Below are 57,671 nucleotides of genomic sequence, written 5' to 3'. Positions count from 1 at the left end.
AGAAGGCGGCGGCGGCGGCCAGCGCCTCGGCGGAGACGTCCGCGTAGGCGCCGCCGTCCAGCAGGATCTGCGCCTCGACCTTGACCAGCCGGCCCTCGGCGTCGGCGTGGTGGCGGTAGCGCAGCAGGGCCGGGTGGCGCGAGGTGTGGGTGTGGAAGGACTCCTCGCGAGTGAGCGTCATCTTCACCGGGCGGCCGGTGCGCAGCGCCAGCAGCGCCATGGTGACCTGGAAGGAGAGGTCCTCGCGGTCGGAGGTGGCGCCGGGCACGCCGGTCACCACCAGCCGGACCCGGTCCGGCTCCAGACCGAGGCAGGCGGCGGTCCGGTCGCGGTCGCCGTGCGGATCGGTGGAGGACAGGTGCAGCTCGACGCCGCCGTCCGGACGCGGCACGGCCAGGCCGGCCTCCGCGCCGAGCGGCGCCGGGTCCTGCCGGCCGACCTGGTACAGGCCCTCGACCACGACCTCGCCGACCGCCTCCGGGTCGCCGGTGCGCAGCGGCAGGTGGCGGAAGAGGTTGCCGTCCGGGTGCAGCGGCGGGGCGGTGAAGGACTGCTCGGGGTCGGTGACGGCGTCCAGCGGCTCGTAGTCGACGGCGATCAGGCCGACCGCGAGCCGAGCGGTGTCGGGGTGGTCGGCCGCGACGGCGGCGACCGGCTCGCCGTGGTGGCGGACCACGCCGGCGGCCAGCACCGGGCGGTCGGCGACGATCGGCCCGGCCGGGGCGCCGTCGGGGCTGCCGTCCGGCCCGGCGGGCAGGTCGGCGGCGGTGACCACGGCGTGCACGCCGGGCAGCGCGAGCGCGGCCGAGGTGTCGATGCCGCGGATCCGGGCGTGCGGATGCGGCGAGCGCAGGACCGCGCCCCAGAGCAGGCCCTCGGCCCAGAGGTCCGCGGCGTACGGATAGATGCCGAGCGCCTTCGGCAGGGCGTCGCTGCGCAGCGGGGAACTGCCCAGGCCGAACGGCTCCGCCGCACCGCCCTGGTCGCCGTCCTGCTGGGGTGCTGCGCCGATGTCGGTAGGCGACGTCATGATGCGTGGTCGTCCTCGGGGAGCCGGATGCCGTGGGCGGGGGTGGCGCCGTACGGGACGCCGGCGGGGGCGGCGCCCTCGGCCGGGGCACCGTGCGGGGGCGCGGGGACGTACGGCGTGCCGTGCGCGGGGGTGCCGTCGTAGCCCGGGTTCGGGAAGCCCTGGCCGTCGTAGCCCGGGAGCGGGGTGCCGTGGGCCGGGGTGCCGTGCACCGGAGCGGTCTCGTACACCGGGCCGTCGTACGGCGAGGCGTTGTCGTAGCCGGGCTGCTGCGGGTAGCCGCCCGCCTCGGGGTAGCCGCCGGGTCCGGGCAGGTAGGTGCCGTGGGCGGGGGTGGTGCCCGGGTAGGGCTGCTCGGGGTAGCCGGAGGCCGGGTAGTAGCCGGTGCCGTCGCCGGCGGGCGGGGCGGGGACGTCGCGGATCGGGGCGAGCACGGTGGTGTCGTACACGCCGGTGTCGTAGCCGCCCTGGCCGTCGGGGACGCCGTACTGCATGCCGACGCCGACGCCGGTCCCGGCGGTGGTCGGGGTCTCCTCGGCCTGCGGCTGCGGGACGTGCTCGATCCAGACGTCGTCGGTGTACACGGGCAGGTCACCGGCGGCCGTCGCGGCGACGGGCGCGGCGGCGGGCGGTCCGGGGACCGGCTCCGCGGCCGTCGGGGCGGGCGCGGCGGCGGGTGCGGCCTCCGCGGCGGTCGCCGTCCCCTCCGCCGGTTCGCCGTCCGAGGCGCGCGCGTCGGCGACGGTCTGCACGGCGGCCAGCACGCCCCGGTACCCGGTGCAGCGGCAGAGGTTTCCGCAGAGCGCCTGACGCGCCTCGACCTCGGTGGGCCGGTGGTTGCGCTGGAGCAGGTCGTGCACGGCCATCGCCAGGCCGGGCGTGCAGTAGCCGCACTGCACCGCGCCGGACTCGGCCAGGGCCTGCTGGACGTCGCTGGCGCCGCCGGCCGCGGACAGCCCCTCGACGGTGTTGATCTCGCTGTCCTGGGCCAGCGCGGCGGGCACCAGGCAGCCGGCCACCAGCTGCCCGTCCACCTGGACCGAGCAGGCTCCGCACTCGCCCTGCTCGCAGCCGTCCTTGGCACCGGCCAGGCCGAGCCGCTCGCGCAGCACGTAGAGCAGGCTCTCGCCGATCCAGGCGTCGGTGACGGGCCGTTCGAAGCCGTTGACCCGCAGGGTGTACGAGGTGCAGGGGCGCAGCTCGCGGCTGACCTGCGGCGCGTGGTCCAGGGGGCTCGCGTCGAGGGTCTCGATGGGGTGGTCTGTGGTCACTTGAGCGCCCTTCCCAGTGCCCGGCGGGCCAGCACCGATACGGTACGCCGCAGCCGCACCGCGGCCGCGCTCGGCCCCTCGGTGACGGCCTCCCAGGAGCCCTCGGCGCCGTAGCTGTCGGGCACGCAGGCGGCGGCCACGTACTCGCCGAAGGCGGCCGTCGCGGCGGGGTCGATCTCCCGCGAACCGTCCCAGTCGATGCAGCCGGCGACCCAGGCCTCGGCCTCCAGCGGTCGCAGCGGCACCGGGGCGACGGCGCCGACGGCGCAGCGGACGGCGCGCCGGGCGGGGTCGAGGACGAGGGCGACCGAGGCGGTGGCGCGGGCCGGGCCGCTGCGGCCGGTGGCCTTGAGGTAGACCTGCGGGGCGTGCAGCAGCGGGACGCGCACCCAGGTGAGCAGTTCGCCGGGGCGCACCGGGTCGAGGCCGGTGAGCAGGTGGCTGACCGGGACCTCGCGGGTGGCGCCGGCCCGGGCGAGGGTGACGCTGGCCTCCAGCGCGGCGAGCACCGGGAGGGTGTCGCCGGCCGGGGCGGCGGTGGCGATGTTGCCGCCGAGGGTGCCGACGTTGCGGACCTGCGGTGGTCCGGCGGTGCGGGCGGCGTCGGCGAGCGCGGGGATCAGCGCGGCGAAGTCGGGGCGGTCCATTCGTGCGTGGGTGAGCCCGGCCCCCAGGACGGCGGTGCCGCCGTCCTCGTAGCGCCAGCCGCGGAGTTCGGTGATCCGGCCCAGGCCGACCAGGGCGGCGGGGCGCAGCCGCCCGGCGTTGACGGCCTCCATCAGGTCGGTGGCGCCGGCCACCGGCACCGCGGCCGGGTGGGAGGCCAGCGCTTCTACGGCCTCGTCGAGGGAGGCCGGCAGCATGATCGTCCGGTTCACCTGGGTCCCACCGTGCTCCACTTGCTCATCGATCGCCTGCCGCCCGCGGCCCTCGGCCGGGGTGTCCGCTGCGGCAGTCCGGCCTGGCCCGTAGGGTACGGGCGATCGGGCCGGGTTGGGCAACTCTGGCACACAATGCTCGATGATCATTCCGGGTCGGGCGAACGGTACTGCCCGATTGGGACCGATACCGGGCGGTATCTGCTCCGGTTCGATACGAACCGGAGCAGATATTCATCTCTTCTTGACGTCCGACGACCGCTCAGAAGTTCCCGCCCGCCACACCCGCCCGGCACGCCCCGCGCGCCGCGCCCGCCCGCGGGGCCCCGCCGGCTGCGGGACCCCACGTCCGGGCCGCCCCGTCAGACCAGCGGCGGAAGCCCCTCGATCGGCCGTCCCAGCACCCCGGGCCACTTCTGCCAGGGGTGCGGACCGCCGGCCGGCCGGTACTCGACGCCGAGCGCGTCCAGCACCTCCCGGTGGGCCTCCATCCGCTGCTCGAAGCCGGCGAAGTCGCGCTCCGCGGGATCGGCCGGCAGCGCGGACCAGGCGACCTCGGCGAAGGCCACGAGCCGGGGGAAGGCCCGGTAGTCGATGTCCCGGGCGCTGTCCATGAACTCGCTCCACAGGTTGGCCTGGGTGCCGATCACCCGCCGGGCCGCCACCTCGTCGAGCTGCGCCGGCACCGGCTCGAAGCGGTAGACGTCCTCCAGGGTCCGGACGAAGCCGACCGGGATCGGCTCGTCCTCCCCCGAAGCCTGCCGGTGGTCCAGGTAGACGTGCTGCTCGGGGCACATCACCACGTCGTGCCCGGCCTCGGCGGCGGCGATCCCGCCGCCGTAGCCGCGCCAGGAGGAGACCGCGGCGCCGGGCGCCAGTCCGCCCTCCAGGATCTCGTCCCAGCCGATCAGCCGGCGGCCCCGCTCGGCGAGCCAGCCGTCGAAGTGCCGGATGATGTGGCTCTGCAGCTCGTCCTCGTTGGCCAGGCCGAGTTCGCGGATCCGCGCCTGCGCGGCGGCGCTCTCCTTCCACTGCTCCTTGGGGCACTCGTCGCCGCCGAGGTGGACGAACTCGGACGGGAAGAGCTCCAGGACCTCCTCCAGGACCCCCTCGAAGAACCGGAGGGTGGCCTCGGAGGGGTTGAGCACGTTCTGGCTGACGCCCCAGTCGGTCCAGACCCCGAGCGCCGCGGTGTCCACCACGTCGGTGTTGCCCAGCTCGGGGTAGGCGACCACGGCGGCCTGGGTGTGGCCCGGCAGGTCGATCTCCGGGACGACGGTGACGCCCCGTTCGGCGGCGTAGGCGACGATCTCGCGGAGGTCGTCCTGGGTGTAGAAGCCGCCGTGCGGGCGGTCGTCGCGGCGCTCGCCGGCCCGGAAGCCGACCATCGAGCGCTCGCGCCAGGAGGCCAGCTCGGTGAGCCGCGGGTAGCGCTTGATCTCCACCCGCCAGCCCTGGTCGTCGGTCAGGTGCAGGTGCAGCACGTTGAGCTTGTGCGCGGAGAGCTGGTCCACGAAGCGGAGCAGGTCGGACTTGGGCAGGAAGTGCCGGGCGACGTCCAGCAGGACGCCGCGCCAGCCGAACCGCGGCGCGTCCTCGACGTCGGTGCCGGGCAGCACCCAGCCGGCGGAGCGCAGCGGAGCGCGCCGGTAGGCGTCCGGGCCGAGCAGCCGGCGCAGCGTCTGGGCGCCCCAGAGCGCGCCGGCCGGCCCGCCGGTGGTGATCACGGCGTGGCCGGGGCGCACCGAGAGCCGGTACGCCTCGCCGGCCAGCGTCTCGTCGAGGACCAGTTCGACTCCCTCCCCGGGCCGGCCCGGGGCCAGCGGAAGGCCGGTGGCGGCGGCCAGTGAGGAGCGCAGCCACCGTTCGGCCCCGGCCAGCGCCGGCGGCGCGGTCAGGGTGGTGGTCTGGTCGAGGGAGAAGTCCTGGTCCGGGAGGCGGACGGAGCTCAAGGGGGCGGGAATGAGGTCCATTCCGCCATCCTGCCCCCGGCCCGGCCACGGGCATAGACCAGTTTGCAAAATGGTCCAGACCTCACATGCGGGGCAGGCCGCTACTTGTCGTCGCCGCCCTGCGGCTTGCCGATGCCGTCGTAGATCTCCTTGCACATCGGACACACCGGGTACTTCTTCGGGTCGCGCCCGGGCACCCACACCTTGCCGCACAGCGCCACCACGGGGGACCCGGAGAGCGCGCTCTCCATGATCTTGTCCTTCTGGACGTAGTGGGCGAAGCGCTCGTGGTCGCCGTCCCCGTTGGACACCTGCGGGACGGGCTCGACCAGGGTGCCGGTGCCGAGGCCGCGCTCGGGCTCAAGAGTGCTCATAGGTGCCAAGTCTATGGGCGCCCCGCAAAACCGGGCCAGTATCGCGACGGGAGCCGCTCCGGTCAGTTCAGGGTGGGGTCGTCGGGGTACGTCGCGAGCAGCGCCATCGGGCCGCGCTGGCGGCGCAGCACCGCGCGCCAGAGCCGTTCCGGCTCCGGGCTGGAGATGTCCCCCGGCTCGCAGTCCACCAGGTACCAGGCGCCGCTGGTGACCTCGGACTCCAGCTGCCCGGGCGCCCAACCCGCGTACCCGGCGAAGATCCGCAGCGCCCCGAGCTCGCCGGCCAGCACCTCGGGCGGCGCCTCCAGGTCGACCAGGCCGATCGCGCCGTGCACCCTCCGCCAGCCGAGCGGTTCGCCGGTGCCCGGCTCCCCCGGCGCCACGGCCAGCCCGAGCGCCGAGTCCAGTGCCACCGGTCCGCCCTGGAACACCACGGCCGGCTGCCCCACCAGCACGCCCCAGCCGTCCAGCACGCTGCCCACCTCGATCGGCGTCGGCCGGTTGAGGACCACACCGAGCGCCCCCTCGACGTCGTGGTCGAGGAGGAGCACCACCGCCCGGGCGAAGTTGGGGTCGGTGAGCACGGGCGTCGCGACGAGCAAGCGGCCGGTGTGGGACCGGCCTCCGTGCGAATGGGCCGCCGTCATGCCTCACATGATCCCGCAGACCCCCGGGGGCGGACACCCGAAACCGGGGACCGGCCGAGGGCCCGCGGGGCACGCGGCGGTCCGCCGGGCCGACACCCGGTCGACACCCGGCGAACACGCGGCGAACACCCGTACGGGCGTACCGGCGCGCGGCCTGCGGCCCGGGGAGAGCACCATCACGGGAGAGGCTCACGGGAACCGTCGGCGCGACCACTACCATCTACTGATGGTGGACGCCCCTCCACGGTGCCGACTCGGTCACGCCGGGGGCCCGACTCGTCCGTGAAACGGTCCACCGCACGGCTCCTCGCAGAGCCCCACCCACTCCTCTGGCACCCCGGATTGCGAGAACGATGACCGACGACGTCCTGCTGGTCCACGGCGGAAACCCGCTCGAAGGCGAGATCCGCGTCCGCGGTGCGAAGAACCTGGTCCCCAAGGCCATGGTCGCCGCCCTGCTCGGCCAGGGACCCAGCAGACTGCGCAACGTCCCGGACATCCGCGACGTCAAGGTGGTCCGCGGTCTGCTCCAGCTGCACGGGGTCACCGTGCGCACCGGCGACGAAGAGGGTGAGCTGATCCTCGACCCGTCCCACGTGGAGAGCGCCAACGTCGCCGACATCGACGCGCACGCGGGCTCCTCGCGGATCCCGATCCTCTTCTGCGGCCCGCTGCTGCACCGGCTCGGCCACGCCTTCATCCCGGGCCTCGGCGGCTGCGACATCGGCGGCCGACCGGTCGACTTCCACTTCGAGGTGCTCCGCCAGTTCGGCGCGACCATCGAGAAGCACCCGCAGGGCACCTACCTGGTGGCCCAGCAGCGGCTGCGCGGCACCCGGATCGAGCTGCCCTACCCGTCGGTCGGCGCCACCGAGCAGGTGCTGCTCACCGCCGTCCTCGCCGAGGGCGTCACCGAGCTGCGCAACGCCGCCATCGAGCCGGAGATCGTCGACCTGATCTGCGTGCTGCAGAAGATGGGCTCGATCATCTCGATGGGCACCGACCGCACCATCCTGATCACCGGCGTCGACGAGCTGAACGGCTACAACCACCGCGCGCTGCCGGACCGCCTGGAGTCCGCCTCCTGGGCCTGCGCGGCCCTGGCCACCAAGGGCGACATCTACGTCCGCGGTGCCCGCCAGCTGGAGATGATGACCTTCCTCAACACCTTCCGGAAGGTCGGCGGCGCCTTCGAGGTGGACGACGAGGGCATCCGGTTCTGGCACCCGGGCGGCGAGCTCAAGGCGATCGCCCTGGAGACCGACGTGCACCCGGGCTTCCAGACCGACTGGCAGCAGCCGCTGGTGGTCGCGCTGACCCAGGCGGCCGGCCTGTCCATCGTCCACGAGACGGTGTACGAGTCGCGGCTCGGATTCACCGGCGCGTTGAACCAGATGGGTGCCCACATCCAGCTCTACCGCGAGTGCCTGGGCGCCACCCCGTGCCGCTTCGGCGCCCGCAACTTCCTGCACTCCGCGGTGGTCTCCGGGCCGTCCAAGCTGATGGGCTCCGAGCTGGTCATCCCGGACCTGCGCGGCGGCTTCTCGTACCTGATCGCGGCGCTGGCGGCCGAGGGCACCTCGACCGTGCACGGCATCGACCTGATCAACCGCGGCTACGAGAACTTCATGGACAAGCTGCGCGACCTCGGCGCCCACGTCGAGCTGCCCAACGGACTCCCGAGCGAGCAGCTGGTCGGCGCCTGACCGGTCCGTCGGCCGCCGCCCGGCGGCGGCCGACGGCGAGAGGCCGGGCCCCCCTCACGGGGAGCCCGGCCTCTCAGGCGTTCAAGGGGTGGTTCAGGCGCCCTTGGCGGCTTCCTTCAGCTTGGAGCCGGCGCTGACCTTGGCGCTGTAGCCCTCGGGAATCTGGATCGGCTCGCCGGTCTGCGGGTTGCGGGCGGTGCGGGCGGCGCGGTGGGTGCGCTCGAAGGTCAGGAAACCGGGGATGGTGACCTTCTCGTCGCCCTTGGCGACGACCTCGCCGACGATCTCGGCGAAGGCGGCCAGAACGGCGTCGGCGTCCTTGCGGGTCACCTCGGCGCGCTCGGACAGCGCGGCCACCAGCTCACTGCGGTTCATGTGTACTCCTGTGGTCTGTTCGCTTGCGGTGTGCGGGGGCCCATCGGTGCTCCCACCGGGGGGCACCCGGATGGGCCGCAGGTCCGCACACTGTGCTCATGCAGGCAATGCGTGGTCGCGGGCCGGGTCCGCACCCAGTGCCGCGCGCCGTGCCCTCGAAGGCCCGCCTGCCTGCCCGGATACGAATCCTGCCCCGACCGGCCCCGAGAAAGCCAATCGGGCCCCGGCGTCACGACCCGAACAGCGCCCGCCCGCCGGAGGTGTGACGCTCCGTCGGCTCCGGCGGACCGGGCGCGGGCGGCGGTCGGGACGACGCGCCGGAAGACCAGGGGGACGTTCCGTACTTGTCGGACACGCCTGCCCCGTGCAGGGCTACCGTACGCCCTAGGTCCGACAAGCCCAAACACGCCCCTCGCCCTTGTGTCGCAAGGGTTCGGGGCGGGATTGGGCGGGTAAGGTCGCTATTCGGTCATTTGACCGATGCGCGACACGGGCCGAGCGGCCCGGTCAGAGCTTGACGGAGGGGAAGGACGCGGTGTCGAGCGTCCCCACGATGCCCGGGGTCGGCCGCCACGGGGCGGGCGCCTCCGAGGCCGCGGCCAGGGCGGCGTCCCGGACGGCGGAGGCCACGGTCTTGGCGACGTCCTTGTGGAACACGCTCGGGATGATGTAGTTCGGGTTCCGCTCGTCGTCGCCGACGGTGGCGGCCAGCGCCCGGGCGGCGGCGATCATCATCTCGGTGTTGACCGTGCGGCTCTGGGCGTCCAGCAGGCCGCGGAAGACACCCGGGAAGACCAGCACGTTGTTGATCTGGTTCGGGAAGTCGCTGCGGCCGGTGGCGACCACCGCGGCGGTCTGGCGGGCCACCGCCGGGTCGACCTCCGGGTCCGGGTTGGCCAGCGCGAAGACGATCGCGTCCTCGGCCATGGTGGCCAGGTCGTCGCCGTCCAGCACGTTCGGGGCCGAGACGCCGATGAAGACGTCGGCGTCCGCCACGGCCTCCTTGAGGCTGCCGGTGCGGCCCGAGCGGTTGGTGTGCTCGGCGATCCAGCGCAGGCTCTCGTTGAGGTCGTCGCGGCCCTCGTGGACCACGCCCCTCACGTCCGCCACCGTGGCGTGCTCGACGCCGGCGGCCAGCAGCAGCTTGAGGATCGCGGTACCGGCGGCGCCGGCGCCCGACATCACCACCCGGATGTCGGCGATCTCCTTGCCGACCACCTTGAGCGCGTTGGTGAGGGCCGCCAGCACCACGATCGCGGTGCCGTGCTGGTCGTCGTGGAAGACCGGGATGTCCAGAGCCTCGCGCAGCCGGGCCTCGATCTCGAAGCAGCGCGGCGCCGAGATGTCCTCCAGGTTGATGCCGGCGAAGCCCGGGGCGATCGCCTTGACGACGGCCACGATCTCGTCGGTGTCCTGGGTGTCCAGGCAGATCGGCCAGGCGTCGATGCCGGCGAACCGCTTGAACAGGGCGGCCTTGCCCTCCATCACCGGCAGGGCGGCGGCCGGACCGATGTTGCCCAGGCCCAGCACGGCCGAGCCGTCGGTGACCACGGCGACGCTGTTGCGCTTGATCGTGAGGCGGCGTGCGTCCTCGGGGTTCTCGGCGATCGCCAGGCAGACCCGGGCGACCCCCGGGGTGTAGATCATCGAGAGGTCGTCACGGTTGCGGATCGGCAGCTTCGAGGACATCTCGATCTTGCCGCCGAGGTGCATCAGGAAGGTCCGGTCCGACACCTTGCCGATCGCCACGCCGTCGATGGCCCGGAGCTTCTCGACGATCTCCTCGCCGTGCGCGACCGAGAAGGCGGCCACCGTCACGTCGATCCGCAGCGCCTCCAGGCCGGAGGCGGTCACGTCGAGACCCGTCACCGAGCCGCCGGAGGACTCGACCGCCGTGGTGATCGCGCTGACGGCGTTGCCTCTGGCCGGAACCTCCAGCCGCACCGTGATCGAGTTCGAGACACTGGGCACCGTCGCCATCGACGTTCCTTCTTCCGTCCGTCCGTCTGCGAGTTCAACAAATTGTTGAGGGCTCTCGCCTGCGCATGCTAGACCTCGATCGTCGCACCTACCAGGGCGTAGTCAGAAATAACGTTCATTGAGTGTGCGGACCCGACAACTTCTTGCCTCAGCGGCCCGATGCGTTACATTGGACGGGACACCGGCTCGATCCAAGCCCCCGGGCCCAACCTTCGTCCCTTCGAGGGACCACTTGCCGCGAGGCGAGCATGGCGGGTCGGTGTCGTAGCTTCTGAAGGCCCCTCACCCGGCGGGTGAGGGGCCTTCGGTGTCGACGGGGGCCGTCGGCGCGCCCGGGGACGCACCCGTCGGGCGGGCCCCGGCGAGGGCCCGCCCGACGGCCCGTCAGTCGCGCAGCAGCGCGGGCACGCCGGCCGCGTCCGGCAGGTCGTCCGGACCGGACAGCACCGTCAGCCGCTGGGTGGCCCGGGTCAGCGCCACGTAGAGCACCCGCAGCCCCGCCTCCGACTCGCCGGCGATGCCGGTCGGGTCGGCGACCACGGTCGCGTCGTACTCCAGGCCCTTGGCCTCCAGGCTGCCCAGCGCCACCACGCGCTCGCCCAGCCCCGCGGTCCAGCCGGCCGCCTCGGCCCGCCGGTCCATCGGCACCACGACGGCCACCGTGCCGTCCACCTCTCCCAGCAGCCGCTCCAGCTCGGCCCGGCACGCCGCGCCGAACGCCTCCGGCGCCGGGTCGGTCACCGCCGTGAACCGCGGCTCGACACCCACGTGCCGCACCGCGCTCGGTGACGGCGTGCCGGGCGCCGCCAGGGCCAGGACCTTGGCCGCCACCTCCGCGATCTCGGCCGGGTTCCGGTAGTTCACGGTCAGCGTGTAGCGGCGCCGCGGCTTGCCGGACAGCACGTCGTCCAGCGCGGCCTGGGCCTCCTGCGGGAACGGCCAGGAGGACTGCGCCGGGTCGCCGACGATGGTCCACGTGGCCGTCCGGGCCCGGCGGCCGATCATCCGCCACTGCATCGGGGTGAGGTCCTGCGCCTCGTCGACGATGATGTGCGCGTACTCGGTGCGCTCCACCGGCATGCGGTCGCGCTGCCTCGACGAACGGTCGGCGAAGGTGGTGACCTCCTCCAGCCCGGTCAGCAGGTCCACCGCGTCGACCTCGCGCACCTTCGGCCGGGCCGCCTCGCCGAGCAGCACCTGCAGCTCGTCCACCAGCGCCACGTCGTGCGCGGAGAGCGCGCCCTCGCCCTGCTCGGACAGGTGCCGCCAGGACTCGGCCAGCACCCTCGCCTCCTCGGGGGTGACGGCGCGGCGGGCGATCCGGTTGGTGTGCCGGGTCCGCTTCAGCGTGCCGAGCACCCGGCGCGGGGTGACCACGGGCCACCAGGCGTCCAGGAAGTTCAGGAACGGCGGCTCGTCCGAGACGTAGTCGTCGAAGGACTCCTTCTCCTCCTGACGCTGCTCGCGGGCGTAGTGGTCGGTGGGTCTGGGCAGGTGGCGGGTGACCTCCTGCCAGAGCGCGTCCAGCAGCAGCCGGCGGGCCCGCGGGCGGAGCAGGTTCAGCGGGGTGCCGCCCGAGCCGATGACGTTGCCGCGCACCGCCTTGAGCCGGCCGGCGTCCAGCCGCAGCACCTCGCCGCGCGCGACCACCTTCAGCTCCTGCGGCGCGCCCAGCTCCAGCACGCCCCGGGCGGCCCGGCGCAGCAGGTGCGTCATCCGGGCCGAGCCCTTGATCCGGGCCGCCTCCGGGGTGTCGTAGGTGCCCGCCTCGATGCCGTCCACCAGCGAACCGACCGCGCGGACGGCGACCTGGCCCTCCTCGCCCAGCGAGGGCAGCACGCCCTCGGTGTAGGAGACCAGCAGCGGGGTCGGCGAGACCACCAGGATGCCCCCGGCGTAGCGGCGGCGGTCCTGGTAGAGCAGGAAGGCAGCGCGGTGCAGGGCCACGGCGGTCTTGCCGGTACCGGGCCCGCCGGTGACGAGCGTGGCCCCGGCCGCGGGGGCGCGGATCACCTCGTCCTGCTCCTTCTGGATGGAGGAGACGATGTCGCGCATCGAGTGGCTGCGGGCGCGGCCCAGGGAGGCCATCAGTGCGCCGTCGCCGACCACCGCCAGTTCCTCGCCACCCAGCGTGGGCGTGAGGTCGGGGCGGAGCAGGTCGTCCTCGACGCCGATCACCTTGCGGCCCTTGGAGCGGATCACCCGGCGGCGGATCACCCGACCGGGCTCCAGCGGGGTCGACCGGTAGAACGGCGCCGCGGCCGGGGCCCGCCAGTCGATCACCAGCGGGCCGTACTCGGCGTCCAGCACTCCGAGCCGGCCGATGTGCAGGGTCTCGGCGACGGCCGGGTCGGCCGGGTCGAGCGGGGTGTTGGAGGGGATGCCGTGCTCCTCCGGGGCATCCGGCTGTTGGAGGTCGATCCGACCGAAGAGGAAGTCCTCGAACTCGTTGTTGAGCCGCTGGAGGTGCGCGCCGGCCCGGTACACCTGGGCGTCCCGCTCGGCGAGCGCGCCGGGGGTGCCGACGTGCACGCGCTTGGCGGCGTCCTCCAGGATGTACTCGGCCTCGGCGAGTTTCTCCTCCAGGCGGTGGTAGACGGTGTCGAGGTGGCGCTGCTCCCCGGCGATCTCTCGCGCGCGGACCGTCTCGTGGTCGATGGCGGCGCTGCCCGTGTTGCTGGTGTCCGTGTTGCTCTGCATGGCCTCGGTGGTTGCGGCGGGAGTCCGGCTCTGGGAAACGAGCGGACGGAAGATCCTACGCCGCGACCGCGGTGGCGCGCCGCATCGGGAGCGAAAAACATGCAGGCCGCCCACCGCTGAGCGGTGGGCGGCCTGCACACTGTGAACATGGGGTGGTGGAGATGCCGGGAATCGAACCCGGGTCCAGTGGAGTGGATTCAGGACTTCTCCGAGCGCAGTCCGCTGTGATTTTCTCGGCCCTGGCAGTCACGCGGACAAGCCGCCAACAGGCCCAGCTACTGTTTGATTTCCCATCCACCCCCGCAGCCCGGGCGGACGGTTGAGTTCCCTAGATTATGCCAGGGTCCGGGTCGGGAACTCCCCGGTCTGACACCCAAGCGCTATCGGAGCTTATTAGGCAGCGAGAGCGAACTGCTGGGAATCGCTCTTAGAGTTGGCGATTATTTGTTTGCGACACGTGGTTAACGAGATCATTGCCGCGTTCCTCGGCTCGCTTCTCCTGTTTCGACTTCCCCTGTCGAAACCGATCATCCCCATGTTTTTTTGAGAAACAACAGGACGTTGACCGTCCGTGGTGCTGCCGCCATACTACGCGAGGCGACGGGCGAGGGTCCAGCCGATTAACGCCGAGCCGTCCGTGTCAGCTCTGACGCCGGCGGGCCGCCGCCACCGCGCGGGCCGTCTCGCGGGTGTCCTGCTTCTCCCTCAGGGTCTGCCGCTTGTCGTAGAGCTTCTTGCCGATCGCGAGCGCCAGTTCGAGCTTCACCCGGCCGTCCTTGAAGTACAGCGAGAGCGGGACGAGGGTGTGGCCCGCGTCCCGGACCTTCGCCTCGATCTTCTGGATCTCCATCCTGTGCAGGAGCAGCTTGCGCTTGCGCCGTGCCGCGTGGTTGGTCCACGTCCCCTGGGTGTACTCGGGGATGAAGACGTTGTCGATCCACGCCTCGTGGTTCTGGATGTACGCGTAGCCGTCGACCAGGTTGGCCCGACCCTCGCGCAGTGACTTCACCTCGGTGCCGGTGAGCACGAGACCGCACTCGTAGGTGTCGAGGATGGTGTACTCGTGTCGCGCCTTCTTGTTCTGCGCGATCAGCTTCTGTCCGGTTTCCTTTGCCATAGCGTCGGCCATTCTCGCACTTCGGGGCCGGTCGGGGCAGCCCCTTTTGGGCGCGCGCGCCGGGGTTCAGGCGCGGGTGCCCAGGCCGGCGAGCACCCGCAGGGCGAGTCCGGCGGTGTCCTCGGCGTCGGCCGCGGGCACGTCCGGGGCCAGGCCGGTGCCCTCCGGGGAGCGGCCGGCCGGGGTGAAGTAGCGGCCGACGGTCAGTTCCAGCACCGCGCCGTCGGCGAGCCGGCTGGGCTGCTGCACGGTGCCCTTGCCGAACGTCCTGCTCCCGACCACCACGGCCCGGCCGCGGTCCTGGAGCGCTCCGGTGAGCAGCTCGGCGGCGCTCATCGTGCCGCCGTCCACCAGGACGACGAGCGGTGTGCGCTGGTCCCCGCCGGGCGGGGCGGTCAGCTCGCGCGTCCCCCCGCGGTCCTGGTAGGAGCCGACCGGGCCGCCGTCCAGGAAGACCCCTGCGGTGCCGGCGGCCTCCTCGACCAGCCCGCCGGAGTTGCCGCGCAGGTCGAGCACCACCCCGGCCCGCGCGTCACGCACGGCGGCCCGGACCTGCTCGGCCACCCCGCTGGTGAAGGCCCGGACGGTGACCCGGACGACGCCGCCCGCCAGGCGTTCGGCGGCCACCTGCTGACTGTCCAGCAGGGCCCGGCGCAGGCGCACCTCGCGGACCTCGCCCTCCCCCCGCTGCACCGCCAGGACCACCTCGGAGCCGACCTGCCGCTCGGCGTCCTCGCGTCCGCGCAACCGGGCGACCACCTCGGTGACGGGCAGGTGGTCGGCCTGGTCGGCGCCGATCCGCAGCAGCCGGTCGCCGACCGCGATCCCGGCGGCGGCGGCGGGCCCGGCGGGCTGCACCCGGGAGACGGCGGTGGCGCCGTCCTGGCCGCGGCCGACCGAGAGGCCGACCCCGACGTAGCGGCCGCCCAGGCCCTGGCTGAACTCGGCGTACTCCTGCGCGCTGTAGTAGGCGCCCCAGCGGTCGCCGACCGCACCGATGAGGTGCTCGGCCTGCTGTTCGGACAGGTCGGCGCCGGCCGGGTCCTGGCCCGCCCCGAGGGTCGCGGCGGCGACCGGGGCGGTGTCCGCCGACGGCGGCCGGCCCGGCGTGCCCGGCTCCCCCCAGGCGCCGGTGGCGGCGCCGGCCAGCAGCACCACACCGAACACCAGGCTGAGGGTGGCCACCTGACGGGCCCCGCGCGGAGTTACTGGCATGGAATCGGAGTGTAGGCGCAGCGCGGAGCACACCGGGCCGGAACGGTCGGCGGCGGAACGGCGGCGGCCCCGGACGGCGCAGTGCCGTCCGGGGCCGCCGGGGCCCTCGGAGCCGTCGGGCCCGGCGCGGTGCCGGGCCTTGAGGCGGTGCTAGACCTTGAGGTACTTCCGCAGGGTGAAGAAGGCCGCGATGCCGGCCATCGCCATGCCGACCACCACCAGCAGCGGTATCACCGCCAGCACCGAGCCGAGCCCGATGAAGTTGATGAACTGGACCCGCTCGGCCAGCCAGCTGTGGACGAAGAAGTGGCCGCAGAGCAGCAGGCCGGAGGCCATCACCGCACCGAGCAGCGCGGAGAACGCGGCCTCGGCGATGAACGGCATCTGCACGTAGAAGTTCGAGGCACCGACCAGGCGCATGATGCCGGTCTCACGCCGCCTGCTGTACGCCGACACCCGAACGGTGTTGACGATCAGCAGCAGGGCGACGAAGAGCATCAGCACCATGATCACGAACGCCGCCGTCTGCAGACCGTTCAGCAGACCGAAGAGGTTCTCCAGGATCTTCCGCTGGTCCTCGACCGACTTCACACCGGGCTTGCCGGCGAAGGCGCTCTGGATGACGTCGTACTTGGTCGGGTCCTTGAGCTTCACCCGCCAGGACTGCGGAATGGCCTCCGGGCCGAGGACGGAGATGAGCGGGTTGTCCGGGTTCATCTCCTTCCAGTGCTTGTACGCCTCGGCGGAGTTCTCGAAGGTCGAGGACTGGACCACCGAGTCCATCTTGTCCAGCTGGGTCTTGATCTCGGCGATCTGCTGGTCGGTGGCCGCGCCCGCCTGGCACTGCGGCGAGTTGCGGGCGTCCGACTTGGTGCAGAAGTAGATGCTGACCTCGACCTTGTCGTACCAGTACCCCTTCATGGAGTTCACCTGGTCCCGGACCAGGAGCGAGGCACCGGCGAGGGCGAGGGAGAGCGCGACACTGACGACCACCGCGATGGTCATCGTCAGGTTGCGGCGGAGACCCACACCGATCTCCGACAGGACGAACTGGGCGCGCATGCGTTCAACAACTCCAGGGTCGGTACTGCTGGTCGGGCGAGGCGGGCGGGCTGCCCACGGGCTCAGCGCTGAGGGATCAGTGCTGGTATCCGTAGACGCCGCGGGCCTGGTCGCGGACCAGCAGCCCCTTGTCGAGCTCGATGACGCGCTTGCGCATCTGGTCGACGATGGCCTGGTCGTGGGTGGCCATCAGCACGGTGGTGCCGGTGCGGTTGATCCGGTCGAGCAGCTTCATGATGCCGATCGAGTTCTGCGGGTCGAGGTTTCCGGTGGGCTCGTCCGCGATCAGCAGCATCGGGCGGTTCACGAACGCCCGGGCGATCGCCACGCGCTGCTGCTCACCACCGGACAGCTCGCCCGGCATGCGGTCCTCCTTGCCGCCGAGACCGACCAGGTCGAGCACCTCGGGCACCACCTTGTTGATGGCGCTCTTCGGCTTGCCGATCACTTCGAGGGCGAAGGCCACGTTCTGCGAGACCGTCTTGTTCGGCAGCAGGCGGAAGTCCTGGAAGACGGTGCCCAGCTGGCGGCGCATGTGCGGCACCTTCCAGTTGGAGAGCTTGCCCAGGTCCTTGCCGAGCACGTGCACCTCGCCCGTGCTGGGGCGCTCCTCGCGCAGGCAGAGGCGCAGGAAGGTGGACTTGCCCGAGCCGGACGAGCCGACCAGGAAGACGAACTCACCCTTCTCGATCTCCAGCGAGACGTTGTCCAGGGCGGGACGATTCTGCTTGGGATAGGTCTTGGAGACGTTGTCGAATCTGATCACGGCTGCATCACGGAGGCCATCCTAGGCGGCGCCAGTCCTCGGTCGGTCCACCCCTCGGCTTGCCCGGCCCAGGGGCGGGCGAGGGGAGCGAAAGGGCCGCTCCCGGCTTGGGACCATACGCGAAGCGACGCCGCGCTCGCAGGCTCGGGCCTCGACGGAACCGGAAACCTGGGGGAGAATGACCGGCTTTGCCCCGAATATTGGGAGCCATCTCACAGCCCGGGGGCCGGAATGCAGAGAACCTGGCAGAGTGGAGGTGGCGGTCGGGGTTGACCGATCCCCCGCACAGGGCACATGAAGGAACCAAGGCCCGGTCCGGTGCGTTGGCTGTAGCAGCGAGGAGGAGATCGCATGACCTGCGACCATCTGGTGTGCGCCAACTGCAACGGCCGAGTGAGCGAGGGCCGCTGCCCCACGTGCCGTGCCACCCGGGCCAGGCTGCAGGAGCAGCAGAACCCGTTCGCCGCGCTCTCCCCCGCGATGCTGCTGGCCGTCCTGGCCGGACTGCTCGCGGTGGCGCTGCTCGCGCGGCAGGCGCTGGCCTGACCGGGACGCACCACATCGGAGAGGCCCCCGACCGCTTTCCGGTCGGGGGCCTCTCCGTCTCACCTGGTCCGCGGTTCCGCTGTTGCGCGGGGAACCGCCGTCCTACTGCTGCGCGGCGGTCTCGCGCTGCTTGCGCCAGCGGATGCCGGCCTCGATGAAGCCGTCGATGTCGCCGTCCAGCACGCCCTGCGGGTTGCCCACCTCGTACTCGGTCCGGACGTCCTTGACCATCTGGTACGGGTGCAGCACGTAGGAGCGCATCTGATTGCCCCAGGAGCTGCCGCTGTCCTTGAGGGCGTCCATCGCCGCCCGCTCCTCCTGGCGGCGCCGCTCCAGCAGCTTCGCCTGGAGGACGTTCATCGCGGACGCCTTGTTCTGGATCTGCGAGCGCTCGTTCTGGCAGGAGACCACCACGCCGGTCGGGAGGTGCGTGATGCGCACCGCCGAGTCGGTGGTGTTGACGCCCTGACCGCCCGGGCCGGACGCGCGGTACACGTCGATGCGCAGCTCGCCCTCGTCGATGTCGACGTGGTCGGACTGCTCGACGACCGGGAGCACCTCGACACCGGCGAACGAGGTCTGCCGGCGGCCCTGGTTGTCGAAGGGCGAGATGCGGACCAGGCGGTGGGTGCCCTGCTCGACCGAGAGGGTGCCGTAGGCGTACGGGGCCTTGACGGTGAAGGTGGCGGACTTGATGCCGGCCTCCTCCGCGTACGAGGTGTCGTAGACCTCGGTCGGGTACCCGTGGCGCTCGGCCCAGCGCAGGTACATGCGCATGAGCTGCTCGGCGAAGTCGGCGGCGTCCACGCCACCGGCCTCGGCACGGATGTTGATCAGCGCCTCACGGGCGTCGTACTCGCCGGAGAGGAGGGTGCGGACCTCCAGCTCCTCGACCGCCTTGCCGACGGCCGCCAGCTCGGTCTCGGCCTCGACGCGGGTGTCCGCGTCGTTCTCGGCCTCGGCCAGTTCGAACAGGACGCCCAGGTCGTCGATGCGGCTGCGCAGGCCCTCGACCCTGCGCAGTTCACCCTGGAGGAAGGAGAGCCTGCTGGTCACCTTCTGCGCGTTCGCGAGGTCGTCCCACAGGTTGGGGGCCGCTGCCTCCTCCTCCAGGACCGCGATGTCGGCCCGGATCTTGTCCAGGTCGAGGACGGCCTCGATCGACCCCATGGTCGTTTCGAGGTTCTTGAGCTCTTCGGAAGGATCGACGGCTGCCACGCCCCCAGGGTAATGGTTCCCGGGAGGCACCGGACGACCCCGGGGGGCGTCCGGGCCCGCGAGCACGCCGCCCGGGCCGCCCCGACGGGCCTGCGGGACGTCCCCCGGGGCCGTCGGGACGACGGCCGGGCGGGGACCCGGCCCGGCGTCCGGAACGGTGGCGGCGAACGCGGTCCAGGCCGCCGCGGCGCCGGCCAGCAGCAGCACCGTGGCCAGCAGGACCGCCAGCATCCGGCGGCGGCGCAGCAGCGCCTGGCGGTCCCGGCGGTGCGCCGCGCCCGGGGCGGTCCGCTGCGCCCGCGACTCGGCCGCGTACGAGGCCAGCTCGTCCGCGGAGGGGCGGCGCAGGCTGGTGTGGGTGTCCCGGGTGGAGTCCGGGGCGGCCCCCGGCACCAGCGGGACGGCCGGGCCGCGCCGCCGCTTGTGGGTGCCCGGTCCGGCGTCCACCTCGGCGTACACCGCCTCGCCCGGGGTGAGCTGCTCCTCGGCCGCCGGGCGGCCCTGCTGCGGGACGGCCAGCACCGGCAGCCCGGCCATCGCGGGCAGCTGCTCGCGCAGCCGGGTGGCCAGCTCGGCCGCGCGCAGCCGGGAGGCGGGGGCCTTGGCCAGGCACTCGGCGATGATCCGCCAGAGGCCGTCGGGCAGGCCCGGGATCGGCGGCACCTGCTCAGTGACGTGCCGGCGCAGCACCGCGCCGGTGTGGCCGCCGCCGAACGGGGTGAAGCCCGCCAGCAGCTCGTACAGCACGGTGGCGAGGGCGTAGATGTCGACGGCCGCGCGCGGTTCCAGGCCCTCGATGATCTCGGGGGCGAGGTAGTCGGGGGTGCCGATGATCCGGGTGGCACGGGTCCGGCGCGGGGCGTCGACCAGCCGGGCGACGCCGAAGTCGGTCAGCTTGGCGCGCGGGGCGCCACCGGGCCCGGGGGCTGCGGAGAGGTCGAGCAGGACGTTCTCCGGCTTGACGTCGCGGTGCACGATGCCGGCCGCGTGGGCGGCGGCCAGGCCGTCGGCGACGTCCGCGATGACCGAGACGGCGGTCTGCGGGGCGAGCGCGCCGTCCCGTTCCAGCCGGGACCGCAGGTCGGTGCCCTGGACCAGCTCCATGACGAGCGCGAGGTCGTTGCCGTCGACCACCATGTCGCGCACGCCGACCACCCGGGGGTGGTCGAGGCTGGTGAGCGCCGCGCGTTCCTGCACGAAACGGCCGACCAGCACCTGGTCGGCCGCGAGGTCCTCGCGGAGCAGCTTGACCGCGACCGGGCCGTCCGGGCCCTCACCGAGCCAGACCGTCCCGGCCGAGCCCCGGCCGATCACCTGGTGGACGGTGTAGCGGCTGCCGATCTTGCGTGCCAATGCTGCTCCGTGGGCGGCGGGAGCGTCCCGGGAGGGTGCGGGGCGCTCGGTGGGGCGGGACAACAGCGACCAACCTACGCGTCCGGGCGCCCTCCGGGGGCCGCCTGACGGTGCTCGGCGGGTACTGGGGGCCGAGAAATCTTGTGAATTATCGACATAGCGTCAATCCCGTTGCCGGTCGGGCCCGCAGCACCGCCCCCGGCGGGGCCGGTGGCCGGCGGCCCCGCGGGCCCCGTCCCGGGCCGGCCTCCCCGGACCGGCCGTCAGTTCTTCGAGTTGCCGAACAGGTGGCTCACCCAGTCGCTCGCGTCGGAGAACCAGCCCCGCACGCTGTCCCAGTACTCCGGCAGCGGGGTGAAGTTCCACAGCGCCACCGCGGCCACCGCCAGGACCAGCAGCACCATCAGACAGCCCTTCAGGCAGCCGAGGCCCGGGATGTACATCCGGTTGCGGCTGCGCGGACGCCGTTCGCGGGCGGGCGCCGCCTCCCGGCGGGACGGCTCCTGCGGCGGCTCGGCCCGGCGCTGCGGAGGCTCACGGCGCTGGGGGGCGGGCGGCTCCGCCCGGCGCGGGGGCGCCGGCGGGGCGGACTGCTGCGGCGCCGGACGGTGACCGCCCTGCGGACCGGCCGGGGCCTGCTGCCCGTACGGCTGGGGCGGCTGTCCGTGCGGCGGCCGGCCGCCCTGCGGGGCCTGGTTGTGCTGCGGCGGCCGGTTGTAGCCGCCGGGCGGCTGCGGACGACCTGCCGGAGGTGCCTGGTAGGGCGGCGGCGCGACCGGCGGACGCTGGGCGTAGCCCGGCGGCGGGGCGGCCTGCCGGTAGCCGCCCGGCTGCTGCGGCGCCTGGTGGCCCTGCGGCGGGCCGGGCGGGCGCCCGCCGGCCTGGTACGGCGCCGGGGCGACCGGCGGGGCGTCGAAGTCCTCGGGGGCGAAGTAGCTGACCTCGGTCTGCTGGTTGCGGTCGCGGGCCGCGCGCAGCTGGGTCTGCCACGGGTGCGGCGCCTCGGGCTGCGGCGGGCCGGGCGGGGGCGGCGGCACGGGCGGCATCATCCGGGTCGCGGCGGCCGGGTCGTACGGGGGCGGCTGGGTGCCCATCACCCGCGTCGCGGCCGCCGGGTCGTACTCCTGGCCGGGCTGGCCGAACTGACCGGGCTGGCCCGGCTGGCCCGGCTGGCCTGCCGGGAGCACCTGGGTGCGGTCCTCGGCGCCGGGCGCGCCGAACGGTCCGCCCGGCACCCCCATCGGGGCGCCCGGCACCGGGGCGGGCTGCCGGTCCGGCTGGAGCAGGGCACCGACGGCCAGCGCCGCGTCCACCGCCGCCGGGGAGGCGTGCACGCCCACCCCGGCCGCGACCACGCGCAGCGCGCGGGCCAGCGTCACGGCACTCGGCCGCTGCGCCGGGTCCTTGCGCAGGCAGCGCTCGATCACCGTCCAGAGCGGCTCGGGCATCGTGGACGGACGCTGCGGCTCCTGGGCGAGGTGGGCCTGGAGCACGGCCAGCGGGTTGTCGCCCTGGAACGGCTGGCGGCCGGTGACCAGCTCGTACAGCATGATCCCGGCGCCGTAGACGTCCACCGCGGAGGTCTGCGGGCGGCCCTCCGCGGACTCCGGGGCGACGTAGGCCGGGGTGCCGACGAACTCGTGGCTGCGGGTGATGCCCGGGGAGTCGGCGAGCCGGGCGATGCCGAAGTCGGTGAGCATCGGGTGCATCTGCTCGGTGCCGTCCACGACGGCGGTCGCGAGCAGGACGTTGGCCGGCTTGAGGTCGCGGTGGACGATGCCGTCGGCGTGGCTGACGGCCAGCGCGTCGGCGACCTGGGCCATCAGCAGGGCCCCGGCGATCGGGCTGAACGGGCCGTTGCCGCGCAGGTAGCGGGCCAGGTCGGGGCCGTCGATCAGGTCCATCACCAGGGCGAGCAGCTCGCCCTCGACGACCAGGTCGCGGACCTTGACGATGTTCGGGTGGGTGAGCCGGACCAGGACCGAGCGCTCGCGCAGGAAGCGCATCACGACGTCGGGGTCGGCGGCGAGCTCCTCGCGCAGCACCTTGATCGCGACCGACTGCCCCGGCTCGCTGCCGGGCACGGCGACGTCGGCGCGGACCCGTCCGCGCCAGACGGTGCCGGTGGCCCCCCGCCCGAGGGTCTCCTCAAGCACATACTTGCTGCCGACTGGCCGCACCTGTCGCACTCCTCGCCGTGCCGCCCGCGCGGGGCGCTCCCCCGCAGGTGCGGTGAGCCTGCCGGGCCCGTGTTTCCGGCCACTCTAACGGTGTCCGTTCATGTTTTTGAGGCGACCGGCGAGGGGGTTCGCCCGGGTTGGGGGACATCCCCTGGGGACGACCCGGAGGCCTCCGGCCGCGTTCGCCCCGGCCGCGGGCAGGGCGGCGGTTGACCTGACCCTCCGTCGCCTCCACCATGGCGATGATCGCAAGATCGTCAGATCCGGTACGGTGCGCGGACTGTCCGTGACGGATGGCAGGATGACAGTCGCCACTCGTGTGGCCCATGCGATGCCGGCCACGCCGACGTCACTCGCGGCGGGCCGGGGCAGCGGCACCAGGCGTCACACCAGCAGAAGGGACCGCGGGCGAGATGCAGATCCGGCTGACCGTCCTCCGACCGCGCAGCGGACCGGCAGTCGCCGGCTCCGCCATCCCCTACGTCGACGTGCTGGTCACCGCGCCCGTCGGCACCGCGCTCGGATCCCTCGCGGGCGCGCTCGCGGGCGCCGTGGGCGTGCGCGGCCCGCGGGCCGCCACCCACGTGCACCTGTACGCCGGGGCGCACCGGGTGGACGAGCACACGCTGCTCGGCCACCCCCCGCTGCTGGACGGCGCCGTCCTCAGCCTCAACGAACCCGACCCGACCGCCGACGACCCCGACGACGGCCCGGCCGCCGCCGAGCTCCGGGTGGTCGGCGGCCCCGACGCCGGCGGCGTGCACCGCCTGCACGGCCGGGAGATCCGGGTCGGCCGTTCGGGCGAGGCCGACGTCCCGATCGACGACCCGGACGTCTCCCGGCTCCACCTCTCCCTGCACCTCGCCGACGACGGCACGGTGACCGTCCGCGACCTCGGCTCGACCAACGGCACCACCGTGGACGGCCGGATCGTGCCGCCCGGCCCTCCCGAGGAGGCCGTCCCGCTCGACGGCACCGGACTGCTCCGGATCGGCGAGTCCACCCTCCGGGTCACCGGCCCGGAGGCCGGGGACGCCGCCGGGGCGCCCGCCCGCGCCGCGCTCCCCGACGGCCACGGCCACCTCCAGCTCGCCGCCCCCGCGCCCGTCCGCCCCGCGCCGCCCGCCGCCGAACCGCCCGCCGCGCCGGAGCCGCCCACCGGCCGGGGCCGCGGCCTGCTCTCGCTCCGGCTCGGCCGCACCGCCGCCGAGCCGCCCGGCCAGGAGAGCGCCGAGCGCCACCACGCCGCCGTCCGCACCCGGCAGGCCGCCGCCCAGCGCGAGCGCTGGCCCGACCTCGCCACCCTGCTGCTCAACGCGCTCGGCCCCGGCCCCCGGCTCTGGGAGCGCGGCCCCGGCCACCCCGACGCGCTCACCCTGCGGCTCGGCACCGCCGACCGGCCCGGCGGCCCCGGCACCTCCCCCGGCACCGTGCTGCCCGCCGTCCCGGTCACGCTCGACCTGCAGACCGCCGGGAGCCTCGGCCTCAGCGGACCGCGCGACCGGCTCGACGCGCTCACCCGCGCCGTCGTCGCCCAGCTCGCGGCGCTGCACCCGCCGACCGGGCTCAGCCTCGTCGTGGTCGACGCCGACCCGGCCCGCGCCCCGCAGGACCGCGCCGACACCTGGGCCTGGGCGCTCTGGCTGCCCCACCTGCGCCCCACCGACGGCCAGGACTGCCGGCTGCTGCTCGGCCTCGACGACGACCAGGCCACCGCCCGGCTCACCGAGCTCACCACCCGCCTCACCGGCCCGACCGGTCTCGGCGGCCACCCCGCCACCGTCGTGGTGGTCGACGGACGCCCGAACAGCCAGGCCGCCCGGCAGGCCCTCGACCTGCTGTTGCGACAGGGCCCGGCCGTCGGCATCTTCCCGGTCTGCCTCGCCGAACAGCCCGAACTGCTGCCCCGCGGCATCGGCGCCACCGCCCTGATCACCGGCGAGGTCGGCACCCAGCTCTCGCTCGACCGGCCGGTCGCCCGCGGCCGGGAGACCCTGCACGAGGTCTCCCTCGACGCGGTCTCGGACGCTTGGGCCGAACGGCTCGCCCGCGTCCTCGCCCCGCTCCGCGAGGCCGCACCCGTCACCCGCGGCCCGCTCCCGGACGCCCTGCGCCTGCTCGACCTGCTCCAGCTCGACACCGTCACCCCCGCCAAGCTCTCCGCCCGCTGGGACGCGCACGCCGGCGGCATCGGCGCCGCCACCGCCCTGCTCGGCACCACGCGCGACGAGCTCTGCACCCTCGACCTCGCCGACCCGGAGCTCACCCTCCCGTCCCCCGACCCGGGCGGCCCGCACCTGCTGGTCGGCGGCGCGCGCGGCTCCGGCAAGACCGAGCTGCTACGGACCCTGATCGCCTCGCTGGCGGTCTCCGAGCGCCCCGAGCGGCTGGCCGTCACCGTCGTCGAGGGCCGGGCCGGCGAGGACGGCCTCGCCGGGTGCACCGAGCTGCCGCACGTCACCGGGCTGGTCAACGCCGCCACCGACCCGCGCGCGGCGCTGCTCGCCGCCGAGGCGCTGGAGGACGAGCTGGTGCTGCGCGAGCGGCTCTTCGACGGGCTGGACTTCGCCTCCTGGCACGCCACCCGCATCCTCGACGGGGGGCTCGACGACACCCTCCACGCCGACCGGCCGGCCGTCCCCGTCCCCGCCGTCGTCGGTGCGGGCGGCACGCCGTCCGTGCCCCGGATCGTCCAGCCCCGCAGCGCCGAACCGCCGGCGCCGCCCGCCGCGCCGGCCGCACCCGCCGGCCCGGTCCCGGCCCGGCTCGTCGTCGTGGTCGACGACTACGACGCGCTGCTCTCCCCCACCTCCCCGGCCGGCCGGCCGCTCGCCCGGGCACTGGCCGCAGTCGCCCGGCGCGGCGGCCCGCTCGGCGTCCACCTCGCGGTGGCCACCGGGCGCCCGGAGGAGAGCGCCGGCACCGAGGTCGACGAGGCCGCCCTGCTGCGGATCGCGCTGCGCACCGACGACCCGGCCGACTCCGACCTGCTCATCCACCTCGGCGACGCCGCCGCGCTGCCGGACTCCACCCCGGGCCGCGGCTACCTGCGGCTGCCGGACGGCGGCGTGACCGCGTTCCAGACCGCCCGGATCAGCGGCCGCATCCCGCGCACCGCCACCCTGCGGCCCACCGTCGTCGCGATCGACCCGCTCCAGCTGGGGGCGCCGCCGGCCCGTCGTCCGGTGCGCGAGCTGGGCAACGGGCCGACCGACCTCGCCCTGCTCGCCAGCGCGCTGCAGCGGGCGGCCGGGCGCTGACCCCACGGGCACGCCGGGCACCGGGCACCGGGCACCGGGCACCGAAAACGGCTGTGGGGCCCGCTTCCACCGGGCCCCACAGCTTCACTCACGACGCGATCAGGCGTTCTTCTGCTTCGGCTCCTCACCGGCCTGGGCGGTGACCGTGCGGCCCAGCACCGCCGAGTGCCCGGACACCGTGCCCGGCTTGCCCAGGTCGCTGCCCTCGCCGACGACGACCAGACGCTCGCCGAGGAACTCGTGGGTCTTGGGGTCGAAGATCCACTCGCTCCGGACGCCGCCGTCCACGTGCGCCACGGCCACACCGTGCCGGCCCGACGCGTCCACCGAGTCGTCGATCACGGTGACCCCGGGGATCTTCGCCGCCGCCCGGTAGAGCGCGGCGCTGACCGCCGGCGGCGCCAGCTGCTCGCGCAGCAGGTCGCCGATGGTCGTGAAGGCCTCCTGGTCGGGGGTCCGGCCCTGGCCCTCGGTCTCCGTGTAGATCTTCTTCAGCAGCGCGTCCGGGTCGGTCGGCAGTCCGGCCAGGTACGCGTACGTCGGAGCGTTCAGGCTCGGCTTGGTGGTCGGGTCGACCCACTCGCCGCCGTCGGTGCGCGGCGCGGGACGCGTGTCCCCGGGCTTGCGCTCGCCCGTCTCGTGGGACCTCCCCTCCTCCTTCAGCACGCCCCACTGGCTGCCGTCCGCCGAGAGCCAGATCTGACGGCGGTGCGGCTTGTCGATGCTCGACTCGCCGGTGGCCAGGTTGACGGTGGCGAAGGAGACCAGGCTGTCCACGTAGACGAACTGGTTCTTGCCGGGCTTCAGGTCGGGCTTGCCGGCCGCGGTGTCGGCGACCTGCGTCAGCAGCTGCACGGCGGCGGCCGGGGCCGCGTTCAGCGTGGTGTCCCCGGTGGTCCGGCTCTGGACCTGCTGCTGCTTCTGCGGGCTGCCCTCACTGCCGCCCGCCGTCAGCACCACCGCCAGCGCCAGACCGCCCGCCAGGGCCGGAACCGCCACCCAGCCGAGCTTTCCGCGTCGGACCCGCGCGGGCTTCGTCTCCCGGATCTCACTCATCAGATGTCCCCTCAACAGCCGGTGGCGGTCGGCAGAGAGTTCGGGCCGCGCCGGCGGCGGCAACAGCCGCGCCAGCTCCGCACGTTCGTGCTCGTTCATCGGTTCGTCTCCCGTGTCGACCGGGCCGCATCGACGCGGCCACCCCGTACCTGTCCGACCTCCGCGCGGAGTTCCCGTCCACTTCCGAGCTCCTCCTCCGCCAGCGCGCGCAGCTTGGTGCGGGCGCGCGAGAGCCGCGAACGCACCGTCCCGATCGGCACCCCGAGGGCCTCCGCGGCGCTCGCGTAGTCCAGCCCGGCCCAGACGCAGAGGCCGAACACGTCCCGCTCGGCCTTCCGCAACCGGACCAGGGCGCGCCGGGCGGCGGCCAGCTGGGCGCTGTCGTCGAGGCGCCCGACCAGCTCGTCGGCGAAGTCCGGCACCACGTCGCGCTCCGGCAACCGCTCCATCGCGGCCCGGTGCCGCCGGGCCGCACGGGCCGTGTTGCGCAGCACGTTGGCGGCGACCCCGAACAGCCAGGGGCGCACCGACTCGTCGCCCTCGTGCAGTCTATGGCGCAGCCGCCACGCCTCCAGGAAGGTCAGCTGGACGACGTCCTCCGCGACCGCCCAGTCCCCCGACACCCGCACCGCGTACCGGTACAGGTCACCCGCCGTCTCGTCGAACAGCTCCCCGAACGCCCACTGGTCCCCGCTCCTCAACCGACCCCGCTGTGACAGCTCCACACCCCCACCTGTCCGCACCGGCCCACCGGGTTCCCCGGACAGCACAACACGGCGGGCCCGCGTCCGAGGACGCGGGCCCGCCGGGTGAACAGCCGTCCGTCAGCGCATCGAGCCCGTGCGGAGCAGGGTGCGGATGACGCGCATCGCGACCGAGAGGCTGGACAGCTCGTAGTTGTCCGAACCCCTTATGTCGTCGAGGGTGCTCTTGGCGCGGTTCAGCAGGGTGGAGTTGAGGTCCGCCCAGTCGCTGTAGCGCTCCTCGGGGGTGGCGCCGTCGGGGCCGCAGGCCAGGATGTCGGCGGTCAGCGCCGCGTGGGCCGCGAAGAGGTCCTCGCGGATGGCGGCACGGGCCATCGACGACCAGCGGTCCGTCCGGGGCAGCTCGATGATGCGGTCGAGCAGGTGGGTGATCTGCAGGCGGTCGGCGAGGTCGTAGTAGAGCTCGGCGACGTCGGCGACGTCCTTGCCGGACCGGTCCGCGACCTCGGTGATGTCCAGGGTCGGGAAGGTCGAGGACAGGCCCGCGATCCGGGTGGCGAGCGCCTCCGGCACGCCGGCCTCGGCCAGCTCGTTGTAGATCGACTCGAACCAGGCCAGGTCCTCGCCGCGGAGCGGCTTGGGCAGCGAGCCCCAGACCTGGTTGACCCGGTCGTGGAAGAACTCGATGGTGCCGGCGATGTCCAGCGGCTGGCGCCGGTTGTTGAGCATCCACCGGGTGGCGCGCTCGACCAGGCGGCGCGAGTGCAGGCGCATCTTGGTCTGGGCACGGGCCGGGACCTGGTTGTCCAGTGCCTCGATCTCGCCCCAGATCTCCTCCAGGCCGAAGACGGCCCGCGCGGCGGTGTGCGTCCGGGCGATCTCCTCGTAGGTGGCGCCGGTCTCCTCCTTCAGGCGGAAGGCGAAGGTGCAGCCACCGCGGTTGATCGTGTCGTTGACGATCAGCGTGGTGATGATCTCGCGGCGCAGGGCGTGCTGGTCGATCTGCTCGGCGAACCGGGTCCGCAGCGCGCTCGGGAAGTAGTCGTGCAGCGCGGTGCGGAAGAACGGGTCGTCGGGCAGCTCGGTGGCGAGCAGCTCGTCGGCCAGGGTGATCTTGGTGTAGGCGAGCAGCACCGACATCTCCGGCTGGGACAGACCCCGGCCGTTCTGCTGGCGCTCGCGGATCTGCCGCTCGGCGGGCAGGAACTCCAGGCCCCGGTCGAGCTGGCCGGCCGACTCCAGGCGGTTGATCATCCGGGAGTGGACGTTGACCATGCTGTGCGCCTGGGCGACGGCGTTGGCCAGCACCACGTTCTGCGCGTAGTTGTTGCGCAGCACGAGGTGGCCGACCTCGTCGGTCATCTCGGCGAGCAGGGTGTTGCGCTGCTTCACCGTCATGTCGCCGTCGCCGACGACCTGGTTGAGCAGGATCTTGATGTTGACCTCGTGGTCCGAGGTGTCCACGCCGGCCGAGTTGTCGATGGCGTCGGTGTTGATCCAGCCGCCGCCGGCCTGCGGGCCGCCGGTCGCCGCGTACTCGATGCGGCCGAGCTGGGTGCAGCCGAGGTTGCCGCCCTCACCGATGACGCGGGCGCGGACCTGCTCGCCGTTGACCCGGATCGCGTCGTTGGCCTTGTCGCCGACCTCGGCGTTGGTCTCGGTGGCGGCCTTGATGTAGGTGCCGATGCCGCCGTTCCAGAACAGGTCGACGGGCGCCTGCAGGACCGCCTTCATGAGCTCGGCGGGGGTGAGCTTGGAGGCCGTGATGCCGAGGCGCTCGCGGACCTGCGCGGAGACCGGGATGGACTTGGCGGTGCGCGGGAAGACCCCGCCGCCGGACGAGATCAGCGACTTGTCGTAGTCGTCCCAGGAGCTGCGGGGCAGCTCGAAGAGGCGGCGGCGCTCGGCGTAGGAGGCGGCCGCGTCCGGGCTGGGGTCGAGGAAGATGTGCCGGTGGTCGAAGGCGGCGACCAGGCGGATGTGCTCGCTGAGCAGCATGCCGTTGCCGAAGACGTCGCCGGACATGTCACCGATGCCGATGACGCTGAAGTCCTCGGACTGGGTGTCGACGCCGAGTTCGCGGAAGTTGCGCTTGACGGACTCCCAGGCGCCGCGGGCGGTGATGCCCATGCCCTTGTGGTCGTAGCCGGCCGAGCCGCCGGAGGCGAACGCGTCGCCCAGCCAGAAGCCGTACGACTCGGCGACGCCGTTCGCGATGTCGGAGAAGGTCGCGGTGCCCTTGTCGGCGGCGACGACCAGGTAGGTGTCGTCCTCGTCGTGGCGGACCACGTCGGCCGGGTGGACGACCTCGCCGCCGACCAGGTTGTCGGTGATGTCGAGCAGCGCCGAGATGAACGTCTTGTAGGACGAAACACCCTCGGCGAGCCAGGCGTCGCGGTCCACCGACGGGTCCGGCAGCTGCTTGGCGACGAAGCCGCCCTTGGCGCCGACCGGCACGATGACGGTGTTCTTCACCATCTGCGCCTTGACCAGGCCGAGGATCTCGGTCCGGAAGTCCTCACGCCGGTCGGACCAGCGCAGACCGCCGCGGGCGACCTTGCCGAAGCGCAGGTGCACGCCCTCGACCTGGGGCGAGTAGACCCAGATCTCGAACGCCGGACGCGGGGCCGGCAGGTCCGGGATGGCCTTCGGGTCGAACTTCATCGACACGTACGAGTGCCACTCGCCCGCGCTGTCGTGCTGGAAGAAGTTGGTCCGCAGGGTGGCCTTGATCAGGTGGAGGAAGGAACGCAGGATGCGGTCCTCGTCCAGCGAGACGACCTCGTCCAGCGCGCCGGACAGCTCCTCCAGGATGCCCTCGGTCAGTTCGAGGGCGCCCTGCTGGTGGCTGGGGCTCAGCCGGGCCTCGAAGAGGTTCACCAGCAGGCGGGTGGTGTGGGTGTTGTTGCGGAGCGCGTCCTCCATGTAGTCCTGGGAGAACGTGGAGCCCGCCTGGCGCAGGTACTTGGCGTACGTGCGCAGCATCATCGCCTGGCGCCAGGTCAGCCCGCCGGTCAGGACCAGCTCGTTGAAGCCGTCGTTCTCGGCCTTGCCCGTCCAGGTGGCGGCGAAGGTCTCCTGGAACCGCTCGCGCGCCTCGTCGGTCAGTTCGACCGCCTCGCGCAGCCGCAGACCGAAGTCGTAGACCCAGGCGGTGGTGTGGTCGGAACGGGTCAGCGCGTAGGGGTGCTCGTCCAGCACCTCGACGCCGAGCCGCTGGAGGACCGGCAGGACCTCGGTGAGCGAGATCGGGCCGCCCACCCGGTAGATCTTGAAGCGGCGCTCGTCGTCGCCCGCGCCGACCGGCTGGTACAGGTTGAGGCGGAAGTCGCCCTCGCCGTGCAGCGACTCGATCTGCTTGAGGTCGGCGACGGCGGTGCGCGCGGTGAAGTCGGCGCGGTAGCCGTCGGGGAAGGCGTTGGCGTACTTGCGGGACAGCTCCGCGGCCCTCTCCTCGCCCAGCTCGACGTGCAGCTGGTCGTTGAAGCCGTCCATCCAGAACCGGGCGGCCTCGGCCAGCCTGGCCTCGATCCGCTCGACCTCGGCGTCGCTCAGGTGCGGCAACTCGCTGCCCGGGGTCACCCGGACCACGAAGTGCAGTCGGGTCAGCACGGACTCCGTCGACCAGACCGTGTAGTCGATCGAGGCGCCGTTGAGCTCCTGCATCAGGAGGTCCATCAGGCGCAGCCGGATGCGGGTGGTGTAGCGGTCGCGCGGCAGGTAGACCAGCGCGGAGAAGTAGCGCCCGTACTCGTCCTGGCGCAGAAAGAGCCGCAGCTTCCGGCGTTCCTGCAGGTAGAGCACGCTGGTGGCGATCTGGAGCAGTTCACCGGCCGGGGTCTGGAAGATCTCGTCCCGCGGGAAGGTCTCCAGGATCTGGAGCAGGTCGCGGCCGTCGTGGCTCTCGGTGGAGAAGCCGGACTCGGCGATGACGTCCTGGACCTTGCGGCGGACCACGGGGATGCGGCTGACCGACTCGGTGTACGCGGCGGCCGAGAACAGGCCGAGGAAGCGGCGCTCGCCGACGACCACGCCGTTGGCGTCGAACTTCTTCACGCCGACGTAGTCGAGGTAGGACGGGCGGTGCACGGTGGCGCGGCTGTTGGCCTTGGTCAGGACGAGCAGCTTCTTCTCGTGCGCCTTGGCGCGGACCGGCGCGGAGAGCCGGCCGAAGGCCTCGCTGACGGCGTGGTGCTGGTCGTCGTGGCCGATCGGGTCGGAGCGCAGGATGCCGAGGCCGGTCCCGGCGACGGCCTTGAGGACCTCCTCGCCCTCGTGCTCGACCAGGTCGTACTCGCGGTAGCCGAGGAAGGTGAAGTGGTCGTCGGCGAGCCAGCGCATCAGCTCCCAGGCTTCGCCGACCTCCTGCTCGGGAAGGCCGGTCGGGGGCTGCTCGGCGAGCTCGTCGGCGAGGCGGAGCGCGGAGTCGCGCATCTTGCCCCAGTCCTCGACGACCTCGCGGACGTCCCCGAGCACGCGGCGCAGGTCGGTCTCGATCGCGCGCAGGTCCGCGCGGTCGGTCTCGCGGTCGACCTCGATGTGCATCCACGACTCGACGATCGCGTCGGCCGGCCACTCGGCACCGGCGGCCTGGCTGCGGGCGCAGGCGTCGACGTCGAGGATCTCCAGCAGCTTGCCGGTGATGTCGCGGCGGACCACCAGCTGCGGGTGGATGACGACGTGGATCGCCCGGTCCTGGCGGGACAGCTCGTTGGTGACCGAGTCGACCAGGAAGGGCATGTCGTCGGTGACGACCTCGACCACGGTGTGGCCGCAGGACCAGCCGTTCTCCTCCACCGAGGGGGTGTGCACCCGCACCTCGGCGGTGCCCTGCGGCCGCTTGAGGCCGAGGCGGTAGTGGGAGGCGGCCGCGCCGTACACGTCGACCGGGTCGCGGTCGACCAGGTCCTCGGGCGCGGTGTGGAGGTAGTAGTGGTGCAGGTATGCGGTCAGAGCGCCGTTGCTCAGACCCTCCCCCGGCGCCGCTCCCCCCACCTGGCTGTTCTCAGCGGCTGCTGCTGCCTTCCTGAGCAGTTCGGCCTTGGCTGCGTCCAGCTTGGTCTGCATGACTTCTTGGCTCCTGTCGCGCGCCGTTGCGTGACTCGGTGGTGTGTGGGTGTGCACCGCCGGGTCTTCCGCAATCCTGCCGCACCCTCCAGCTGAAAGGAGTCCATGGCACGCATGGAACAGCCCTGCAGCGGGTAGGACGAAACGTTCGGCCTGCGGAGCCACCCGACGACGCCAGCCAGCCTAACGGGATCAATCGAAGGTGTCAGGGGACAGGGAGGCGCAAACCCGCAGGAAGATCGGTCCGTCCTGGACACCTTGTCCAATCCGCCCTCGGGTTTGCGCCGAAAGCCGAAAGGCCCGGGGAGCTCACCCCATGTGCGGGTGAACGTGGTCGGTCGGCGGGACGAACGTCTCCTTGATCGACCGGGCCGACGTCCAGCGCAGCAGGTTCTGCGCGGCGCCCGCCTTGTCGTTGGTACCCGACGCCCGGCCTCCGCCGAACGGCTGCTGGCCGACCACGGCACCGGTCGGCTTGTCGTTGATGGAGAAGTTCCCGGCCGCGAACCGCAACTCCTCCACCGCCCGGGCGATCGCGTACCGGTCCTGGGCGATCACCGCGCCGGTCAGCCCGTACGGCGCGCCGGAGTCGACCCGGCCGAGCACGTCCTCCCAGCGCGAGTCCTCGTAGACGTGGACGGCGAGGATCGGTCCGAAGTACTCGGTCCGGAACATCTCGTTGCGGAGGTCCGAGGAGACCAGCACGGTCGGGCGGACAAACCAGCCGATCGCGTCGTCGTACTGGCCGCCGGCCGCCAGTTCCACCGTCGGGTCGCTCTTCGCCCGCTCGATCGCGTCCCGGTTCTTCTCGAAGGCCCGCCGGTCGATCAGCGCTCCCATGAAGTTCGACAGGTCGGTGACGTCGCCGACGGCCAGCGCGTCCACCTCGGCCAGGAAGTCGTCCTTGATCCGCTGCCAGAGGCTGCGCGGCAAGTACGCGCGGGAGAGCGCCGAGCACTTCTGGCCCTGGTACTCGAAGGCGCCGCGGATCAGCGCGGTCTTGAGGACCTGCGGGTCGGCCGAGCGGTGCGCCAGCAGGAAGTCCTTGCCGCCGGTCTCCCCCACGATCCTCGGGTACGTCCGGTAGGTGCCGATGTTGGCGCCGACCGTCTGCCAGAGCGACTGGAAGGTGGCCGTCGAGCCGGTGAAGTGCAGCCCGGCCAGTGCCGGGTCGGCGAGCGCGACCGCGGAGAGCTGCTGTCCGTCGCCGGTCACCATGTTGACCACCCCGGGCGGCAGTCCGGCCGCCTCCAGCAGCCGCATCAGGTGGTACGCGGCCAGGGTCTGGGCCGGCGCCGGCTTCCAGACCACGGTGTTGCCCATCAGCGCGGGCGCGGTCGGCAGGTTGCCGGCGATCGCGGTGAAGTTGAACGGGGTGACCGCGTAGACGAACCCCTCCAGCGGGCGGTGGTCGGTCCGGTTCCACACCCCGGGCGAGGAGACCGGCTGGTCGGCCAGGATCTGCCGGGCGAAGTGGACGTTGAACCGCCAGAAGTCGATCAGCTCGCAGGCCGAGTCGATCTCCGCCTGCTGCGCCGTCTTGGACTGCCCGAGCATGGTGGCCGCGTTCAGGGTGTCCCGCCAGGGCCCCGCCAGCAGGTCCGCGGCGCGCAGGAACACCGCCGCCCGGTCGTCGAAGGAGAGCGACCGCCACTCCCGGCCGGCCGCCAGCGCGGCGTCCACCGCGGCCCGGCCGTCCTCCCGGGTGGCGTTGCCGAGCACGCCCAGCTTCGCCGCGTGGTGGTGCGGCTGGACGACGTCGATCCGCTCACCGCCGCCGAACCGCTGCTCACCGCCGATGGTCATCGGCAGCGGGACCGGCTCGGCCGCCAGCTCGTCCAGCCGCCGCACCAGCCGGGACCGCTCCGGGCTGCCGGGCGCGTACGTCCGCACCGGCTCGTTGCCCGGGACCGGGACCTGGGTGACTGCGTCGATGGGCATGGCGGGCTCCACTCGTCGTCCGGCGGCCGGCCCGCTCCGACGACGGGCCCGACGCCCTCCAGACTGACCAGCGGCGGGCCCGATCGCCCGCCCGGACACGCCAACGGTGGACGTGGCGCGCGCCACGCCACCCGGAGGCGGACGGCCGACGGCCGTACGGACAGGCCCCGGGGCCTCGCGGGCCGCCGGGCCGTCGGGCCGTCGGGCCGTCGGGCCGTCGGGCCGGCGGGCCGTCGGGCCGGCGGTGGGGTGCCGGCGAGCCTCGGCGGATCCTCTGCGGGTGCCGGTCCGGTCCCGGGCCGGTCCCCGGTGGGCTCCGGGTGGACGCGCGGGCGGGTGTCGCCTCAGCCGGCGAGCCGGGCGGCCAGCTCGACCGCCTCGGCCAGCGTGTCCACCACCGGCACGCCCACCGGCTCCAGCTTCTGCCGGGTGTGCGAGCCGCCGGTGTACAGCACCGCGTGCGCACCCGCGCTCAGCGCGGCGAGCGCGTCGTCCGCCGCGTCCCCGATCAGCACCGTCCGGGCCGGGTCCACGTGCTCGCCCAGCGCCTCCAGGTGCCGGACCAGATGCTCCGCCTTCTGCCCGCCGGCCGGGCCGCTGCGCCCGTCCACCCGCAGGAACTGCCCGGTCAGGCCGAAGCCGTCGACCACCGGAAGCAGCCGGGTGTGCTCGTACAGCGACAGCAGCGACTGGCTGTGCCCGGCCGCCCGCCAGCCGTCCAGCAGGTCCAGCACGCCCTCGGTCAGCCCGCAGGCCACGCTCAGCTCGTGGTAGCGGCGGTGGAACGCGTCGTCCAGCTCCAGCCACTCGGCGTCGGAGGGCAGCCGGCCGAGCAGCCGCTGGTAGAAACGGGGAATCGGGATCTCGTACTGCTCGCGGTACTCCTGCAGCGTCATCGGCCCGACGCCGACGGTCGCGAATGCGGCGTTGCTCGCTCCGAGCACCGCCTCCATGTCATGGAAGAGCGTGCCGTTCCAGTCCCAGACGATATGAGTGCGCACGCAGGGAACGGTAACGCCGGGTACCGACAGACCGGTAGGGCGGGAATCACCGCGCCCTCGTCCGCCGGAACCGCCGACCCGCCGGTCAGGGCGGGTGGGACGGGTGGGACGGGTAGGGCGGACGGGCAGCTCCCGCCGGCACCCGGCGGACCCCGGCCGTCAGGTCGGCCCGGCGGACCCCGGCGGACCCCGGCGGACCCCGGCCGTCAGGTCGGCCCGGCGGACCCCGGCGGACCCCGGCAGGCTCAGGGGAGCAGTGCGGTGATCTCCTGGGTGGCGAACCAGAGCAGGTCGTGGTCCTCGGCGCCGTCCACGGTGAACTGGGCGTCCTGGTCGCCCGCGTCGGCCGCCGCCACCGCGGCCACCGCCGCCTCGACGTCCGTGACCACGTCCTGGTCGGCCACGTCCGCGTGCACCGCGGCCGCCTTGGCCAGCTTCACCGGTCCGGCGAGCACCACCCGGCCGAGCGAGGCCTGGTCCTGGTACTCGTCGCCGGGGAACGGCTTCACCGCCGAGTCGGCGACGTCCAGCGCGACCACGACGCGGCGGCGCGGGGCGTCCGGTTCGGCGGCCAGCAGCCGCAGCGAGGACTGGGCGGCCCGGTTCAGCGCCGCGTACTCCAGTTCCTCCAGGTCGTCACTGACGTACCACTCGCGCAGCGCGGGCGTCACGGCGTACGCCGCGGACTGCTCCAGCGCACCGCCGGAATGGGCCGCCGCCAGGCCGGTCAGGGTGGTGGGCACGTACACGCGCATCGGTGGCACTCTCCGGTTCGTCCAGCGGCACAGCTTCCAGCGCCCCCAGAATAAGCGCCCGACGCCGCCCTGTGATCACCGCGTTCGTCCCGATCCGGCGCACCCGCCGCCGGGCGTGCGGCCCGGGGGCTCCCGGGCGCCCCGTCCGCAGCGGCACGCCCCGGCGCGCGGCCGTCGACGCACGCCCCGACCCTCTGGACCGCAGCCGGACCCGCAGCCGGGCCTCAGCCGGGCCCGGTCCGTCCGCCGAGGGCTTGCCCGGTCACCCCTGCGCCGTCCTCACCGCGCGGCTTCCAGGGCCTCCCGGCAGGTGGCCAGGGCGCTCTCCAGGACCGGGCCCCGGCGGGCCGGATCCATCATGTTCGGACCCATCACCGCCAGGTCCGCCGGCGTGGGCGCGAGCAGGTGCACACGGACCCCGCCGGCCCGCAGCAGACCGGCCTCGCGGAGCAGCTGCCGGGTCACCGCCCGGCGGTAGCGGCTCACCAGCTGGGCCAGTACGCCGCGCGGGCGGTCCCGGACGCGCCGGGCGCGCCAGGGTTCCGACGTGCCCCGGCCGGGCTTCGAGCGCCCCTGCGGATCCCTCCGCAGGGCCATCGGGGCGAGGACGTACACCTCGTCCAGGCCCCGGTCGAGCATCAGATCGGCGTTGGTGGCCGACCAGCAGCCGCCGTCCACGTACGCGGAGCCGTCCAGCCGGACCGGCGTGAACCACCCGGGGATCGCGCAGGACGCCATCACCGCCTCGGCGACGTCGGCGGGCGGCGCGTCCGCGTCCCCGAAGACCACCCGGTGCCCGCCGCGGTAGTCCACCGCCACGACCCGCAGCGCCGAACCCGGCGGCCCGGACGGCCAGCCGCCGGGGCCGAACAGGGCACCGACCAGCCCGCCGACCGGCGCCAGCGAACCCCGGCCGTGCGGGGCGATCGCCGAGACCATGGTCAGCAGCGGGTACTCGCGCGGGTGCCGGACCGCGTCACGCAGCAGGCCCGGCGAGCCGATACCGGCCCGTGGGCGCGGCGGCAGGGCACCGCCGACCGCCGTGTCGTAGTCGAAGTCGATCCCGGCCAGCGGCCCGTCCGTGACCGGCAGACCGCGCTGGTGGTCACGGAGCCCGCCGGCGTCGACGCCGGCGGCCAGCAGCGCGGCCAGGATCGCGCCCGCCGAGGTGCCGAGCAGGACTTCGGCGTCGCCGGGCCGCCAGCCGGTCGACTCCTCGACGGCGCACAGCGCACCGACCGTCCAGGCGGCGCCGAGCATGCCGCCGCCGCCCAGCACCAGCCCGCGCCGGGGAGCGCCGTCGGTGGTGCCCGGTCCCGCCGTCCGTGTCCCGGACAGCCGTGTCGTCGGTACCCGTGTCGTCATGCCGGCCGCCTGTCGTCGTCGGGGGCGGTGGTCGTGTCGCCGGGGGCGGTGGCCGTCCCGGGCCGGACACGCGCTTCCGCCCGTCCGGCCTGTCCGGGGCCCGGCCCGGTTCCGGTCCTGCTTCGGGGCCCGGTTCCGGTCCTGGTTCCGGTCAGGATCCGATCGTGCGCGCCGACCGGCCGACCGCGCAACGCGGCCGCCGCGCGGCCCGACCCGGTTCCGGCCTCCGTACCGCCCTCGGCCCCGGTCTCCGGCCCGGCCCGGCACGGCCGCCCGGCCCGGCCGGGGGCCGCCGCCGTCCCGGCGATCCCACCGTCCCCTTTCGGGCCCTTCCGCGCGGCGCCGGGCGTCAACCCCGCGCCTCCCGAACCGGGCCCACAGCCCTTGCCGCAGCGGTCGACTCACCCGGATAGGTGAACTTCCGGACCACCCCGGGCCGGGCCGGGAACCCGGTTGCCACCGTGTGCGGGCCCCGGCTAGCAAGGACCCGTCCGTACTCGCACCACCCGCTCCGAAGAAGGCCCATGACCACCTGCCCGAACCGCCCCGCCCCGCCGGTCCCGCCCGTCCCGGCCGCCGGCCCTCCCGGCCGGCCCGCCGTCCCTCCCGCCGTGCTGTCGGCGCGCCCGCACCGTCCGCGCGCCGTCTCCCGGACCTGTCGCGCCCCGCAGACCGACCGGCGCCCGCGCCACCCCCGAGCCACCTGCGCCGCCGCGCCCGGCCACGACCCGCGCGCCGGGCTGAGCACCCGGTTCGCCCACCAGCTGGTGGAGGTGCTCACCGGCGCCCGGCCGTCCGGCCAGCTGCTGCGCCACACCACGCTGGACGGCTACGGCCAGCTCGCCGCCCTGGTCCGGGCCGGCACCCTGCGCCGGACCCGCACCGGCGAGCGGCCGAGACTCGGCCCGGTCCACGACCGCTCGCCCTCGCCGGAGGCCGTCGAGGCCTGTGTCCGGGTCGACCTCGGCACCCGGCACCACGTGGTCGCGTTCCGGCTGGAGCCGCGCGGACCGGCCGGCCAGTGGCAGTGCACCGCCGTGGAGGCCCGGTGAACGCGCCGCAGGGGCGTCCGCGAACGGCGCAGGGCGCCACCCCCGTACGGGAGCGGCGCCCTGCGCGGCGGCCGACCGGAGCGGCCGGACCGGATTCAGCTCTTGCGGCGGCGGCCCTTGGCCGACTTGGCGGCCTTGCGGCGCTCGGCGCGGGTCAGCCCGTCGCCCTCGTCCTCCGCGCCGAGGTCCTCGAACTCGCCCTCGACCACACCGCCGCCGACCTCCTCCGAGGGGGCCGTGTAGTGCAGCCGCTGCGGCTTCGGGGCCTCCAGGCCCTTGGCCTTGATCTCCGGACGGGCGGAGTCCTTCTCCAGCTTGTCGAGGAGCACCGCGGCGTCCTCGACCGGGACCTCCTCGACCTGCTGCTCGACCTGGACCTCCAGGTTGAACAGGTAGCCGACGGACTCCTCCTTGATGCCCTCCATCATCGCGGTGAACATGTCGAAGCCCTCGCGCTGGTACTCGACCAGCGGGTCGCGCTGCGCCATGGCCCGCAGGCCGATGCCCTCCTGCAGGTAGTCCATCTCGTAGAGGTGCTCGCGCCAGCGGCGGTCCAGCACCGAGAGGACGACCCGGCGCTCCAGCTCGCGCATGATCTCCGCACCGAGCTGGTCCTCACGGGCGCCGTACTGCGCCTGGACGTCCTCCTGGATGACCTTGGTGAGGAACTCCGAGGTGAGCCCGGCGGCGCCGCCGGCCTCCTCCTCCAGCTGCTCCAGCTCCAGGGTGACCGGGTAGAGCTGCTTGAGCGCGGTCCAGAGCTTCTCCAGGTCCCAGTCGTCCTCGAAGCCCTCACCGGTGGCGGCCTGGACGTACGCCTGGACGGTGTCGTCCATGAAGTGGCCGACCTGCTCCTGCAGGTCCTCGCCCTCCAGCACGCGACGGCGCTCGCCGTAGATGACCTCGCGCTGGCGGTTCAGCACCTCGTCGTACTTGAGGACGTTCTTGCGGATCTCGAAGTTCTGCTGCTCGACCTGGGTCTGCGCGGAGGCGATCGCCCGGGTGACCATCTTCGACTCGATCGGCACGTCCTCGGGCACGTTGGCCATCGAGAGCACGCGCTCGACCATGCCGGCCTTGAACAGACGCATCAGGTCGTCGCCCAGGGACAGGTAGAAGCGGGACTCGCCCGGGTCGCCCTGACGGCCGGAACGGCCGCGCAGCTGGTTGTCGATCCGGCGGGACTCGTGCCGCTCGGTGCCGAGGACGTAGAGACCGCCGGCCTCCTTGACCTCCTCCTGCTCCGCCTTCACGGAGGCCTTGGCCTTCTCCAGCGCGGCCGGGAACTCGGCCTCGTACTCCTCCGGGTTGTCGGCCGAGGAGAGTCCGCGCTGGGCCAGCTCGGCCGCGGCGAGGTGGTCCGGGTTGCCGCCGAGCATGATGTCGGTACCGCGGCCGGCCATGTTGGTGGCGACGGTGACGGCGCCCTTGCGGCCCGCCTGCGCGACGATCTGCGCCTCGCGCTCGTGGTGCTTGGCGTTCAGCACCTCGTGCGGGACCCCGCGCTTGCGCAGCTCCTGCGAGAGGTACTCCGACTTCTCGACCGAGACGGTACCGACCAGCACCGGCTGGCCCTTCTCGTGCTTCTCGGCGATGTCCTCGACCACGGCGGCGAACTTGGCCGGCTCCGACTTGTAGATCAGGTCGGGCTGGTCGATGCGCAGCGGCGACTTGTTGGTCGGGATCGGCACGACGCCGAGCTTGTAGATCTGGTGGAACTCGGCCGCCTCGGTGGTGCCGGTACCGGTCATGCCGGCCAGCTTGTCGTACAGGCGGAAGAAGTTCTGGAGGGTGATGGTCGCGAGGGTCTGGTTCTCGTTCTGGACCTCCACCCCCTCCTTGGCCTCGATCGCCTGGTGCATGCCCTCGTTGTAGCGGCGGCCGGCCAGGATGCGGCCGGTGTGCTCGTCGACGATCATGACCTCGCCGTTCATCACGACGTAGTCCTTGTCCCGCTTGTACAGCTCCTTCGCCTTGATGGCGTTGTTCAGGAAGCCGACCAGCGGGGTGTTCACCGACTCGTAGAGGTTGTCCATGCCGAGGTAGTCCTCGACCCGGGTGACACCCTCCTCCAGCACGCCGACGGTGCGCTTCTTCTCGTCGACCTCGTAGTCGCGGTCGATCTTCAGGCGCTGGACCAGCTTGGCGAAGTCGGCGTACCACTTGGTCGCCTGGTCGGCCGGACCGGAGATGATCAGCGGGGTGCGGGCCTCGTCGATGAGGATCGAGTCGACCTCGTCGACCACCGCGAAGAAGTGGCCGCGCTGGACGAGTTCGTCCTTCGACCAGGCCATGTTGTCGCGGAGGTAGTCGAAGCCGAACTCGTTGTTGGTGCCGTACGTGATGTCCATCGAGTACTGGCGCTTGCGCTCGGCGGGCGTCATGTTGCCGAGGATCACACCGACCTCGAGACCGAGGAAGCGGTGCACCCGGCCCATCCACTCCGAGTCGCGCTCGGCGAGGTAGTCGTTGACGGTGATCAGGTGCACGCCCTTGCCCGTGAGCGCGTTGAGGTACGTGGGCAGCGTGCCGACCAGGGTCTTGCCCTCACCGGTGCGCATCTCGGCGACGTAGCCGAGGTGCAGCGCGGCACCACCCATGAGCTGGACGTCGTAGTGCCGCTGGCCGAGGACGCGCTTGGCGGCCTCACGGACGGTGGCGAACGCCTCGGGGAGGATGTCGTCCAGCGTCTCGCCGTCGACGAGCCGCTGCTTGTACTCGTCGGTCAGCGCGCGGAGCTCGGCGTCGGTGAGGTTGACGAAGTCCTCTTCGATGGAGTTGACCTGGGCAGCAATCCGCTGCAGCTTGCGAAGGATCTTGCCTTCGCCGGCGCGCAGGATCTTGTCGAAGACGGACACTTGAGCGGGCTCCTTGCCTGTATTGGCACTGGACGACTGCACGGTGGGTCCACCCCACCGCACGGGCCATCGTATGCGAGGAGTCCAACGCCCCGGGAGGTGCGTCAGCACGGTATTCCCGTGTCACCCGTGCGAGCACATGGCCCGATAGCACCACTCACCGGGGCAAACCGGGCGACTGTCCGGAGAGTTGGCCGGTGCGATCCGTTAATCGGATGCTCGGATTCCTCTCTGCACGGAATAATCCACCCATGGAAGATCAACCGGAAGAGCAGACCGAAGCGCGGACCGTCGAGCCCGTCGTCCTCACCACCGACCGCCTGGTGCTGCGGGCCCCGCAGGAGTCCGACATCGACGCGATCCTCGCCGCCTGCCAGGACGAGGCCATCCAGCACTGGACGGTCGTCCCCGTCCCGTACCGGCGCGAGGACGCCGAGTACTTCGTCCACGACCTCGCCGCCAACGGCTGGCGGACCGGCGAGAGCCGGATCTGGTGCGTCTTCGAGCGCGAGACCGGATCGATGGTCGGCACCCAGGGGCTCGTCGGCTGTCCCGGCCGACCGGGCGCCGCCGAGGTCGGCTGGTGGGCGACCAAGGAGTTCCGCGGTCGCGGGTACACCGTGGAGGCCGCCCGCGAGGTCGCCCGCTACGGCCTCACCGAACTGGGCGTGCGCCGCCTGGAGTGGGTCGCCTACGTGGGCAACGAGGGCTCCCGCGCGGTGGCCGAGAAGGTCGGTTTCCGGGTCGAGGGCACCCTGCGCTCCTTCGCCGAGCAGCGCGGAACGTTCCACGACGCCTGGATCGGCGCCATGCTCCCCGGCGACCTCGCCACCGGTCCGGCCACCGACCTCACCGACCTCACCGGCTGAACCCGCCGAAGCCCGCCCGCACCCGACCGGCGGGAGCCCCGCGGGCGGCCGGCGGTGCCGGCCGACGGGCGGATTGTCAGTACCCCCGTCTACCCTCGCCGGCATGACCGCCTCGACCTCGCGCCCGGCCGGCCGCCCCGCCACCGGCCGGACCCCCGCCCCGCCACCGGTGACGACGCTCGGCGCCGACGACGCCCGCCGGATCGCCCTGCGCGCACAGGGACTGCTCGGCGCCCCGGACCGCCCGGGCGGCGTGCGCGGGGTGCTGCGCCACCTCGGCGCCGTCCAGCTCGACACCATCTCGGTCCTGGCCCGCTCCCACGAACTGATCCCGTACGCGCGGCTCGGCGCCGTCGGCCGCCCGGCGGTCGAGGCCGCGTACTGGGGCAAGGGGACCAGTTTCGAGTACTGGTCGCACGCGGCCTGCATCCTGCCGATCGAGGAATGGCCGCTGTTCGCCTTCCGGCGCCGCCGCTACCGCGAGCGCGCCCACGTCTGGGGCAAGGAGGTCGACGAGGCCACCTACCGCTCGGTGCTGGCGAAGCTGCGAACCGAAGGACCGCTCACCTCCACCGAGTTGGGCGGTGCCAAGAAGACCGCCGACTGGTGGGACTGGTCCGACACCAAGATCGCGGTGGAGCGGGCACTGAGCTTCGGCGACGTCGTCTGCACCGACCGCCGCAGCTGGAAGCGCGTCTACTCGCTGGCCGAACAGGCGGTTCCCGCCGAGCTGTTCGCGGCGGACCCGACCGACGAGGAGTGTCTGCGCACCCTGGTCGCCCAGTCCGGCGCAGCCCTCGGCGTGGCCACCAGGGCCGACCTGCTCGACTACCACCGCCTGCGCGCCGAGCAGTTCGACTCGGTCGTCGCCGACTCCGGCCTCGTGCCGGTCGAGGTGGCCGGCTGGGGTCCGGACGGCGCCCCGGCCGCCGCCTGGGCCGACCCGGCGGCCCTCGCCGGACCGCCCCGGGGCCGCCACCGGACCACGCTGCTCTCGCCGTTCGACTCGCTGGTCTGGGAGCGCCCGCGGACCGAGCGGATCTTCGGCATGGCCCACCGGCTGGAGGCGTACACCCCGAAGCACAAGCGGGTGCACGGGTACTTCGCGATGCCACTGCTGACCGGCGGCCGGCTGGTCGGCCGGGTCGATCCGGCCCGCGAGGGGCGGACCCTGGTGGCCCGCCAGGTGTCGCTGGACTCGCCGCGGCACGTCGGGGCACTGGCCACCGCGCTGCGCGAGGCGGCCGACTGGGTCGGCTGCGACGCCGTCCGGGTGGAGACGCTGCACGACGAGGCGCTGCGCCCGGCGCTGGAGCGCCTGCTCGCCTGAGCCGAGGCGGGGCGGGGCTGGGCTGGGCCCGGCACCCCGCGGACAGGAGCGGAAGCGGGAGCGGGGCCGCACGGCCCCGCTCCCGCAGCCTCACCCTATTTCGAGGATCTTCTCCCGCATCGCGTAGACCACGGCCTCCATCCTGGAGTGCAGTTGGAGCTTCTCCAGGATGTTGCGCACGTGGTTCTTCACGGTGTTCTCGCTGATGAACAGCTCCTTGGCGATCTCCCGGTTGTTCATCCCGGTGGCCACCAGCTTCAACACCTCCAGCTCACGGTCCGTGAGCCGGGGCGCGGGCACCAACTCCCGCTCGTCGGAACGTCGCTGGATCATCGACTTGAACTCGGTCAGCAACTTGGACGCCATCGACGGGCTGATCTGGGACTGCCCGTCGGCTACCGCACGAATCGCCGTGGCGACCTCGTCGGTGGAGATCTCCTTGAGGAGGTAGCCGGTGGCACCGGCCTTGATGGCCTCGTAGAGGTCGGCCTCCTCGTCGCTTATCGTCAGCATGATGATCTTGGTGCTCGGCGCCACGTCCTTGATCGCGGTGCAGGCCTCGATCCCGCTGCGGCGCGGCATCCGAACGTCCATCAGGATGATGTCGGGCAGCAGGTCGGCCGCCTTGAGGACCGCCTCGGCGCCGTCACCGGCCTCGCCGACCACGGTGATGTCCGCCTCCTCGGCCAGCACGATCTCCAGGCCGCGCCGGAAGAGCGCGTGGTCGTCCACCACCAGAACGCGAATCGGCTCCCTGCGGCGGAGGTCGTACTCGGGCTCGTCCCCGGGTCTCGGCCGCACCCCCGCGACCGGCCCTGTAGCGGGCCCCAGCCCGAAGTGATCCCCCATCCGCTCCTCCCCCGTCGCCGGTCGTCGTCCGCCAATCATTCCACGCCCTGGGCCCCTTACGGTCACCCTCCGGCGCCATTGCCCCGCACGGGGTGACCTTCCCGGCCGGACCGGTCCCGGCGCCGCCCCACCGGCTCTCGGCGCACGCCCCGGGCGCACCGACGAACCGCCGGGAGCCCCGGGTCATCCACCGGGGAGCCTTCGGAACGCTTCCGGACGCACGGCTGACGGGCCGCCGGAGAACGGGCGACCCCGGCGGCACCGGCCGCCGGGGTCGCCCGCACTGCTCGAATCTCCCGTACCGCTCGACTCGTCAGTCGTCGTCGCCGAGGACGCCGATCGCCCCTCCGGCACCGCCGCCCTCGACGGTCGAGCCGTCGGCCTTCAGGTGGATGACGCCGTAGTGGTAACCGTGCCGGCGGTAGACGACGCTCGGCAGGCCGCTGTCCTTCTCCACGAAGAGGTAGAAGTCGTGGCCGACCAGCTCCATCTCGTAGAGCGCCTGGTCGAGCGCCATCGGGGCGGCCGGGTGGGTCTTCTCCCGGACCACCAGCGGGCCTTCGCCCTCCACTTCCAGGGAACCCATCATGGTCTTGCGGACGGCCCCGTTGGTCTCGCTCACCGCCGGCGGCGTCTCGGGCAGCGCGGCCAGGGCCGCGGTCGCCTCGGCGACGCTGATCGGGGTGCGTCCGTTGCCGCCCTTGTGGACCCGACGCCGGTCCGCGGACTTGCGGAGCTGGGCGTCGAGCTTCGCCGAGGCCAGGTCGAGTGCCGCATAGGGGTCGGCGGCGGCGGCCTCGGCCCGGATCACCGGGCCACGGGTACGGAGGGTGATCTCCACGCGGTCCGACCGGTCGGCCTGCCGCGGGTTGTGTTCCTTGGACACCTCGACATCAAGGCTGATCGCCTTGGCGTCGAACTTCTGGACCTTCTCCAGCTTCTCGGCCACGTGATCCCGAAACCTCTTGGGCAACTCGGTCTTGCGGCCCTTGACGACGATGTCCACGCAGAACTCCGATCCCTCGTTCTGTCGCCGATCCGGGTGCTACCGGATCGGGCTGAGACCCAGCCGGACCAGCCAATCCTCTGCCGGCCCTCCGCCCCGCCGGCAACGGCGGGAACGACTGGCCCTCATCTCACTTCCTCCCCACCAGGGACGCTTGAAACCCCCTGGAGCCTTATCGAACACCTCACACGGGGTTTTCGCCTCCGCAGCGGGGACAGTGGGTATGGCGGGTGTTATGGGCTGGCGGTCAAGCTGCTGCCCCCTGTCTACCCTCCCAGGAGTGAAACACAGGTAAATACCTGGACAACACCCCCCGTACGGCGCATTCTTTGCTCACTCTCCGTGCCTGCCACCGCGAGGAGCACCGTGTCGACCACCCCCACCCCGCCCCTTCACCAGGCCGTCCGCGGGTCGTTCGCCCACGCACTCGGCGGGCTGCTGGACGTCCTGCTCCCTGCCCGCTGCGCGGGCTGCGACGCCGTCCGGGGGCACCTCTGCCCGGGCTGCCGGCACGTGCTGGCCACGGCCCGCCCCGGGCCCGCCACGGCCCTTCCCCGTGTGCACGCCGCCGCGCCGTACGCCGACCCGGTCCGCGGGCTGCTGCTCGCCCACAAGGAACGCGGTGCGCTCCGACTCGCCGGCCCGCTCGGCGACGCCCTCGCCCGGGCGGTGCGCTCCTCGCTCGGCCCGGACGCCGGCCACGCCGCGCTGCTGCTCGTCCCGGTGCCCTCCGCCCGTGCCGCCGTCCGCGCCCGGGGGCACGATCCGACGCTGCGGCTGGCCGGTTCCGCCGCCCGGGCGCTGCGCCGGACGGGCCTGGACGCCCGGGCTGCGCCGCTGCTCCGGCACGCCCGTCCGGTCGCCGACCAGACCGGGCTCTCCGCCGCCGGGCGGCGGCGCAACCTGCACGGCGCGCTCACCGTCCTGCCCGGCGCTCCCCGACGGCTCGCGGGCCGCCTGCCGGTCCTGGTGGACGACCTGGTGACCACCGGTGCCAGCCTCGCCGAAGCGGCCAGGGCCCTGGCCGCCGCGGGCCTGCCACCCGGCGCTGCCGCCACCGTCGCGGCGGCCGTCCCGCGCCGCGCCGGACGCGGCCCGGCCCGGCCCTGACGGCCCCGTCCCCGGCGGCCTCCGTCGGCCCCGGCCCGGCTCAGCCCGACTCGGCCCGGCTCAGCCCGGGTAGATGAAGGAGGCCGCCCGGTAGGGCAGTACCAGCTCACGCCACTGGTTGTTGACCAGCCGGTAGAGCTTGCCGTCCGTCCCCTGCAGGGCCAGCGTCGGCGGCGGCGACTGGTTGCCCCCGCGCGACTCGGACGCCTCCACCGTGGCCATGCCCTCGCCGCCCTGAAGCCGCGCGTCCGCGCTCTGCGACCCGTCGGTGCTGATGTAGTGCAGCTGCTGCAGCCGGTCCTTCTCCTTGCCGAGCACCAGCAGCTGGTCCGCCTCCGCCCAGGAGACCGAGGTGACCTCCGTCAGCACCGGATTGGCCGGCCGCAGACCGGTGATCCGCACGGTCGGGGCCTCCTTGGTCCCGCCGTGGACGACCAGGCCCAGCCAGAGCTTCTGGTCCCTGCCGTCCTTCCCGTCCTTGGGGTCCTTCCCGTCCTTGACCAGCAGGGCGATCCGGACACCGTCCGACGAGACCTTGACGGCCTGCAGGGACCGTCCGCCCAGGTCGTCCACGGCCACCGGGACGACCTGCTTGTCGCGCACCATCAGCACCCGCTGGCCCTGCGGGTCGCGGTCCACCACGAAGAGGTCGCCGCGGCCGTCCCAGGTGGGCGAGGTCAGCCCGTCGTCGGTCCTGGCGCCCGCCCGCGCCGCGGTGGTGAGCACCGCCTGCGGCATCGCCGACGTGGCCTCCGAGAGCGGCACCGTGTAGAGCTGGTGGCCGTCGGCGCTGAGCGCCGCGGCGCGCTCGCCGTCCCGCGCCACCGCGATCGCGCCGAGCGGCCGGCCGCTCGGCTGCGGCTTGCCCAGCGGGCCGTGCACCGGCTCGCTGGCGGTGTCACCGTGCGTCTCGTACAGCACGCCGTCCTCGGCGCGCTGGTAGAACTGCCGGCTCGCCATCGTGCCGGCCAGCGATCCGGGGCCGGTCTCCGGCTCGTCGCCCTTGCTCGCCTGGCAGCCCGGCCCGCCGTGCCGGCCCTTGAGGTCCAGCCGTTCGACCTGCCCCTTGCCCTGGTCGGCGAGGGTGTAGAGGAGCTGGGTAGCCATCCGCCGGCAGGCGGTCGCGGCGCCCAGGTCCACCTCGCCGAGCGTGACGTGCGCGGTGCGGCTCTCGTCGACGGCGACTCCGTCGACGACCGTGCCGGCCGGGAAGGCCGACCGCGAGACCGGCGCGAGCCAGAGCGAGGGCCCCGCGACGACGGCCTTCGCGGCCTCGGTGAGCGGGTCTATTCGGCGCCGCAGGTAGATCGGGTCGGCGATCAGCACGTCCCGGCTGGTCGCCGACGCGGCGGTGGGCGCGGAGGGGTCCGGCGCCGCGTAGAAGAAGCGGTCCACCTGCCGGTAGTTGTTGCGGAAGTTGCTCTCGTTGATGATCACCCCGTCCGGCAGCTGGTCGATCCGCCACTCCCCCGACTTCTCCCGAAGGAAGTTGAAGTCGAACGAGGTCAGGACCGCCACCGGCTCCAGCGAGAACGAGTGCCGGTCGTCGATCTGGGAGACCAGCTGCCCGGAGACCTTGATGGGTTTCTCGGTGTCGGCGTCGGTCACGGTCACGGTGGGGTGGCCCGGATTGGCCGCGAGCACCTTGATGCCGGCCTCCGGCCTCCAGCTCGCACTGGCGGCCGCCGTCAGGTACTGCCGCGCGGTGTCGTAACTGTCGTCGGCGGTCAGCGCGTCCAGGAAGCCGGTCAGCAGCTCCTGCGGCTTGGCGCCCTTGGTGGGCTCCACCGGGAAGACCCTGACCTGGAGGTTCTTGTCCGCCGACCCCTGGGACAGCTCGACCTTGGCGATGCCCCCGGAGTCCGGCATCCCCGCGCAGCCGGCCGCCAGCACGGCGCCGACCACCGCGCCGACCACTGCGGCCAGCCGCGGCTCAGTCCTGCCGCTGGTCCTTCGCACGCTGCGTCCCCTCCGTGTCCGTTCCACCGGTGCCGTCCACCGCGTCCACCCCGTCCGGACCCGCCGTCCGCTGCGCCACCGACGGCCGGCCCGGCGTCGGGTCCACCATGACCTGCGCACCTGTCGCACCGTATCCGGCCCCGACCGGGCGCACGTCCGACGGATCGGCGCGCGGCCCCTCGGGCGCCCGGCGTCCCAGTCCCGGCCCGATGCCGAGCACACCGCCCAGGCCGCTGCCCAGGTTGCCGCCGAAGGCGTTCCCTGAGGTCTCCGGGGTCTCCGGGTCGGCCTGCTCGTCCGTCGCGGTCAGCGCGGTGGCGCCGGCCGGACGGATCGCCCGCCGGTACGGCGTCCCGTAGGTGCCGAGGCCGCGGTTGTTGCGCGAGTCCTCCGGTTCGAGCCGGAACGGAGCCCGGCTGATCTCCCCGCCGCGGGTGCGCGGCAGCGTGAGCCGGAAGTGCGAGCCACCGCCGGGCTCGCCCCAGGCCTGCAGCCAGCCGCCGTGCAGGTGCGCGTCCTCGACGGCGATGGACAGGCCGAGGCCCGTACCGCCGGTGGTCCGCACCCGGGAGGGATCGGCCCGCCAGAAGCGGTGGAACACCCGGGACGCCTCGCCGGGCTTGAGCCCGATGCCGTAGTCGCGGACGCCGACGGCGACCGCGCCGTCCTGCGAGCCCAGCCGGACCACGACGTCCCGGCCCTCGCCGTGCTCCAGCGCGTTGACCACCAGGTTGCGCAGGATGCGCTCGATCCGGCGGGAGTCGACCTCGGCCAGCACCGGCTCGCCGTCGCCGCGGATCACCACGGCGCTGCCCTTGGCCTGCGCCAGCGGGTCGGCGGCCTCGACCACCCGGCCGACGATCTCGCGCAGGTCGACCGGCTCGGCGTCCAGGACGGCGGCGCCGGCGTCGAAGCGGCTGATCTCCAGCAGGTCGGCGAGCAGGGATTCGAAGCGGTCCAGCTGGCCCTGGAGCAGCTCGGCCGACCGGGCCGCCATCGGGTCCAGGTCCTCACGGCTGTCGTAGATCAGGTCGGCGGCCATCCGGACGGTGGTCAACGGGGTGCGCAGCTCGTGCGAGACGTCCGACACGAAGCGCCGCTGCACCCGGGAGAGCTCCTCCAGCTGGCGGATCTGCGCCTGCAGGGCGTTGGCCATCCGGTTGAAGGACTCGCCGAGCCGGGCGATGTCGTCCGTCCCGGTGACCTTCATCCGCTCTTCCAGGTGTCCGGCGGCCAGCCGCTCGGAGATCCCGGCGGCCATCCGGACCGGTGTGACCACCTGGCGCACCACCAGCCAGGCGATGCCGCCCATCATGATCACCACGAAGATGCCGGCGGTCGCCAGGGTGCCGGTGACCAGCCCGAGGGTCTTGGTCTCCTGGCCGAAGGAGAAGACGTAGTAGAGCTGGTAGCTCTTGTCGCTGGGACCGACGAACTGCATGCCGAAGACCAGCCCGGGTTCGGTCCGGTTGTGGCTCTCGGCGGAGCGGTGGATCACGGTCGGCTGGCTGAAGCTCTGGCCCGCCTCCTGCCCCACCTTGGCCCGCAGGCTCTCCGGGATGCTGCTGGGCAGGATGTCCCCCGAGTAGCGCGGGCCCAGCCCGGTCTTGTCCGGTGCGATCGTCTGGGTGGTCCCCGGCAGCATCGCGATCACGGTGTAGACGCTCTGCCCGCTGGCGGCCAGGTCACCGACCTGCTTGAGCAGCCAGGTGCCTATCTCCTCCGTGCTCGGGTCGGTCGTCGCGCCGACCTTCAGCCGCAGGTCCTTCGCCTCGTCGATCTTCTTGAGCTCGCTCTGGAAGCCGGAGAGCGCCTGGTCCCGGGCCGAGGCCCGCTTGGTGTCCAGCAGTCCGGTGCGGACCTGGGCCACCACCACGACGCCCAGCACCAGCACCACCACGACCGACAGCAGCAGGGTCGCCGCCACCACCCGCAGCTGGATCGAACGCCGGTACAGCGCCGCCACCCGGTGCACGGGCCGGCGCAGCTGACGGGTGAGCAGCGCGATCAGGGCCGCCGGAGCACGCCGCCTGCGGCTGCGCACGGTCGAGCTCAGCACGTCCCCGCGCACGGCGTCGGCCCCGCCGGTCGCGGAACCCGACGGGGTCTCGTCAGCCTGGTACATCACGTCAGCTGGGCCCGGCCTTGTAGCCGACGCCACGGACGGTCACCACGATCTCGGGGCGCTCGGGGTCCTTCTCGATCTTGGACCGCAGGCGCTGGACGTGGACGTTCACCAGCCGGGTGTCCGCCGCGTGCCGGTAGCCCCAGACCTGCTCCAGCAGCACCTCCCGGGTGAACACCTGCCACGGCTTGCGGGCCAGCGCGACCAGCAGGTCGAACTCCAGCGGGGTCAGCGGGATGCCCCGCCCGTCCCGCTTCACGGAGTGGCCGGCCACGTCGATCACCAGATCGCCGATGGTCAGCTGCTCCGGGGTCGGATCCTCGGCACGGCGCAGCCGGGCACGGACCCGGGCCACCAGCTCCTTGGGCTTGAACGGCTTGGTGACGTAGTCGTCGGCGCCCGATTCCAGGCCCACCACGACGTCCACCGTGTCGGTCTTGGCGGTCAGCATGACGATCGGAATACCCGACTCGGCCCGGATCTGCCGGCAGACGTCAATGCCGTCCCGACCCGGAAGCATCAGGTCGAGGAGGACCAGGTCGGGCTTGGTCTCCCTGAACGCTGCCAGCGCCCTGTCCCCATCTGCGACGAAAAACGGCTCAAAACCCTCACCCCGCAGCACGATGCCGAGCATCTCGGCCAGTGCGGAGTCGTCATCAACGACGAGGACGCGTCCCTTCATGCGTCCATCTTCTCATTACCGGATTGTGACCTGCCGCACAGCAGTCCCTTTGCTCCAGAACGGCCAACTGGCGACCAGGCGAATTCAGGCCATACCGGGCGAAAGGTCTGCACCCCTCCACCCCCACGGTCCCGGGGAGAGCCCACGAACCGTCCGCAGCCGTGCCGTTGCCGTTCAGCAACCGGATCCCCCTGGGGGACGTACGGCCACCATGACACGATGGGCGCTGCGCCCGCGTGAAGATCCACCCGGTGCCGCGAACCCTGACGCCCTCCGAGGAGCAGTGATGACCGACACTCCGGGCTGGGCCTCGCCCGGCTCGCCCGAGCCGCCCCGCGACGGCACCCGGCCCACGGCCGACGTGCCCTCCGTGCCCGGCCAGTCGGCACCGCCCTACGACGCGCCGCCCGCCTGGGGCACCGCCCCCGGAGCCCCGCAGCCCCCGTACGGCGGGCAGCCGGTCGGGTACGGGCAGCCCGGCCCGTACGGCGGAGGTCCCGGCGGCCCGTACGGCTGGGGCGTCCCGCAGAGCCCCAAGCCCGGCATCATCCCGCTCCGCCCGCTGGGCCTCGGCGAGATCCTCGACGGCGCCGTCTCGACCGTCCGCAAGCACTGGCGCACCACCCTCGGCCTCTCGCTCGGCGTGGCGGTCGTCCAGCAGGGCGCCACGCTCGGCGCGCAGCTCGCCATCAAGGGCGACACCGGCGAGTTCACCCCGGTGATCACCACCCTGGCCAGCATGCCGGTCACGCTGCTGCTCGGCGTCGTGGCCGCGGCCCTGCTCACCATGGTCGTCAGCCGCGCCATCCTCGGACAGTCCGTGACCGTCCGGGACGCCTGGCGCGACGCCCGGCCGCGACTGCTCCAGCTCACCGGCCTCACCCTGCTCACCGGCCTGGTCGGCGTCGGGGTCATGCTGCTCGGGTTCACCCCGCTGATCGGCTACCTGCTGGCCGGCGCGGACGAACCGGCGATCGTGATCCCGCTCGTCGTCGTCGGCCTGCTCAGTATCCCGGTCGCGTTCTGGCTCTGGATCCAGCTCAGTCTGGCCGCCCCCGCCCTGATGCTGGAGAAGCAGGGCGTGTTCACCGCCCTCTCCCGCTCCCGCCGCCTGGTCCGCGGCTCCTGGTGGCGGATCTGCGGCATCAACGTGCTCAGCCAGATCATCGCGGCCTTCGTCGCGGGCGTGATCAGCACCCCGTTCATGATCGCCGGCCTGGTCCTCGGCTTCGACGACATCGCCCGCCAGGCCGACGCCGGGGACTCCGGCGCCCTGCCCACCGCGATGCTGGTCACCATGGCGATCGGCGGCGTCATCTCCGCCACCATCACGCTCCCGTTCACCGCCACCATCGGCGTGCTCCTCTACGTCGACCAGCGGATCCGTCGCGAGGCCCTGGACATCGAGCTCGCCCGCGCCGCCGGCCTGCCCGAGTACGGCGGCACCGGCTGGGGCGGACAGGCCGGCCCGAACCCCGCCGCGAGGCTCTGAGCCCGATGCCGCACTGGGGGGAGAGGGTCCTGGCCGCGGGTGGCGCCCCGGTCACGACCCCGCGCGACGCCGCCCGCGACGCCGCACGCGACGAACTGCTCAAGGCCGACTACCACCGGCACGACCCGAGCCTCCAGGAACGGGTCATCGGCTGGATCATGGACCGGATCGACGAAGCCCTCGGAGCCATCGCCGGCGACGGCACCACCGGCACCACCGGCCTGATCCTCTTCACGGTGATCGCCGTCCTGATCGCCGCCGCCCTCTGGTGGCGCCTCGGCGCCCCCCGGCGGGCCGTCCGGACCACCCTCGGCGTCTTCGGCGCCGTCGGTCCCCGCACCGCGGCCCAGCACCGGGCCGACGCCGAGCGTCATGCCGCCGCCGGCCAGTGGACCGAGGCCGTCCGCGAACAGATGCGCGCCCTGGTCCGCGGCCTGGAGGAGCGCACCCTGCTCGACACCCGCCCCGGCCGCACCGCGGACGAGGCCGCCGCCGAGGCCGGACGCACCCTGCCCGAGCACGCCGCGGCACTCACCGCGGCCGCCCGCACCTTCGACGACATCGCCTACGGCGACCGCACCGCCGACCAGGCCGCCTACCAGCTGCTGCGCGACCTCGACCGGACCCTGGAGCGCGCCCGCCCGGTCCTCGCCCCGGCCGCCGGAGGACCCGCATGACCAGCGCCACCCCCGCCGCGCCGACGCCCGTACCCGCCCCGTCCTCCGAGCCGGGGCCCGCCACCGCCCTCGCCGCCACCAGCCTCGCCCCCACGGGCCACGGCCTCTGGCGGCGCGGCCGGTGGTACCTGCTCACCGCCGCACTCCTGCTGCTCTCGGCCGTCGTCCTGGCCGCCCTCAACCAGGACCGCAGCTACCCGCCGCTCGACCCGCGCTCCTACGAGCCCGCCGGCGGGCACGCCGTGGTCGCCCTCCTCCAGCGCGAGGGACTCAAGGTCGACCTCACCGCCGACCCCACCGTCCCCGCCGCCGACGCGGGCACCCTCGTCCTGCCCGAGCCCGACCTGCTCGGCCCCGAGCAGTTGCGCGCCGTCGCCACCGCCGGACACGCCCGGCTGATCCTGATCTCCCCCGGCCCCGCCGCGCTCAGCGCACTCGTCCCCGGCGTCCGCACCTCCGACGAGAACGGCGGCGTCCCCTACGCCTCCGTCCGCAGCACCGCCGCCGAGTGCTCGCTCCCCGAGGCCGTCCGGGCGGGGACCGCGCACCTCGGCGGCCTGCTCTACACCGCCGGCAGCCGCGGCGAGGGCTGCTACGAGCGCGGTCACGGCTACCCGCTGGTCGCCGTCCCCACCGGCCGGAACTCCGACGTCGTCGTCCTCGGCAGCGGCGACTTCCTCACCAACGAGCTGCTCACGAAGGACGGCAACGCCGCCCTCGGCGTCGGCCTCCTGGGAACCGAGCCGCACCTCACCTGGCACCTGCCCGACTACACCGCCCCGGTCGCCGAGGGCGGCGGGCTGAAGACCTTCGACGACTACATCCCCGAGGGCTGGCGCTGGGCCGGCTACCAACTCGCCGTCGCCGTCCTGCTCGCCGCCCTCTGGCGGGCCCGCCGGCTCGGCCCGGTGGTCAGCGAGAACCTGCCCGTCGTGGTCCGCGCCGCCGAGACCACCGAAGGCCGTGCCCGCCTCTACCGCCGCGCCAAGGCCCGTGGCCGCGCCGCCGACGCCCTGCGCCGCGCCGCCGCCCACCGCCTCGCCCCGGCCCTGGGCGTCCCGCCCGTCGCCGGCGCACCCGACCCCACCGCTCTCAGCGCGGCCGTCGCCGACCGCCTCCCCGAGCGGCCCGCCGGGGACGTACGGGCCCTCCTGTACGGCCCGCCCCCGACCGACGACGCCGCGCTGCTGCGGCTCGCCGACGACCTCGACGCCCTCGAAAGGCAGGTACGGAAGCCGTGACCGAACAGGCCACCGCCCAGCTCCGCATCACCCCCGGCCCGGCTCCCGCCACCCCCGGCCCCTCGCACGACCCCCGGGTCAGCGACCCGCGCGAGGCGCTGACCGCCCTGCGCGCCGAGATCGCCAAGGCCGTGGTCGGCCAGGACGCCGCCGTCACCGGCCTGGTCGTCGCCCTGCTCTGCGGCGGCCACGTGCTGCTCGAAGGCGTCCCCGGCGTGGCGAAGACCCTGCTGGTCCGCACCCTCTCCACCGCGCTCAGCCTGGAGACCAAGCGCATCCAGTTCACGCCCGACCTGATGCCCGGCGACGTCACAGGCTCCCTGATCTACGACGCCCGGACCTCCGAGTTCTCCTTCCAGGCCGGCCCGGTCTTCACCAACCTGCTGCTCGCCGACGAGATCAACCGCACCCCGCCGAAGACCCAGGCGGCCCTGCTGGAGGCCATGGAGGAGCACCAGGTCACCGTCGACGGCGAGCCGCGAGCCCTGCCCGTCCCGTTCCTGGTCGCCGCCACCCAGAACCCGGTCGAGTACGAGGGCACCTACCCGCTGCCCGAGGCCCAGCTCGACCGCTTCCTGCTCAAGCTGGTCCTGCCGCTGCCCGACCGGGACCAGGAGTTCCAGGTGCTCGCCCGGCACGCCTCCGGCTTCGACCCGCGCGACCTCGGCGCCGCCGGTGTCCGCCCGGTCGCCGGCCCCGGGCACATCGCCGCCGCCCGCGAGCAGATCGCCGCGCTGACCGTCGCACCCGAGATCCTCGCCTACATCGTCGACCTGTGCCGGGCGACCCGGCAGTCGCCGTCACTCTCCATCGGCGTCTCCCCCCGCGGTGCCACCGCCCTGCTCGGCGCCTCCCGCGCCTGGGCCTGGCTCGCCGGACGCGACTACGTCACCCCCGACGACGTCAAGGCCCTCGCGCTGCCCACCCTGCGCCACCGCGTCGCCCTGCGGGCGGAGGCCGAGATGGAGGGCGTCACCGCCGACTCCGTCATCCAGGCGGTCCTGGCCCAGACCCCGGCCCCCCGCTGACCCTCGGCACCCCGCCGACCGCCTCGCTCCCGGCCCCGACGAAGGAACGCACCGCATGGCCCTCACCGGGCGAACCGCCCTGCTCGCCGCGCTCGGCGCCCTCGTCACGGGCCTGCTGCTGCCCTCCTGGGCCGGGATCGGCGCCGTCACCGGAACGGTCCTCCTCGCCGTCGTCGTCGACCTGGTGCTCGCCGCCCCCGTCCGCAGCCTGCGGATCACCCGGGGCGGCGCCACCACCGTCCGGCTCGGTGAACCCGCCACCGTCGAACTGACCGTCACCAACCCGTCCGGCCGCCCCCTGCGCGCCAGGATCCGCGACGCCTGGGCCCCGTCCGCCTGGCGCCCGGGCACCGAGATCGCCGCCTCCCGGCACACCCTGCGGGTCCCGGGCCGCGAACGGCGCCGGGTCACCACCGTCCTCACTCCGACCCGGCGCGGTGACTACCACGCCCACAAGGTGACGGTCCGCTCCCTCGGCCCGCTCGGTCTGGCCGGCCGTCAGGGATCGCACCTCGTCCCCTGGACGGTCCGCGCCCTCCCCCCGTTCGCCAGCCGCAAGCACCTGCCCTCCCGGCTCGCCCGGCTGCGCGAACTCGACGGCCGCACCTCCCTCCTGACCCGTGGCCAGGGAACCGAGTTCGACTCGCTGCGCGAGTACCTGCCCGGCGACGACATCCGCTCCATCGACTGGCGCGCCAGCGCGCGCCGCCAGACCGTCGCCGTCCGCACCTGGCGCCCCGAGCGCGACCGACACATCCTGATCGTCCTCGACACCGGCCGCACCTCCGCCGGCCGGGTCGGCGACGCCCCGCGCCTGGACGCCTCCCTCGACGCCGCGCTCCTGCTCACCGCACTGGCCACCAAGGCCGGCGACCGGGTCGACCTGCTCGCCCACGACCTCCGCAAGCGGGCCTCGGTGGCGGGCCGGTCCCCCAACGAGATCCTCACGGCCTTCACCGGCGCGATGGCCGTCCTGGAGCCCGCCCTCTACGAGACCGACATGCGTTCGCTGGTCGCCACCTCCCTGAAGATGGCGCCGCACCGCTCGCTGATCGTCCTCCTCACCGGCCTCGACGCGGCTCCCGTGGAGGACGGCCTCCTCCCCCTCCTCCCACTGCTCACCAAGCGCCACGAGGTCGTGCTCGCCTCCGTCGCCGACCCGCACCTCGACGAGCTCGCCGCCGGCCGCGGCACCGTCGAGGCCGTCTACGGCGCCGCCGCCGCCGAGCAGACCCGCGCCGACCGCCGTCTCACCGCCGACCGCCTCACCCGCGCCGGCGTCACGGTGCTCGACGCCGCACCCGCCTCCGTCGCCCCCGCGCTCGCGGACACCTACCTCGCCCTCAAGGCCGCCGGCCGCCTCTGAGCGGCCCTTCCATTCAGGCCGGAAACCCGAGTCAGGCCGGAAACCCGAGATGCCCCGCTACCGGTGCCGGTAGCGGGGCATTCTCCTGCCGTGGACGCTCTGTCTTGCGTCCCGTCCGTGTCAGCCGTATCGCCTGCGCACTCCCAGCAGCTTCCGCCACAAGGGCCCGTCAGGACCTCGCCCGGGACACCGCCGGCTATAACGTCGGAAAGCCCGGCCGGAACACGGTGTCCCCGCCCCCAGATCCCCACCGGGCCCCGGGGATGCCTCTCCGACACCCGTCCGCGACCGCCGGAGGCACTGCTGCCGGCACTGATGCTCAAGCGGAAGGCAATCCACGGACAAGCCGGGGAGTCGACCGTCCACCGAATTCCCCGGAAACGCAAAGAACCCCCGTCCGTATCCCGGACGGGGGTTCTTCACAATGATTGTTCGGCGGCGTCCTACTCTCCCACAGGGTCCCCCCTGCAGTACCATCGGCGCTGTGAGGCTTAGCTTCCGGGTTCGG

Annotated in this window: 40 protein-coding genes, 1 rRNA gene, 1 other RNA gene and 1 pseudogene (1 of these 43 running past the window's edge); 12 read left to right on the top strand and 31 right to left on the bottom strand. The window is 73.4% G+C overall.

Translation table 11 applies throughout. From position 1 onward, the window contains the following. The 6 genes from PUR61_RS35110 to PUR61_RS35085 all read right to left on the bottom strand — a co-directional run. Nucleotides 1–1,030, bottom strand: partial view of a xanthine dehydrogenase family protein molybdopterin-binding subunit gene (locus tag PUR61_RS35110; RefSeq protein ID WP_329883586.1) — the start only. 1,298 nt of this gene lie to the left of the window's left edge; 1,030 of the gene's 2,328 nt are visible here — the first part of the coding sequence; the start codon lies at nt 1,028–1,030; its stop codon lies off the left edge, out of view. After that, entirely contained in the window at nt 1,027–2,301 is a 1,275-nt protein-coding gene (locus PUR61_RS45620) for a 2Fe-2S iron-sulfur cluster-binding protein (protein WP_443035294.1), read from the bottom strand. The genes PUR61_RS35110 and PUR61_RS45620 overlap by 4 nt, the downstream gene beginning before the upstream one ends. After that, nucleotides 2,298–3,164 (bottom strand): FAD binding domain-containing protein, encoded by an 867-nt coding sequence (locus tag PUR61_RS35100; protein WP_329883745.1) that lies wholly within the window; start codon nt 3,162–3,164, stop codon nt 2,298–2,300. The genes PUR61_RS45620 and PUR61_RS35100 overlap by 4 nt, the downstream gene beginning before the upstream one ends. A 377-nt stretch (nt 3,165–3,541) precedes the next feature. Then, nucleotides 3,542–5,152, bottom strand: coding sequence for a beta-N-acetylhexosaminidase (locus PUR61_RS35095; protein ID WP_329883585.1), 1,611 nt, complete (start codon nt 5,150–5,152; stop codon nt 3,542–3,544). Between the two features lie 80 nt (nt 5,153–5,232). Next, entirely contained in the window at nt 5,233–5,505 is a 273-nt protein-coding gene (locus tag PUR61_RS35090; RefSeq protein WP_327677380.1) for a DUF3039 domain-containing protein, read from the bottom strand. A gap of 62 nt (nt 5,506–5,567) precedes the next feature. Beyond that, the gene (locus PUR61_RS35085; RefSeq protein WP_329883584.1) at nt 5,568–6,152 is read right to left on the bottom strand and encodes a YqgE/AlgH family protein; all 585 of its coding nucleotides are present in this window, start codon (nt 6,150–6,152) and stop codon (nt 5,568–5,570) included. A gap of 353 nt (nt 6,153–6,505) precedes the next feature. Here PUR61_RS35085 and murA point away from each other — a divergent pair, with 353 nt between their 5' ends. Continuing rightward, nucleotides 6,506–7,858, top strand: a complete 1,353-nt coding sequence (gene murA, locus PUR61_RS35080) for a UDP-N-acetylglucosamine 1-carboxyvinyltransferase (protein ID WP_329883583.1) — start codon at nt 6,506–6,508, stop codon at nt 7,856–7,858. 93 nt (nt 7,859–7,951) lie between these two features. Here murA and PUR61_RS35075 read toward each other — a convergent pair whose 3' ends face one another. The 8 genes from PUR61_RS35075 to ftsE all read right to left on the bottom strand — a co-directional run bounded on the left by PUR61_RS35075 (nt 7,952) and on the right by ftsE (nt 17,073). Then, complete coding sequence (locus tag PUR61_RS35075; RefSeq protein ID WP_030308200.1) at nt 7,952–8,233, bottom strand: HU family DNA-binding protein; 282 nt, start codon at nt 8,231–8,233, stop codon at nt 7,952–7,954. Between the two features lie 507 nt (nt 8,234–8,740). Next, nucleotides 8,741–10,213 (bottom strand): NAD-dependent malic enzyme, encoded by a 1,473-nt coding sequence (locus PUR61_RS35070; protein ID WP_329883582.1) that lies wholly within the window; start codon nt 10,211–10,213, stop codon nt 8,741–8,743. Between the two features lie 384 nt (nt 10,214–10,597). After that, nucleotides 10,598–12,913 (bottom strand): HelD family protein, encoded by a 2,316-nt coding sequence (locus tag PUR61_RS35065; RefSeq protein ID WP_329883581.1) that lies wholly within the window; start codon nt 12,911–12,913, stop codon nt 10,598–10,600. Between the two features lie 153 nt (nt 12,914–13,066). Next, nucleotides 13,067–13,448, bottom strand: a transfer-messenger RNA (tmRNA) gene (ssrA, locus tag PUR61_RS35060). A gap of 105 nt (nt 13,449–13,553) precedes the next feature. Continuing rightward, the gene (gene smpB, locus PUR61_RS35055) at nt 13,554–14,030 is read right to left on the bottom strand and encodes an SsrA-binding protein SmpB (RefSeq protein ID WP_329883580.1); all 477 of its coding nucleotides are present in this window, start codon (nt 14,028–14,030) and stop codon (nt 13,554–13,556) included. 66 nt (nt 14,031–14,096) lie between these two features. Beyond that, nucleotides 14,097–15,245 (bottom strand): S41 family peptidase, encoded by a 1,149-nt coding sequence (locus tag PUR61_RS35050; RefSeq protein WP_329883579.1) that lies wholly within the window; start codon nt 15,243–15,245, stop codon nt 14,097–14,099. A gap of 150 nt (nt 15,246–15,395) precedes the next feature. After that, nucleotides 15,396–16,307 carry a permease-like cell division protein FtsX gene (gene ftsX / locus PUR61_RS35045; protein ID WP_329883578.1) on the bottom strand — a complete coding sequence of 304 codons (912 nt, stop codon included), beginning with the start codon at nt 16,305–16,307 and terminating at the stop codon, nt 15,396–15,398. A 76-nt stretch (nt 16,308–16,383) separates the two neighbouring features. Beyond that, the gene (ftsE, locus tag PUR61_RS35040; protein ID WP_329883577.1) at nt 16,384–17,073 is read right to left on the bottom strand and encodes a cell division ATP-binding protein FtsE; all 690 of its coding nucleotides are present in this window, start codon (nt 17,071–17,073) and stop codon (nt 16,384–16,386) included. 351 nt (nt 17,074–17,424) lie between these two features. Between ftsE and PUR61_RS35035 the strand changes: the two genes are divergently transcribed. Next, the gene (locus PUR61_RS35035; RefSeq protein WP_329883576.1) at nt 17,425–17,619 is read left to right on the top strand and encodes a hypothetical protein; all 195 of its coding nucleotides are present in this window, start codon (nt 17,425–17,427) and stop codon (nt 17,617–17,619) included. Between the two features lie 102 nt (nt 17,620–17,721). Here the strand turns inward: PUR61_RS35035 and prfB are convergent, their stop codons facing one another. From prfB to PUR61_RS35020, 3 genes and pseudogenes are all read right to left on the bottom strand, one after another. After that, nucleotides 17,722–18,837, bottom strand: coding sequence for a peptide chain release factor 2 (gene prfB, locus PUR61_RS35030; protein WP_329883744.1), 1,116 nt, complete (start codon nt 18,835–18,837; stop codon nt 17,722–17,724). Between the two features lie 567 nt (nt 18,838–19,404). Then, nucleotides 19,405–20,190: pseudogene (locus PUR61_RS35025) on the bottom strand (serine/threonine-protein kinase); the annotation flags it as partial. A gap of 263 nt (nt 20,191–20,453) precedes the next feature. After that, nucleotides 20,454–22,370 (bottom strand): serine/threonine-protein kinase, encoded by a 1,917-nt coding sequence (locus PUR61_RS35020; protein WP_329883575.1) that lies wholly within the window; start codon nt 22,368–22,370, stop codon nt 20,454–20,456. A gap of 413 nt (nt 22,371–22,783) precedes the next feature. Between PUR61_RS35020 and PUR61_RS35015 the strand changes: the two genes are divergently transcribed. Continuing rightward, nucleotides 22,784–25,630, top strand: coding sequence for an FtsK/SpoIIIE domain-containing protein (locus PUR61_RS35015; RefSeq protein WP_329883574.1), 2,847 nt, complete (start codon nt 22,784–22,786; stop codon nt 25,628–25,630). 99 nt (nt 25,631–25,729) lie between these two features. Here PUR61_RS35015 and PUR61_RS35010 read toward each other — a convergent pair whose 3' ends face one another. The 7 genes from PUR61_RS35010 to PUR61_RS34980 form a co-directional block, all read right to left on the bottom strand. Then, nucleotides 25,730–26,785 carry a CU044_5270 family protein gene (locus PUR61_RS35010; protein ID WP_329883573.1) on the bottom strand — a complete coding sequence of 352 codons (1,056 nt, stop codon included), beginning with the start codon at nt 26,783–26,785 and terminating at the stop codon, nt 25,730–25,732. Further along, nucleotides 26,782–27,411 (bottom strand): RNA polymerase sigma factor, encoded by a 630-nt coding sequence (locus PUR61_RS35005; protein WP_329883572.1) that lies wholly within the window; start codon nt 27,409–27,411, stop codon nt 26,782–26,784. Before PUR61_RS35005 ends, PUR61_RS35010 begins: the two co-directional genes overlap by 4 nt. A 99-nt stretch (nt 27,412–27,510) precedes the next feature. Further along, the gene (locus tag PUR61_RS35000; RefSeq protein WP_329883571.1) at nt 27,511–32,457 is read right to left on the bottom strand and encodes an NAD-glutamate dehydrogenase; all 4,947 of its coding nucleotides are present in this window, start codon (nt 32,455–32,457) and stop codon (nt 27,511–27,513) included. Between the two features lie 309 nt (nt 32,458–32,766). Beyond that, a complete protein-coding gene (gene pruA / locus PUR61_RS34995; protein WP_329883743.1) occupies nt 32,767–34,392 on the bottom strand; it encodes an L-glutamate gamma-semialdehyde dehydrogenase in 1,626 nt (541 codons plus the stop codon). A gap of 350 nt (nt 34,393–34,742) precedes the next feature. After that, on the bottom strand, nt 34,743–35,399 hold the full coding sequence (locus PUR61_RS34990; protein WP_329883570.1) for an HAD family hydrolase: 657 nt from the start codon (nt 35,397–35,399) through the stop codon (nt 34,743–34,745). 245 nt (nt 35,400–35,644) lie between these two features. After that, nucleotides 35,645–36,154, bottom strand: coding sequence for a DUF6912 family protein (locus tag PUR61_RS34985; RefSeq protein ID WP_329883568.1), 510 nt, complete (start codon nt 36,152–36,154; stop codon nt 35,645–35,647). Between the two features lie 279 nt (nt 36,155–36,433). Beyond that, on the bottom strand, nt 36,434–37,519 hold the full coding sequence (locus PUR61_RS34980) for a patatin-like phospholipase family protein (protein ID WP_329883567.1): 1,086 nt from the start codon (nt 37,517–37,519) through the stop codon (nt 36,434–36,436). 524 nt (nt 37,520–38,043) lie between these two features. On the opposite strand from PUR61_RS34980, the gene PUR61_RS34975 reads away from it, so the two are divergent. Further along, the gene (locus tag PUR61_RS34975; RefSeq protein WP_329883566.1) at nt 38,044–38,571 is read left to right on the top strand and encodes an Rv3235 family protein; all 528 of its coding nucleotides are present in this window, start codon (nt 38,044–38,046) and stop codon (nt 38,569–38,571) included. Between the two features lie 95 nt (nt 38,572–38,666). Here PUR61_RS34975 and secA read toward each other — a convergent pair whose 3' ends face one another. Continuing rightward, a complete protein-coding gene (secA, locus tag PUR61_RS34970; RefSeq protein ID WP_329883565.1) occupies nt 38,667–41,429 on the bottom strand; it encodes a preprotein translocase subunit SecA in 2,763 nt (920 codons plus the stop codon). 251 nt (nt 41,430–41,680) lie between these two features. On the opposite strand from secA, the gene PUR61_RS34965 reads away from it, so the two are divergent. Both PUR61_RS34965 and PUR61_RS34960 read left to right on the top strand, forming a co-directional pair. Further along, nucleotides 41,681–42,298 (top strand): GNAT family N-acetyltransferase, encoded by a 618-nt coding sequence (locus PUR61_RS34965; protein ID WP_329883564.1) that lies wholly within the window; start codon nt 41,681–41,683, stop codon nt 42,296–42,298. Nucleotides 42,299–42,401: 103 nt separating this feature from the next. Beyond that, entirely contained in the window at nt 42,402–43,628 is a 1,227-nt protein-coding gene (locus tag PUR61_RS34960; RefSeq protein WP_329883563.1) for a winged helix-turn-helix domain-containing protein, read from the top strand. Between the two features lie 90 nt (nt 43,629–43,718). On the opposite strand, the gene PUR61_RS34955 is transcribed toward PUR61_RS34960, so the two are convergent. Together PUR61_RS34955 and hpf are read right to left on the bottom strand one after the other, a co-directional pair. Then, complete coding sequence (locus tag PUR61_RS34955; RefSeq protein WP_329883562.1) at nt 43,719–44,477, bottom strand: response regulator transcription factor; 759 nt, start codon at nt 44,475–44,477, stop codon at nt 43,719–43,721. 313 nt (nt 44,478–44,790) lie between these two features. Then, complete coding sequence (gene hpf / locus PUR61_RS34950) at nt 44,791–45,483, bottom strand: ribosome hibernation-promoting factor, HPF/YfiA family (protein ID WP_329883561.1); 693 nt, start codon at nt 45,481–45,483, stop codon at nt 44,791–44,793. A gap of 447 nt (nt 45,484–45,930) precedes the next feature. On the opposite strand from hpf, the gene PUR61_RS34945 reads away from it, so the two are divergent. Continuing rightward, entirely contained in the window at nt 45,931–46,593 is a 663-nt protein-coding gene (locus tag PUR61_RS34945) for a ComF family protein (protein WP_443035296.1), read from the top strand. Nucleotides 46,594–46,653: 60 nt separating this feature from the next. Here the strand turns inward: PUR61_RS34945 and PUR61_RS34940 are convergent, their stop codons facing one another. From PUR61_RS34940 to mtrA, 3 genes are read right to left on the bottom strand one after another with little or no spacing between them, the layout of a single operon-like run. Next, nucleotides 46,654–48,552, bottom strand: a complete 1,899-nt coding sequence (locus PUR61_RS34940) for an LpqB family beta-propeller domain-containing protein (RefSeq protein ID WP_329883559.1) — start codon at nt 48,550–48,552, stop codon at nt 46,654–46,656. Further along, nucleotides 48,527–50,677, bottom strand: coding sequence for an MtrAB system histidine kinase MtrB (mtrB, locus tag PUR61_RS34935; protein ID WP_329883558.1), 2,151 nt, complete (start codon nt 50,675–50,677; stop codon nt 48,527–48,529). Before mtrB ends, PUR61_RS34940 begins: the two co-directional genes overlap by 26 nt. Before the next feature lie 4 nt (nt 50,678–50,681). Further along, a complete protein-coding gene (gene mtrA, locus PUR61_RS34930; protein WP_320441904.1) occupies nt 50,682–51,359 on the bottom strand; it encodes an MtrAB system response regulator MtrA in 678 nt (225 codons plus the stop codon). Nucleotides 51,360–51,645: 286 nt separating this feature from the next. Here mtrA and PUR61_RS34925 point away from each other — a divergent pair, with 286 nt between their 5' ends. The 5 genes from PUR61_RS34925 to PUR61_RS34905 all read left to right on the top strand — a co-directional run bounded on the left by PUR61_RS34925 (nt 51,646) and on the right by PUR61_RS34905 (nt 57,163). Then, nucleotides 51,646–52,851, top strand: coding sequence for a hypothetical protein (locus PUR61_RS34925; RefSeq protein WP_329883557.1), 1,206 nt, complete (start codon nt 51,646–51,648; stop codon nt 52,849–52,851). A 5-nt stretch (nt 52,852–52,856) separates the two neighbouring features. Further along, a complete protein-coding gene (locus PUR61_RS34920) occupies nt 52,857–53,528 on the top strand; it encodes a DUF4129 domain-containing protein (protein WP_329883556.1) in 672 nt (223 codons plus the stop codon). Further along, the gene (locus tag PUR61_RS34915; protein ID WP_329883555.1) at nt 53,525–54,769 is read left to right on the top strand and encodes a DUF4350 domain-containing protein; all 1,245 of its coding nucleotides are present in this window, start codon (nt 53,525–53,527) and stop codon (nt 54,767–54,769) included. Before PUR61_RS34920 ends, PUR61_RS34915 begins: the two co-directional genes overlap by 4 nt. Nucleotides 54,770–54,867: 98 nt before the next feature. Then, on the top strand, nt 54,868–55,797 hold the full coding sequence (locus PUR61_RS34910; protein ID WP_329883742.1) for an AAA family ATPase: 930 nt from the start codon (nt 54,868–54,870) through the stop codon (nt 55,795–55,797). A 55-nt stretch (nt 55,798–55,852) separates the two neighbouring features. Then, complete coding sequence (locus PUR61_RS34905; RefSeq protein WP_329883554.1) at nt 55,853–57,163, top strand: DUF58 domain-containing protein; 1,311 nt, start codon at nt 55,853–55,855, stop codon at nt 57,161–57,163. A gap of 430 nt (nt 57,164–57,593) precedes the next feature. Here the strand turns inward: PUR61_RS34905 and rrf are convergent. Beyond that, a 5S ribosomal RNA gene (rrf, locus tag PUR61_RS34900) occupies nt 57,594–57,671 on the bottom strand; the annotation flags it as partial.

Origin of the sequence: Streptomyces sp. BE20 (assembly GCF_036322525.1) — a bacterium.
In the GTDB taxonomy this organism is placed as follows: domain Bacteria; phylum Actinomycetota; class Actinomycetes; order Streptomycetales; family Streptomycetaceae; genus Kitasatospora.
This window is presented reverse-complemented; position numbering and strand designations above follow the sequence as displayed.

Excerpts from the sequence above, each read along its gene's own strand:
- PUR61_RS34980 (WP_329883567.1), bottom strand. The coding sequence starts at position 37,519 with ATGACGACACGGGTACCGACGACACGGCTGTCCGGGACACGGACGGCG.
- PUR61_RS35100 (WP_329883745.1), bottom strand. The coding sequence starts at position 3,164 with ATGCTGCCGGCCTCCCTCGACGAGGCCGTAGAAGCGCTGGCCTCCCAC.
- smpB (WP_329883580.1), bottom strand. The coding sequence starts at position 14,030 with ATGGCAAAGGAAACCGGACAGAAGCTGATCGCGCAGAACAAGAAGGCG.
- PUR61_RS35065 (WP_329883581.1), bottom strand. The coding sequence starts at position 12,913 with ATGCAGAGCAACACGGACACCAGCAACACGGGCAGCGCCGCCATCGAC.
- PUR61_RS34960 (WP_329883563.1), top strand. The coding sequence starts at position 42,402 with ATGACCGCCTCGACCTCGCGCCCGGCCGGCCGCCCCGCCACCGGCCGG.
- PUR61_RS35085 (WP_329883584.1), bottom strand. The coding sequence starts at position 6,152 with ATGACGGCGGCCCATTCGCACGGAGGCCGGTCCCACACCGGCCGCTTG.
- PUR61_RS34905 (WP_329883554.1), top strand. The coding sequence starts at position 55,853 with ATGGCCCTCACCGGGCGAACCGCCCTGCTCGCCGCGCTCGGCGCCCTC.
- PUR61_RS35095 (WP_329883585.1), bottom strand. The coding sequence starts at position 5,152 with ATGGACCTCATTCCCGCCCCCTTGAGCTCCGTCCGCCTCCCGGACCAG.
- PUR61_RS34920 (WP_329883556.1), top strand. The coding sequence starts at position 52,857 with ATGCCGCACTGGGGGGAGAGGGTCCTGGCCGCGGGTGGCGCCCCGGTC.
- ftsX (WP_329883578.1), bottom strand. The coding sequence starts at position 16,307 with ATGCGCGCCCAGTTCGTCCTGTCGGAGATCGGTGTGGGTCTCCGCCGC.
- mtrB (WP_329883558.1), bottom strand. The coding sequence starts at position 50,677 with ATGTACCAGGCTGACGAGACCCCGTCGGGTTCCGCGACCGGCGGGGCC.
- PUR61_RS35000 (WP_329883571.1), bottom strand. The coding sequence starts at position 32,457 with ATGCAGACCAAGCTGGACGCAGCCAAGGCCGAACTGCTCAGGAAGGCA.
- PUR61_RS34955 (WP_329883562.1), bottom strand. The coding sequence starts at position 44,477 with ATGGGGGATCACTTCGGGCTGGGGCCCGCTACAGGGCCGGTCGCGGGG.
- PUR61_RS34915 (WP_329883555.1), top strand. The coding sequence starts at position 53,525 with ATGACCAGCGCCACCCCCGCCGCGCCGACGCCCGTACCCGCCCCGTCC.
- PUR61_RS35075 (WP_030308200.1), bottom strand. The coding sequence starts at position 8,233 with ATGAACCGCAGTGAGCTGGTGGCCGCGCTGTCCGAGCGCGCCGAGGTG.
- mtrA (WP_320441904.1), bottom strand. The coding sequence starts at position 51,359 with ATGAAGGGACGCGTCCTCGTCGTTGATGACGACTCCGCACTGGCCGAG.
- PUR61_RS34965 (WP_329883564.1), top strand. The coding sequence starts at position 41,681 with ATGGAAGATCAACCGGAAGAGCAGACCGAAGCGCGGACCGTCGAGCCC.
- PUR61_RS34985 (WP_329883568.1), bottom strand. The coding sequence starts at position 36,154 with ATGCGCGTGTACGTGCCCACCACCCTGACCGGCCTGGCGGCGGCCCAT.
- PUR61_RS35010 (WP_329883573.1), bottom strand. The coding sequence starts at position 26,785 with ATGAACGAGCACGAACGTGCGGAGCTGGCGCGGCTGTTGCCGCCGCCG.
- PUR61_RS34925 (WP_329883557.1), top strand. The coding sequence starts at position 51,646 with ATGACCGACACTCCGGGCTGGGCCTCGCCCGGCTCGCCCGAGCCGCCC.
- PUR61_RS35035 (WP_329883576.1), top strand. The coding sequence starts at position 17,425 with ATGACCTGCGACCATCTGGTGTGCGCCAACTGCAACGGCCGAGTGAGC.
- PUR61_RS35015 (WP_329883574.1), top strand. The coding sequence starts at position 22,784 with ATGCAGATCCGGCTGACCGTCCTCCGACCGCGCAGCGGACCGGCAGTC.
- PUR61_RS34975 (WP_329883566.1), top strand. The coding sequence starts at position 38,044 with ATGACCACCTGCCCGAACCGCCCCGCCCCGCCGGTCCCGCCCGTCCCG.
- murA (WP_329883583.1), top strand. The coding sequence starts at position 6,506 with ATGACCGACGACGTCCTGCTGGTCCACGGCGGAAACCCGCTCGAAGGC.
- PUR61_RS35050 (WP_329883579.1), bottom strand. The coding sequence starts at position 15,245 with ATGCCAGTAACTCCGCGCGGGGCCCGTCAGGTGGCCACCCTCAGCCTG.
- PUR61_RS35070 (WP_329883582.1), bottom strand. The coding sequence starts at position 10,213 with ATGGCGACGGTGCCCAGTGTCTCGAACTCGATCACGGTGCGGCTGGAG.
- PUR61_RS35090 (WP_327677380.1), bottom strand. The coding sequence starts at position 5,505 with ATGAGCACTCTTGAGCCCGAGCGCGGCCTCGGCACCGGCACCCTGGTC.